General features: G+C 71.7%; 36 protein-coding genes, 1 tRNA gene and 2 pseudogenes. 26 read left to right on the top strand and 13 right to left on the bottom strand.

Features of this window, described 5'->3' with window-relative positions; genetic code table 11:
• A pseudogene (locus tag Q0D57_RS06585) lies at positions 1 to 535 on the top strand (hypothetical protein); the annotation flags it as partial.
• 56 nt (positions 536 to 591) lie between these two features.
• Positions 592 to 4749 carry a metallophosphoesterase gene (locus tag Q0D57_RS06580; protein ID WP_291040101.1) on the top strand — a complete coding sequence of 1386 codons (4158 nt, stop codon included), beginning with the start codon at positions 592 to 594 and terminating at the stop codon, positions 4747 to 4749.
• Between the two features lie 137 nt (positions 4750 to 4886).
• On the opposite strand, the gene Q0D57_RS06575 is transcribed toward Q0D57_RS06580, so the two are convergent.
• Genes Q0D57_RS06575 through Q0D57_RS06545 form a run of 7 tightly spaced genes read right to left on the bottom strand, consistent with a single transcriptional unit; the run spans position 4887 to position 12936 of the window.
• Positions 4887 to 5546, bottom strand: coding sequence for an NAD(P)H-dependent oxidoreductase (locus Q0D57_RS06575; RefSeq protein ID WP_291040100.1), 660 nt, complete (start codon positions 5544 to 5546; stop codon positions 4887 to 4889).
• A 9-nt stretch (positions 5547 to 5555) separates the two neighbouring features.
• The gene (locus Q0D57_RS06570; RefSeq protein ID WP_291040098.1) at positions 5556 to 6722 is read right to left on the bottom strand and encodes an acyl-CoA dehydrogenase family protein; all 1167 of its coding nucleotides are present in this window, start codon (positions 6720 to 6722) and stop codon (positions 5556 to 5558) included.
• Entirely contained in the window at positions 6719 to 8464 is a 1746-nt protein-coding gene (locus Q0D57_RS06565; protein WP_291040095.1) for an AMP-binding protein, read from the bottom strand. Before Q0D57_RS06565 ends, Q0D57_RS06570 begins: the two co-directional genes overlap by 4 nt.
• Positions 8461 to 9840: a 3-phosphoshikimate 1-carboxyvinyltransferase gene (gene aroA, locus Q0D57_RS06560; protein WP_291040093.1), complete on the bottom strand. Its 1380-nt coding sequence runs from the start codon at positions 9838 to 9840 to the stop codon at positions 8461 to 8463. The genes Q0D57_RS06565 and aroA overlap by 4 nt, the downstream gene beginning before the upstream one ends.
• Positions 9841 to 9887: 47 nt before the next feature.
• The gene (locus Q0D57_RS06555) at positions 9888 to 10652 is read right to left on the bottom strand and encodes a zf-HC2 domain-containing protein (protein WP_291040091.1); all 765 of its coding nucleotides are present in this window, start codon (positions 10650 to 10652) and stop codon (positions 9888 to 9890) included.
• Positions 10649 to 11191: a sigma-70 family RNA polymerase sigma factor gene (locus tag Q0D57_RS06550; protein ID WP_291040089.1), complete on the bottom strand. Its 543-nt coding sequence runs from the start codon at positions 11189 to 11191 to the stop codon at positions 10649 to 10651. The genes Q0D57_RS06555 and Q0D57_RS06550 overlap by 4 nt, the downstream gene beginning before the upstream one ends.
• A 47-nt stretch (positions 11192 to 11238) precedes the next feature.
• A complete protein-coding gene (locus Q0D57_RS06545) occupies positions 11239 to 12936 on the bottom strand; it encodes an AMP-binding protein (protein WP_291040087.1) in 1698 nt (565 codons plus the stop codon).
• A gap of 174 nt (positions 12937 to 13110) precedes the next feature.
• On the opposite strand from Q0D57_RS06545, the gene Q0D57_RS06540 reads away from it, so the two are divergent.
• The gene (locus Q0D57_RS06540; RefSeq protein WP_291040084.1) at positions 13111 to 14940 is read left to right on the top strand and encodes an Ig-like domain-containing protein; all 1830 of its coding nucleotides are present in this window, start codon (positions 13111 to 13113) and stop codon (positions 14938 to 14940) included.
• 37 nt (positions 14941 to 14977) lie between these two features.
• Here the strand turns inward: Q0D57_RS06540 and Q0D57_RS06535 are convergent, their stop codons facing one another.
• The gene (locus Q0D57_RS06535) at positions 14978 to 15586 is read right to left on the bottom strand and encodes a small multidrug efflux protein (RefSeq protein WP_291040082.1); all 609 of its coding nucleotides are present in this window, start codon (positions 15584 to 15586) and stop codon (positions 14978 to 14980) included.
• 158 nt (positions 15587 to 15744) lie between these two features.
• Here Q0D57_RS06535 and Q0D57_RS06530 point away from each other — a divergent pair, with 158 nt between their 5' ends.
• The 3 genes from Q0D57_RS06530 (at position 15745) to Q0D57_RS06520 (ending at position 19173) form a co-directional block, all read left to right on the top strand.
• A complete protein-coding gene (locus tag Q0D57_RS06530; protein ID WP_291040078.1) occupies positions 15745 to 16971 on the top strand; it encodes a histidine kinase in 1227 nt (408 codons plus the stop codon).
• The gene (locus tag Q0D57_RS06525) at positions 16968 to 17594 is read left to right on the top strand and encodes a response regulator transcription factor (RefSeq protein WP_291040076.1); all 627 of its coding nucleotides are present in this window, start codon (positions 16968 to 16970) and stop codon (positions 17592 to 17594) included. The genes Q0D57_RS06530 and Q0D57_RS06525 overlap by 4 nt, the downstream gene beginning before the upstream one ends.
• Positions 17595 to 17718: 124 nt before the next feature.
• Positions 17719 to 19173 (top strand): NAD(P)/FAD-dependent oxidoreductase, encoded by a 1455-nt coding sequence (locus Q0D57_RS06520; RefSeq protein ID WP_291040074.1) that lies wholly within the window; start codon positions 17719 to 17721, stop codon positions 19171 to 19173.
• Between the two features lie 47 nt (positions 19174 to 19220).
• On the opposite strand, the gene Q0D57_RS06515 is transcribed toward Q0D57_RS06520, so the two are convergent.
• The gene (locus tag Q0D57_RS06515) at positions 19221 to 19865 is read right to left on the bottom strand and encodes an MBL fold metallo-hydrolase (protein WP_291040071.1); all 645 of its coding nucleotides are present in this window, start codon (positions 19863 to 19865) and stop codon (positions 19221 to 19223) included.
• A gap of 68 nt (positions 19866 to 19933) precedes the next feature.
• On the opposite strand from Q0D57_RS06515, the gene Q0D57_RS06510 reads away from it, so the two are divergent.
• From Q0D57_RS06510 to Q0D57_RS06495, 4 genes are all read left to right on the top strand, one after another.
• Positions 19934 to 20851, top strand: coding sequence for a diacylglycerol kinase family protein (locus Q0D57_RS06510; protein WP_291040069.1), 918 nt, complete (start codon positions 19934 to 19936; stop codon positions 20849 to 20851).
• A 43-nt stretch (positions 20852 to 20894) separates the two neighbouring features.
• Positions 20895 to 20967: transfer RNA gene (locus Q0D57_RS06505), tRNA-Glu, on the top strand.
• Between the two features lie 145 nt (positions 20968 to 21112).
• Positions 21113 to 21709 carry a DUF998 domain-containing protein gene (locus Q0D57_RS06500; RefSeq protein ID WP_291040066.1) on the top strand — a complete coding sequence of 199 codons (597 nt, stop codon included), beginning with the start codon at positions 21113 to 21115 and terminating at the stop codon, positions 21707 to 21709.
• Positions 21710 to 21795: 86 nt separating this feature from the next.
• On the top strand, positions 21796 to 22002 hold the full coding sequence (locus Q0D57_RS06495; RefSeq protein ID WP_291040064.1) for a hypothetical protein: 207 nt from the start codon (positions 21796 to 21798) through the stop codon (positions 22000 to 22002).
• A 118-nt stretch (positions 22003 to 22120) separates the two neighbouring features.
• Here Q0D57_RS06495 and Q0D57_RS06490 read toward each other — a convergent pair whose 3' ends face one another.
• Positions 22121 to 22609, bottom strand: coding sequence for an FBP domain-containing protein (locus Q0D57_RS06490; RefSeq protein WP_291040062.1), 489 nt, complete (start codon positions 22607 to 22609; stop codon positions 22121 to 22123).
• An 11-nt stretch (positions 22610 to 22620) separates the two neighbouring features.
• The gene (locus tag Q0D57_RS06485) at positions 22621 to 24474 is read right to left on the bottom strand and encodes a glycoside hydrolase family 15 protein (protein WP_291040059.1); all 1854 of its coding nucleotides are present in this window, start codon (positions 24472 to 24474) and stop codon (positions 22621 to 22623) included.
• A gap of 174 nt (positions 24475 to 24648) precedes the next feature.
• Between Q0D57_RS06485 and Q0D57_RS06480 the strand changes: the two genes are divergently transcribed.
• From Q0D57_RS06480 to Q0D57_RS06420, 13 genes are all read left to right on the top strand, one after another.
• Positions 24649 to 29157, top strand: coding sequence for a hypothetical protein (locus tag Q0D57_RS06480; protein ID WP_291040057.1), 4509 nt, complete (start codon positions 24649 to 24651; stop codon positions 29155 to 29157).
• 78 nt (positions 29158 to 29235) lie between these two features.
• A complete protein-coding gene (locus tag Q0D57_RS06475; protein ID WP_291040055.1) occupies positions 29236 to 30756 on the top strand; it encodes a SpaH/EbpB family LPXTG-anchored major pilin in 1521 nt (506 codons plus the stop codon).
• A 9-nt stretch (positions 30757 to 30765) separates the two neighbouring features.
• Positions 30766 to 31731, top strand: coding sequence for a class C sortase (locus Q0D57_RS06470; protein WP_366518587.1), 966 nt, complete (start codon positions 30766 to 30768; stop codon positions 31729 to 31731).
• A gap of 25 nt (positions 31732 to 31756) precedes the next feature.
• Positions 31757 to 32476 (top strand): M23 family metallopeptidase, encoded by a 720-nt coding sequence (locus Q0D57_RS06465; protein WP_291040052.1) that lies wholly within the window; start codon positions 31757 to 31759, stop codon positions 32474 to 32476.
• A 153-nt stretch (positions 32477 to 32629) separates the two neighbouring features.
• Entirely contained in the window at positions 32630 to 33535 is a 906-nt protein-coding gene (locus tag Q0D57_RS06460) for a DUF4097 family beta strand repeat-containing protein (protein WP_291040050.1), read from the top strand.
• Positions 33532 to 34215, top strand: a complete 684-nt coding sequence (locus Q0D57_RS06455; protein WP_291040048.1) for a PadR family transcriptional regulator — start codon at positions 33532 to 33534, stop codon at positions 34213 to 34215. The genes Q0D57_RS06460 and Q0D57_RS06455 overlap by 4 nt, the downstream gene beginning before the upstream one ends.
• A 143-nt stretch (positions 34216 to 34358) precedes the next feature.
• On the top strand, positions 34359 to 35327 hold the full coding sequence (locus Q0D57_RS06450; protein ID WP_291040046.1) for a hypothetical protein: 969 nt from the start codon (positions 34359 to 34361) through the stop codon (positions 35325 to 35327).
• A 149-nt stretch (positions 35328 to 35476) separates the two neighbouring features.
• On the top strand, positions 35477 to 37024 hold the full coding sequence (gene leuC / locus Q0D57_RS06445; protein ID WP_291040044.1) for a 3-isopropylmalate dehydratase large subunit: 1548 nt from the start codon (positions 35477 to 35479) through the stop codon (positions 37022 to 37024).
• Entirely contained in the window at positions 37024 to 37620 is a 597-nt protein-coding gene (gene leuD / locus Q0D57_RS06440) for a 3-isopropylmalate dehydratase small subunit (RefSeq protein ID WP_259526518.1), read from the top strand. Before leuC ends, leuD begins: the two co-directional genes overlap by 1 nt.
• Before the next feature lie 63 nt (positions 37621 to 37683).
• Entirely contained in the window at positions 37684 to 39054 is a 1371-nt protein-coding gene (murA, locus tag Q0D57_RS06435) for a UDP-N-acetylglucosamine 1-carboxyvinyltransferase (protein ID WP_291040039.1), read from the top strand.
• Positions 39055 to 39070: 16 nt separating this feature from the next.
• On the top strand, positions 39071 to 39844 hold the full coding sequence (locus Q0D57_RS06430) for a lysophospholipid acyltransferase family protein (protein WP_291040037.1): 774 nt from the start codon (positions 39071 to 39073) through the stop codon (positions 39842 to 39844).
• The gene (locus tag Q0D57_RS06425; RefSeq protein ID WP_291040035.1) at positions 39841 to 40968 is read left to right on the top strand and encodes an NAD(P)H-dependent glycerol-3-phosphate dehydrogenase; all 1128 of its coding nucleotides are present in this window, start codon (positions 39841 to 39843) and stop codon (positions 40966 to 40968) included. The genes Q0D57_RS06430 and Q0D57_RS06425 overlap by 4 nt, the downstream gene beginning before the upstream one ends.
• Positions 40880 to 41971 (top strand): D-alanine--D-alanine ligase family protein, encoded by a 1092-nt coding sequence (locus Q0D57_RS06420; protein WP_291040033.1) that lies wholly within the window; start codon positions 40880 to 40882, stop codon positions 41969 to 41971. The genes Q0D57_RS06425 and Q0D57_RS06420 overlap by 89 nt, the downstream gene beginning before the upstream one ends.
• Positions 41972 to 42300: 329 nt before the next feature.
• Here Q0D57_RS06420 and Q0D57_RS06415 read toward each other — a convergent pair whose 3' ends face one another.
• Entirely contained in the window at positions 42301 to 42882 is a 582-nt protein-coding gene (locus Q0D57_RS06415; RefSeq protein ID WP_291040031.1) for a DUF3515 family protein, read from the bottom strand.
• Positions 42883 to 42906: 24 nt separating this feature from the next.
• Between Q0D57_RS06415 and Q0D57_RS06410 the strand changes: the two genes are divergently transcribed.
• On the top strand, positions 42907 to 44097 hold the full coding sequence (locus Q0D57_RS06410; protein ID WP_291040029.1) for an AIR synthase related protein: 1191 nt from the start codon (positions 42907 to 42909) through the stop codon (positions 44095 to 44097).
• A gap of 133 nt (positions 44098 to 44230) precedes the next feature.
• Here the strand turns inward: Q0D57_RS06410 and rsmD are convergent, their stop codons facing one another.
• Entirely contained in the window at positions 44231 to 44821 is a 591-nt protein-coding gene (gene rsmD, locus Q0D57_RS06405) for a 16S rRNA (guanine(966)-N(2))-methyltransferase RsmD (protein WP_291040026.1), read from the bottom strand.
• 119 nt (positions 44822 to 44940) lie between these two features.
• Between rsmD and Q0D57_RS06400 the strand changes: the two genes are divergently transcribed.
• Positions 44941 to 47448 (top strand): ATP-dependent DNA helicase RecG, encoded by a 2508-nt coding sequence (locus Q0D57_RS06400; protein ID WP_291040022.1) that lies wholly within the window; start codon positions 44941 to 44943, stop codon positions 47446 to 47448.
• 189 nt (positions 47449 to 47637) lie between these two features.
• Positions 47638 to 47960, top strand: a pseudogene (locus Q0D57_RS06395) (hypothetical protein); the annotation flags it as partial.

Below are 47960 nucleotides of genomic sequence, written 5' to 3'. Positions count from 1 at the left end.
CACGACGGAGCCCACGACCCCTCCGACGACGGCACCCACCACCCCGCCCACGACCGAGCCGACCCCGGGCCCCCAGCCCACCGAGAACCCGGTCGACCCGAAGCCGGCGGCCAACCCGACCCCGCTCGAGCTCTCCGCGACCGGTGTGGCCGCGGGCGGCACGATCAGCATGAAGGGTGCCGGCTTCTGGCCGAACGAGGACCTCGAGGTCACTCTGCACTCCGACCCGATCGAACTGGGCTTCCCCAAGGCCGACGCGAACGGTGCGTACTTCTACACCGCGCGCATCCCGGCCGGCGTGACCCCGGGGTCGCACCACATCGAGGTCCGCGGCCTCGAGTCGGGCGCGGTCGTGAAGGCTCCGATCACGATCCTCGCGAACGGCTCGGTGAGCACGGGCGTCAAGGATCTCGCGAACACCGGCGCCGGCTTCACCGGCACGGCCGTCGCGATCGCGGGCGGCCTGCTGCTCGCGGGCATCATCGCCCTCGCCGTGCTCTACATCCGCCGTCGTCCCACGGGAGGCACCGCGTGAACGCGACCCCCGCATCCGGACACACCCCTCCACGCACGAAGAAAGGCCGTCGGTCCATGACCACAACGCCCACCAGAGCCCGCTCCACGCGGCTGCTCGCGGGCCTCGCCACCGCCGCCGTCGCGGCGGCGATGTTCACCCCGGTGCTGGGGGCGAGCACCGCCGCCCAGGCCGCGGTCGCCACGCCGCTCCAGCAGCACGGCCCCTCGGTCATCCCGGACCGCATCGTGCTGACGCCCTCGGGCGACCTCTCGACGAGCCAGGCCGTGACCTGGCGCACCGCCACCACGGTCAACTCGCCGAAGGCGGAGCTCCGTGAGGCCACGGCCACGCCGTACCCCACGGGCATCCAGAAGATCGACGCCACCTCCACCACCACGGTGGCGGCGGGCGGCTGGGACGAGGAGTTCCACACGGTCGAGTTCACGGGCCTCACGCCCGCCACGCAGTACCAGTACCGCGTGGGCGACGGCACGAACTTCAGCGAGTGGCAGCACTTCACCACCGCGGCGGCGACGGCGGAGGACTTCTCGTTCATCTACCTCGGCGACGTGCAGAACGGCATCCTCTCCGACGCCAGCCGCGTCATCCGCAACGCCTTCCGTGACCGCCCCGACGCGAGCCTCGTGCTGCAGGCGGGCGACCTCATCGACGACGCGAACGACGACGCCCAGTGGGGCGAGGTGTTCGACGCCTCCGGCTACCAGTTCGGCACGCAGAACTTCCTCGCGGCCGCCGGCAACCACGAGTACGAGGGCGAGGAGCTCTCGAAGCAGTGGTCGGCGCAGTTCGCCTACCCCGAGAACGGCCCGAGCGGATCGGACGAGATCGAGGCGCTGCTGGATGGCACCGTCTACTACTCCGACTACCAGGGCGTGCGCTTCATCTCGCTCAACAGCAACATCACGGATGCCGCGGCGCTCGCGGTGCAGACCCAGTGGCTGAAGGAGACCCTCGAGTCGAACCCGAACAAGTGGACCGTGGTGTACTTCCACCAACCCGTGTTCTCGCTCGACGAGGGGCGCAACAACCGCGCCATCCGTGAGGCCTGGGTGCCGCTGTTCGAGGCGAACAACGTCGACCTCGTGCTGCAGGGCCACGACCACAACTACGGTCGCGGCAACACGAACGACGCCGAGGAGGGCAACCCCACCACCTGGAACGCCGACCTCAACTACGACGGACCGGTCTACGCCGTGTCGGTCGTCGGCTCGAAGATGTACGACGGAGCGGGCCCCCGCCTCTGGACCGAGAACGACGCGCACCTGAAGAAGCTGCAGGGCGGCGTGGAGCTCTACCAGCTCATCGACGTCGCGGGCGACACCATGCGCTACGAGTCGCGCACGGCCGACGGCCAGTACTTCGACGGTCTCACGATCGTCAAGAACGACGCCGGCAAGGCCGTGACCGACGACACCGCGCCCCAGACGATCGACCCGTCCGACCCCGGTGGACCGTGCCTCGGCTGCACGCCGAACCCGGATCCGACCGATCCCACCGACCCGACGGATCCGACCGATCCGGTCAAGACCGTCGACTACGAGGTCATCTCGTCGCTCGACTCGGTGAACAAGTCGAACGCCACCCTGCCCGCGGGCTCCGCCTTCTCGGAGGCGAAGGACGTGCTGTACCTGGGCGACCAGAACGGCCGGAACATCTTCGAGATGGACCCGGAGACCGATGAGATCCTGCGCACGATCACGCTGCCGGAGAACATCCGCGACCTGGGTATCGACGACGAGAAGGAGCTGCTGTACGTCGGTCAGCAGAACCGCAACTGGCTGGTCGTGTCCATCGCGGATGCGACGTTCGGTCAGGTCGTGCGCGGTCCGTTCTCGTTCCTCGAGTCGAACCGTTCGATCGACGTCGACCCCGTGCGGGGCTACGTCTACGGTGCGATGCCGTCGCGTGGTGTCGAGGTGCTGGATGCGGAGACGGGTGAGTCGATCGGTGTGATCGACGGCACGGAAGATGCGTACTACGTCGCTGCCGACCCGGTCAACGGACTAGTCACAACCACGCTCTTCCAGGAGACGGCGGATGCGGTGCAGCTGAAGACCTACGACGTCGAGGACGGCTTCGCTCTCGAGTGGGAGAAGACCACCCGCGTGAAGGCGCGTCAGCTCGACGTCGACTCCACGAACGGTCTGCTCTACGTGGGCTACACCGGAACGGCCGTGGGAACCGGCGGCTTCTCGGTGCACGACGTGCACACGGGAGCGCTGCTCGGCGACTTCGCCGACCCGAAGTACGGCAAGGACGGCTACGGCATCTCGGTCGACGAGGAGCGCCAGCGCGTGTTCGTCTCGAACCGCGACTTCCGCCTCAACCCGCCCGGCTCCGAGCTCGACGCGGTCTCGGTGACGGTCTCCGAGCGCATCCTTCCGGAGACGCTCGCCTACGACACCGTCGGGTCTCTCGACTCGGTGAACAAGTCGAACGCGGCGCTGCCGGCCGGATCCGCCTACTCGGCCTCGAAGGACGTTCTGTACCTGGGCGACCAGAACCGGCAGAACATCTTCGAGATGGATCCCGAGACCGATGAGATCCTGCGCACGATCACGCTGCCGGAGAACATCCGCGACCTGGGTATCGATGACGAGAAGGAGCTGCTGTACGTCGGTCAGCAGAACCGCAACTGGCTGGTCGTGTCGATCGCGGATGCGACGTTCGGTCAGATCGTGCGCGGTCCGTTCTCGTTCCTCGAGTCGAACCGTTCGATCGACGTCGACCCCGTGCGGGGCTACGTCTATGGTGCGATGCCTTCGCGTGGTGTCGAGGTGCTGGATGCCGAGACGGGCGAGTCGATCGGTGTGATCGACGGCACGGCGGGTGCGTACTACGTGGCCGCCGACCCGGCGAACGGATATGTCGCGACATCCTTCTTCGAGGATGTTCCCGACATCGTGCAGGTCGCCGCGTTCGACGTGGATGCGGGCTTCGAGCAGCTCTGGGAGTCGAAGGGGCGTGTGAATGCACGTCAGCTCGACATCGACTCCACGAACGGCCTGGTCTACGTGGGCTACACCGGAACGGCCGCGGGATCCGGAGGGTTCGCGGTGCACGACGTGCACACGGGAGCGCTGCTCGGCGACTTCGCCGACCCGATGTACGGCAAGGACGGCTACGGCATCTCGGTCGACGAGGAGCGTCAGCGGGTGTTCGTCTCGAACCGTGACTTCCGCCTCAACCCGCCCGGCTCCGAGCTCGACGCGGTCTCGGTGACGATCTCGCAGCGCCGGGGCGTCGAGGGGCCGGTCGACCCGACTGACCCCACGGATCCGACCGACCCCACCGATCCGACCGACCCGACGGATCCCACCGATCCCACCGACCCGACGGATCCGGAGCCGCCGGCCGGCACGGGCTACACGCCCACGCCGCTCGGGGCGATCCCGTCGTCCGAGAGCGCGCCCGACCTCGACCAGAAGCCGGTCGGCTCGGTCGTCGACCCGGCCACCGGTCACCTCTTCGTCGGCAACGAGCAGCGCCCGGCGCGCGTGCTCGAGATCGACCCGGCGACGGACACGGTGGTCGCGACCCACGCGATCCCGGGTGCCGAGACCGAGGGCGTGCGCGACGTCGCGATCGACTCCGCCACGGGCGAGCTGTATGTCGCCTACGGTGCGTCGTGGATCGTGCTCGACCTCGCGACCGACACCGTGAAGCGCGGACCGTTCGCGTTCGGCGCCAACGTGCGGGGCCTCGACGTCGATCTGGCCACCGGACGCGTCTACGGCGCGACCAGGGGCACGGGCTTCACGGTCATGGACGCCGCGACCGGGGCCGCGATCCAGACGGTCGAGACGGCGAGTGCGGGCACCTGGCAGAGCCACGGCATCGCCGTCGACTCCGCCTCGAACCGCCTCTACGTCACGAACGACAACGCCGGGGGCACGGAGGGCATCCGCGTCTACGACGCGACGTCGTTCGAGCTGCTGCAGTCGCTCGCGGTGGCGGCGCCCGACTACCGGTCGGTCGACGTCGACGGTGCGGCGGGCCGCGTGTACGTGGGTCACTCGCGTGACACCTTCGAGAACAGCGGCATCCGGGTGCTGAAGGCCGCGGATCTCACCGAGATCGCGAACTTCCCGGGCACCGCCTACGGCAACAAGGTCTACGGGGTCTCGGTCGACGAGAAGCTCGGCAAGGTCTACGTGTCGGCCCGCGACCGCTTCCCGACGGGCCTCATCGCCCTGCAGCGGGGGGAGTAGCGCCACCGCGCGGTGCCCCTCCGGGCACCGCGCGCGGACAATGGCGAACGTCGCGCCGACCGAGCTCCCTACGGGGCCGGTCGGCGCGACGTTCGTCTTTCTCCGCGTTCAGAACCGCCAGCCGCCGTCGGGCGGCGTCAGGCGGGGCGCGGTGCGCCGAGGCGGGCCGCCTGGGCGGCGGCCTCGGCGTGGGCGGCGGCGAGTTCGGCCTCGGAGCGGGGGAGCTGCGGCGCGAGGGCGGGCACGTCGCCCGCGAGGGTGAGGTTCGTCTCGATCACAGTGATCTCCATGCCGAGGGCGGTGCCGAGCACGAGACGGAGGGCGGGCACCTCGTGGTCCCAGCCCTCGGTGGGGGAGCCCGCGTCGTAGGAGGCGCCGCGGCTCGTCACGATCACGGCGGGTCGGCCGGCGAGCGGCTGCGTGTCGCCGTCGAAGGGCGCGGTGACGCCCGGCACGTGGATGTTGTCGATCCACGCCTTGAGCGACGACGGCAGCGAGTAGTTGTAGAGCGGAGCGCCCACGAGCAGCACGTCGGCGGCGAGCAGCTCGGCGATGAGCGACGCCTGCAGCGCCTCGGCGTCGGCGGGAGGCGCGGCCTCGGCGTGCCGGAGCCGCGGCGGCCAGTGCAGCGAGTCGTCGGCGAGGTGGGGCAGCGGGTCGCGGTGCAGATCGCGATGCGTCACGGTGTTGCCCACCGCCGCCTTCAGCCACGCCTCGCTGAAGGTGCGGCCGATCGCCCGCGAGCGCGAGCGCTCAACGGAGCCGGCGGAGGAGTCGAGATGCAGCAGATTGAGCATCCCCTCACGCTACCCGGCGGCGCGGGCGCGGGCGGTGGCGAGCACCGCGCGAGCCACCACCGTCTTCTGGATCTCGTTGGTGCCCTCCTCGAAGCGCTGCGCCCTGGCGTCGCGGTACACCCGCTCGATCGCGTTGCGCCGCCAGTAGCCCTGCCCGCCGTGGATCTGCAGCGCCCGGTCGGTGACCCGCCCGAGCATGTCGACGGCCACGATCTTCGACGCGCTCGACAGCGCCGCCGCATCCGGTGCCGAGCGCTCGTAGGCGCGCGCCGCCTCGAGCACGAGGGCCCGGGCGGCGGCGATGTCGGCGTAGTTCTCGGCCAGGTAGGCCTGGATGACGGGCCGCTCGGCGAGCGTCTTGCCGAACGTCGTGCGGGTGAGCGCGTAGGACGCCGCGAGCTCCTGGGCCCGCTCGGCGAGCCCCACGCAGCTCATCGCCACCGAGACCCGGCTCGGCAGCAGGAACCCGCCGAGCGCCACGGCGAGCCCCTCGCCCTCGGCGCCGATGCGCGCCGAGACGGGCACGGGGGTGTCGGTGAAGCGCAGGATCGCGTGGTCGGTGCCGCGCACGCCCATCGTGTCCGAGTCGTCGATCACCTCGGCGCCTGGCAGGCCGGAGTTCGGCACGAGCAGCGCCACGGTGCCCTCGGCCCCGGTGCTGCCCTCGAGCCGCGCGAAGAGCAGCCAGCGGTCGGCCTTCACGCCGAAGGTGATGAGGTGCTTCTCGCCGTTCAGTAGGTAGACGTCGCCGTCCCGGCGCACGGTGCTTCGGATATCGGCCCCGGTTCCCGCGGTGGCCTCGGTGAGCGTGAAGGCCACGAGCTCCTCACCGCTCACGGCGCGCTTCAGCACCTCGCGCTGTGCGTCGTCGACGAACGGCGCCATGGCGCGCCAGAGGCCGTTGTTGACGTGCACGAGCATCCGGATCGACCCGTGCGAGCGCGAGATGATCTCGAGCAGCTCCAGATAGCGGGCGAACGGGATGCCGCGCCCGCCGAGCTCCTCGGGGGCGGCGAGGCTCAGCCAGCCCCGGTCGCGGAGCTCGGCGTAGAGCTCCGCGGGCACGTCGCCGAGCTCCTCGATGCGCTCCGACCACTCCTCGCCGGGCCCGCGCACCCAGGCGTCGAGCTCGGCCTTCAGCTGTTCGAACTCCGTGTCGCTCGCACTCACGCTCACGCACTCTCCTTCTGTCGCTCGCGCTCCACGAGCGCGGCGGCGCGCTCCCGCAGCAGGTTCTTCTGGATCTTGCCCACCGCGTTGCGCGGCAGCTCCCCGATGGTCTCGAGTCGCTCCGGCCAGTAGTACTTCGACACGCCCCGCTCGCCGAGATAGCCCTGCAGCTCGGCGAACCCGAGCGGATGCGCCGGATCGGCGGCCACCACGAACGCGCACGCGCGCTCGCCGAGGCGGGGGTCGGGCATGGCCACGATGGCCACGTCTCTCACAGCCGGATGCGCGAACAGCAGGTTCTCGATCTCGACCACCGGCACCTTCTCGCCGCCGCGGTTGATGACATCCTTCACCCGCCCCGTGATGTGCAGGAACCCGTCGGCGTCGAGCACGGCCCGGTCGCCCGTGCGGTACCAGCCGTCGGCGGTGAACACCTCGGCGGTGAGGTCGGGGCGGTCGAGGTAGCCGAGGAACATCGTGGGGCTCGAGAGCTCGTAGTCGCCCTCGTGTCCGGCGGGGAGCTCGGCCCCCTCGTCGTCGACGATGCGCACGCGGATGCCGGCGAGCGGCCGGCCGTCGGTTCCCCAGGCGGAGCCCGGCGGGTCGGTGGGCGCCGAGAGCGTGCCGAGGCAGGTCTCGGTGGTGCCGAACGCCCCGAGCACCGCCGCGCCGAGCACACCGGTGGCGCGGGCTGCGAGCTCGCGCGGCACCGCGGCGCCGGTGGCGACGAAGATGCGCAGGCTCGAGGGCGGGGGAGCCCCCACCTCGACGGCCGCGACGACGTCCATCAGGAACGGCGTGGCCGCCTGCACGAACGTGGCACCTTCCCGGCGGAAGGCCTGGTCGAGGGCGACCCCGGCATCCCACACCGGCTGCACGACCGCCGCGACGCCGAGCCGCCAGCTGAGCAGGAGCCCGTAGAGGAAGCCGGTCTGGTGGGCGAGCGGCGAGGGGATGAAGATGCGGTCGTCGGCGCCGAGACCGAGGTGGGCGATCTCGAGCGCGGTGGCGAGGGCGAGCGTGCCGTGCCGGTGCTGCACGCCCTTGGGCTCGCCCGTGGTGCCCGAGGTGAAGAGCAGCTGCGCGATGTCGTCGGCGCCCGGCCGGCGTCGCTCGATCTCGGCCCGCGACGCCGCATCCGGAGCCGAAGCCGGAGCCGAATCCGGGGCGGCATCCGTGTCGAAGTCGTGCCAGGCGAGCTGCAGCCCGGGGGTGGTCGGCGGCACGAAGGGGCCAGAGCCGGCGCTCGAACTCGAGCCCGCGCGCACCGCGCCCGCGGGATCCACGTCTCCCACCACGACCACGTGCTCGAGCGCGAGCGGTCGCTCCTGCCGGGAGGCCTCCGCCACGACGCCCGCCACCTCGGCCGCGTGCCGGCGCCCGCGGAACGAGCGCGGCGCGATGAGCACCCTGGCCTTCGAGCGCGCGAGCACCATCGCCACCTCGCGTTCGCCGAAGACCGGCATCACGGGGGCCACGACGGCGCCGATCTGCAGCACCCCGAGGGTCACCGCCACGGTCTCCGCCCAGTTCGGCAGCTGGAACGCGACGGCCTCGCCCGACCGCACCCCGAGCCGCAGCAGCAGCGCCGAGACGCCGTCGGCCCGCCTCCGCAGCTCGTCGCGCCTGAGGGTCACGGGCCGGTCGCCGACCTCGATGACGGCCGCCGCCGTCGCATCCGCCTCGACGAGCTCGTCCACAGGCGCCGTGAGCCCGGCGTCGCCAGGGCCCGCCGCGGTCTCCGTCATGATGCGACCACCGAGGGCGCCTCGGCGGTCGCCGTGCGCTCCTGCACCGAGGTGATCGACAGGTCGAGCCCCACCCCGTTCATCGCGTCGAGGAACGTCGGGTACGAGATCCGGTAGGCCCGCGGATACGTCAGCCGCGACTCGCCCTCGGCACGCGTGGCCGCCACGGCGAGCGACATGAGCACCCGGTGGTCGTTGAACGACGACATCGGTGCGCCCCGGAGCCCGTCGACTCCCCGCACGGTGAGGGTGTCGCCCTCGTCGACGAGGTCTCCGCCGAGCTTGTTGAGCTGCAGCATGGCGTTCACCCGGTCGCTCTCCTTCAGCCGGATGTGCCCGATCGTGCGGAGCGTCGACGTGCCCCGCGCGAAGGTCGCGAGCGCCGAGACCACGGGCAGGAGGTCCGGGATGCGACGGCAGTCGAGATCCACGGGCTGCAGGTCGACCCCGTCGTGCCGCACGCGCACGAACCCGGTCGCCGCATCCGTCTCGAGCGGGAGCCCCATGCCCGACACGATGTCGAGGAAGTCGGCCTCGGGGTGATCCGTGTCGGCACCCGTCGTGGCCGAGAGCCCGCGGAACAGCACGTTCGAGGGGTGGAGCGCGGTGGCGGCCAGCCCGAACGCCGCCGAGCCGATGTCGGGCGGGATGACGTAGTGGGTCGGCGCGGCCGTCTGTCCCGCCGGCACGGTGAAGTGCCGCCAGTCATCGGAGTGCTCCACCGCGAGCCCGAACTGCCGCATCATGTGCACCGTGAGCTCCACGTAGGGCTGCTCGTTGAGCTCGCCCACGATCTCGATGGTCGTCTCCCGCCCGGCGAAGGGCGCCACGAGCAGCAGCCCCGAGATCCACTGCGAGAGCGTGCCGGCGATCCGCACGTGCCCTCCGGTGGGCCGCCCGGGCTGCACGGTGATGGGCGGCCTGTCGTTCTCGGCGCGGTAGCGGATGCCGAGCGAGTCGAGCGAGTCGAGCAGCGCCTTGATCGGCCGGCGCTGGAAGTACTTCATGCCCGTGAGCGTGAGCGGCTTGTCGGCCAGCGCGGCGAGCCCGGTCATGAAGTAGAGCGTGGTGCCGGAGGATCCGACGTTCAGCACCCCGCCGGCCGAGCTCGACCCGTGGTCGACGACGTTCCCGCTCGTGTCGTAGGGGCCGCCGTGCACGACGTAGCCCTCGGCGGTCACGTCGATCCGGGTGCCGAGCGCCCGCAGCACGCCGATGGTCCAGACCACCTGGCGGGTGTCCGAGAGCCCGGTGATGACGCTCCGGCCCGGCGCGAGCGAGGCGAGCACGAGGGCCCGGTGGGCGTGGTACTTCGAGACCGGGATGCTCAACTCGCCGGAGACCGCCGACCCGGTCCCGTTCACGAACAGATGCACGACTCCATGATGCCGCACCCCGTATGTCCGGCGCGTTACGTGACGGCTCAGAGCGTGGTGCGCACGAGCGGCCGGTCGGTGTCCGTGAGCCGGATGTCGACCGAGCGGATGTCGGTGGTCGGGATCCGCGTCGAGGCCGACAGGCTGCCGGCCTCCGTGCCCGTCGCGCTCCAGCTCGCGACCGTGGTCTCGACTCCTTCCGCATCCGTCACCACGAGGTCGTAGTCGACCGGCTCGTAGACATCGGTCGGCTCCACGCGGTAGCTGCAGTTCCAGTCGAAGCGCGTGCCCCAGCCCTTCTCCGAGACGGTGAGCTCGGCGTCGAGCCAGCCTGGCTCCACCTGGGCCATGGCGCGCACGACACCGGGCGAGGCCGTGCTCGTGGCCTGGGCCTCGGGTGCGGGTGCCGTCGGCGCGGTGCCGCCGAATCCCAGCCCGATGCCGGCGAGCAGGCCCACCGCCGCCACGAGCACGCCGCCGCCTGCCACGAGGGCTCCGAGCCGCCGCCGCGCCCGCCGTCGGCTGCGGCCCGCACGGCGGGCGAGATCCTGCACCCGACCAGGCTCCTCCGAGGACGAGGACGACGACGAGGACGAGGAAGAAGAGGAGCCCGGCACGGGGTCGCCGGCAAGCAGCGCCTCCGCCTCCGCCGGAGTGAGCCGGCCGAGGAGGCCGGGCAGGCCTGCGATCTCGCTCACGGCCTTCGCGCACGCGGGGCACACGGCCAGGTGGCGCTCGAAGCTGCGCCGCTCGTCGGGGCTCAGCAGCCCCGCCACGTAGGCGGCATCCCAGTCGCTGAATTCGTCGTTCACTCCGTCACCCCCCTCTCCTGCAGTGCGAGCCTCAGTGCCCGCAGTGCGTAGTGCAGCCGCGACCGCACGGTGCCGGCCGGAATGCCCTCGTGCCGCCCGATCTCGACCGCCGACTGGCCGAGGTAGAACGAGCGCACCACCACGGCGCGGTGCTCGAGGCTCAGGGCCTGCAGCGAGTCGGCCAGCAGCCAGCGGTCGAGCACGGCGTCGATCGCCTCGGTGCCGTCGGCTGCGCCCGTGCCTTCGAGGCCGCGCACGCGCGGACCGTCCGGCACCTCGTCGACGCCGAACTCGCGTTGGTGCCGAGCGCTCCGGCGGTCGTCGATCACGAGGTTCCTGGCCACGGTGAACAGCCACGCCCGCGCCTCGTCGTCGCTCTGCTCGAGGATGGCGGGCTTCTTCCAGGCCCGCAGCAGCGCCTCCTGCACCACGTCCTGGGTGAAGCCCTCGTCGCGGGTGAGGCGGAGCACGTAGCGGTGCAGCGCGGGCGCGTGCGCATCGTGCACCGCCCGCAGCAGCTCGGCTTGATCGTCGGTCATCGCGCGCGCACCTCCACCCCTGTCAACGGGGCCGCGCCCGAAAACGTTCACGGGGTGCGGAACAGGCCCGCGGCCGCATCCTCGGGCGCCCGCTGCTTCATCACGAAGTGCTGCTTCTTGCCGGTGGCCGTGTAGGGCAGCTCGGGCACGAACGCGTAGCGGCGCGGGCGCTTGAAGCGGGCGAGCGCCACACTGTCGCGGCAATGCGTCTCGAGGGCGGCTGCGGCGGCCTGCGGATCGCTCGCCGCGAGGGCGGCCAGCTCACCGCGCGGCACGACGTAGGCCACCACGACCTCGCCCCACTCCGCATCCGGCAGCCCCGTCACGATGCTGTCGGCCACGTCGGGGTGCGCGGCGAGCACCTCCTCGACCTGCACCGGATGCACGTTCTCGCCACCCGTGATGATCATGTCGTCCTTCCGGCCGATGATCGTCACCATCTCGGTCTCGTCCCAGGTCGCGAGATCGCCCGGGTACATCCAGCCGCCCCGGAACTTGCGCTCCTGCTCCCCGGGGTTGCCGAGGTAGGCGTAGCCGCTCTTGATGCTCCGCATGATGACCTCGCCCACCTTCCGGCCGTCCTTCGCCACGGTGTCGGTCGGATCGGCGAACCGGTCGTCGTAGACCTTCACCACGGCCACGTCGTCGTCGAGGCACGCGCGGCCCGCCGCACCGGCCGCCTCGGGAAGGTCCTCTGGCCGGAGGTAGGTGTTCCAGAACGCCTCCGTGGTGCCGTAGCCGTTCGCGATCCGCCGGGTGAGGGTCGACTGGTAGCGGAGGGCCGCCGCGCGGTCGAGCGGCGCGCCCATCGTGACGATGCCCGAGAGGGAGGAGAGGTCGCGCGGCGACGCCTCCTGCTCGTCGGCGAGCCGCTCGAGGTTGGTGGGGGCGCCGATCACGTAGGTGAGGCCGTGGCGTTCGATCAGATCGAGCACGAGCCCCGGTTCGAACTGGGGGAGGGTGACCACCTCGCTGCCCACGTAGAAGGCGGTGTTGGGGCCCGCGCAGTAGTTGCCGCCGCGGTGGAACCACGGCGACATGTTGAGGGTGCGGTCGGTGGGCGAGAGCGGGAAGTGCATGATGGCGTCGTGCGCGCTCAGCACCTCGTTGAGGCTCGTGAGCGGCACCGCCTTCGGCATGCCGGTGGTGCCGGAGGTGTAGAGCCGCGACGTCTCGTCCCACACCGTCGCCCCCTCGGGCGCCCCGAACGAGGGCGCGCCCTCGACGAGCAGCTCGGCGAAGTCGATGGCGCCGGCGACTCCCGGGTCTCCATCCGGGGCCCGCCCCACCGACACGAGGGTCTCGGGCGCGAAGCCGGAGAGCTCGAGCGCCTTGCGCACGTCGGCGCTCGCCGAGGCCTCGAACACGAACACGCGGGGGCGGGATCCGGTCAGGATGTGCGCGGTCTCGGCGGGAGCGAGCCGGAAGTTCAGCGGCGACGACACGGCGCGGAGCCCCTGCGCCGCCACGTAGAGGAACGCGAACTCCGGCCGGTTGATGAGCTGGTAGCCCACCAGGTCGCCCACACCCACGCCCCGCTCGGCGAGGCCGGCCACGAGGGATCCGGTGATCTCGCCGAGCTCGCGGTAGGTGTAGGACCGGCCCGTGGTCGAGTCGGTGATGGCCGTGCGGCCGGCATAGCGGTGGGTGTTGCGCTCGACCGCGGCGGCATAGGTGAAGTGCTGCTCGAACACGTCCCGGAAGGCGCTCGTGTCGTAGTCGGTGTTGGGCGTGGAGTGGCTCATCGGTGCGGCTCTCTTCTCGACTGCAGAGTGCGACGGCAGGGGGTCGTCGCGCCGGTCAGCGGGTACCGCGTACCCCCCGTCCGGGCTCTATCAGGTATATCGCCTTTTCGCTAGGCTGACCCCGCTCGCGCTCCCGAAAGCGTGCGGGCCGACAGGATCCAGGGGGACCATTCCATGGCGACGAAGCCGTCCACAACGCACTCGCGTTCCATCCACCGACTGCTCGCCTGCGCGGGCACCGTCGCACTCGTCGCCGGGGGCCTCCTGGCCACCGGTGGCGCTGCGAACGCCGCGCAGCCGGCCGAACCCGTCGTCTTCGACGAGGTCGGATTCCACGTCTGGACCGTTCCGGAAGGCGTCACCGAGGTCGCCGTGTCGCTCGTGGGCGGCTCCGGCGGAAAGGGCGGCGGCACGAACGGCGGTGCCGGCGGCCTCGGCGCGGTGGTCTCGGGCACCCAAGCCGTGACACCCGGCCAGGAGTTCGCGGTGATCGTGGGCCAGGCCGGCGGATCGGGGTCGGCACCCGGCGAAGACGGCGAGAACGGTTCCGCTCCCCTCGCAGCCGCGGGAATCGGTGAGGGCGGCACGGGCTACACCGACGGCGGCGACGGCGGCGACGGATCGTTCCTCGCCCGTGACGGCGGCGGTGGCGGCGGTTCGAGCGCCTTCGGCGACTACGACGCCGGCCCCACGCTCGCCGCGGTGGCTGCGGGCGGTGCCGGCGGTGCCGGCCGCGGCGTCGTGGGCTTCTGCGTCGGTGGCGACGGCGGCAACGCCGGTGAAGACGGCAAGGCTCCGCGCGACGACGAGACCGTGGCCCCCGAGGGTGACCCCGACTTCGGGCTGCGCTGCCTGGCGGAGGGCGACGGCGGCGTCGTGAACGCCTCCGACGACGGCAACGGCGACTCCGGCGAGTCGGTCCTGTTCCTCGGCGGTGGCGGCGGCGGCGGTGGCGCGAGCTTCTACGGAGACGGCGTCTCGGGCGGTGGCGGCGGCGACGCCGGTGCCCTGCTTCTCGCCGACGACGGCGACCCCGAGACCCCCGAGGGCTCCACGGGCCAGGTCGACGCCGTCTTCGGCCTCGGCGGTGGTGGTGGCGGCGGCGCCGGCGGCGGGAGCATCTACGGGTCGCTCACGAACGCGAGCGACGGCTTCGGCGAGGCGGGCGACGGATCGGTGACCATCACCTACTCGGTCGAGTACCAGACCGAGACGACGCTGGCGGTCTCCCCGGCCTCCGCGGTCTTCGGCGACGAGATCGTCGTGACCGCCTCGGTCGAGAACCTCACCACCTCCGCGGTGCCCTCCGGCGACGTGGTGCTCGTGGTCGAGCAGCCCCTCGGCGCCACGGGCGACACGGCGCCGCTCGCGGCGGTCGAGCCCATGACGGCGACGCTCGTCGACGGCGAAGCGGTCTTCACGATCGAGAGCGGCACGATCGACGCCGGGGCCTACCACCTCACCGCGGTCTACCAGCCGACCCCGATCTCGCCCTTCGGCGGATCCGAGGCCGACACCACCCTCCAGGTGGCCAGGATCGCCACGACGACCCAGCTCGCCGTCGACCCCACCACGGTGCAGGCCGAGAAGCAGACCGTCATGACCGCCACGGTCGTCGGCGCCGTCGGCGTCGTGCCGACGGGTGACATCGCGTTCTACTACGACGGGGAGCTCCTCGGCAGCGAGCCGCTCGCCTCCGGGTCGAACTCGGTCGACGTGCCGATCAGCTTCATCCCGGTGGGACCGGCGACGATCACGGCGCGCTACCTCGGCGACGTCAACTTCGAGCCGTCGGACAGCAACCCGGTGGACATCACCGTGACGCCGATCCCGACGCCGACACCGACGCCCACCCCGACGCCGAAGCCCGCCACGAAGCCCGCGGGCCTCGCGAACACGGGTTCCGGCGCCGCCGACATCCTCCCGTGGTCGCTGCTGCTCCTCGCGGGTGGCGCACTGGTGGCCGGCGCCGCCGGAGCGGTCCGGGTGCGCGCCCGCCGCTGACCCGGCATCGCGCACTCCCCGAGCGTCGTGCACGCCGTCAGACGACGGCGTGCACGACGCCGCCCACCACGAGGGCGACGATCGACGTCCAGCCCGCGATCGCGATGGCCTGCCAGAGCAGCACACGGGCCTTCGAGACACCGCCGGCCGCGAGCATCGTCGCGGTGAACTGGGTGGGCAGCAGCAGGGGGCCGAGGAGGCTCACCCCCGGCACGCCGTAGCGGTCGAGGGCCCGCTGGAACTTCGCCCGGCGGGCCGCCTTGCGGGCGGACTCCGGCTCGGGCTTCAGCTCCGGCCCGGTCCCCGACCCGGCGGACACATGATCCGCCGCGTCGAGCGGTCCAGCGGGTGCACCCGCGACCACGCTCTCCCGCGCCTCTTCCCGGGCCGCGAGGCGCACGCGGCGCCGGTTCACGATCGCCGAGCGGGCACCGGATGACGCGAGCACGAGCACGGTCACGCAGAGGAAGTTGCCTGCGGCACCCGCGATCACGGCTACGACGGGGTGCAGCCCGCCCAGGATGCCGATCGTCGCGGCACCCTCGCCCTCGATGAAGGGCACGGCGCCCGCGAGCGCCACGATGAGGGGCTGGAGGAGCTCGGGCACCTGGCCGACCAGCTCCTGGAATCGGGCGATCAGATCCATCACGCATCTCCTGTCGTCGGGGAGGGATCCTGTCGACCCCGCCTCTGGACACCAGCCCATCGCATCCGGAGCCGCCCCGGCAGTGCCCGGGTGTCACCGCTTTCCGGGTCATCCGTCCGCCCCGGCCATGACATCTGTCACGGATCTAGGGTGGGAGGGTGACCAGCCCCTCCGACCCCGCCGCACCGCGCGCGACGTCGCGCGGCGTCACCGCCACCTGGTGGTACACCGTCTCGGCGATCGTCTTCCTCGAGCTCATGCTCGTGCTGCTCTGGCCGGCCACCCTCCTGCAGGCGGGGTTCGACGGGCCGGTGCTTCTCGTGGTGCTCGTGGGCGGGTTGATCTGGTGCGCCTCGACGGCTCCGCTCCTCCGCGCCTACCGCCATCGCACGGGCGAGACCACCACGCTGCCCTGGCGGCACACGCTCGCCCCGCTCCTGATCGCGGCGGCCTTCGGCGTGGTCGCGTTCTCCCTCACGGGCCTGTGGCTGCTGCTGCTCGCGCCGGTGGCGCAGACCCTGCAGCTCCTCGACTGGCCGCGCTCGGTGCGGGCGAGGCTCGTGATCGCGCTCACGGCGGTGCTCGTGGGCCTCTGGGTGGTCGACGCGCAGCGCTTCACGGGGGAGCCGCCCGAGTTCGATGCGGATCCCTTCCTGTTCGGATTCTTCTCCGCAGCCCTGCCCTTCATGTCGGTGCTCTCGCTGTGGTGGTGGGACGTGCTGATCGCCCTCGACCGGGCCCGCATCTCGGAGGCGCGGCTCGCCGCCACCCAGGAGCGGCTGCGGGTGGCGACCGACGTGCACGACCTGCAGGGGCACCACCTGCAGGTCATCGCCCTGCAGCTCGAGCTCGCCGAACGACTCCTCGATCAGGATCCCGCCGCGGCCCTCGAGCAGCTGCGGGCGGCGCGGGGGAGCGTCGACGAGGCGCGGCAGGGCACGCGCGACCTCGCGCTCCGCTTCCGCTCGGTGCCCCTCCGCGACGAGCTCGCCAACGCGCGCGACCTGCTGCGGGCGGCGGGCATCGCGGCCGAGACGTCGGTGGCTCCGGATGCCGATGACGCGCCCGCCGCGGTCTTCGGCCCGGTCATCCGCGAGACCACCACGAACGTGCTGCGCCACGGCGGCGGGCGCTCGGCCCGGCTGTCGCTCGCGCGGGAGGGCGGGGTGTGGCGCTACGAGATCCGCAACGACGTCGCGGACTCGGGCGCTGCGGGTGACACTCCGGATGGGGAGACCCCGGATGGCGGGACCCGGGAGGGCTCCGGCCTCGACGGCATCGCGCGTCGCGCCGGGGAGGCCGGCGGCGCGCTCGAGGTGCACCGCGGCGACGACGGGTTCACCGTGGTCGTGACCGCTCCGGCCGGGGCGGTGACGGCACGATGACGGCCGATCCTGGGCGCCCCGTCATCCGGGTGCTGCTCGCCGACGACGAGGGCATGATCCGCTCCGCCCTCGCGGCCCTGCTCCGGCTCGAGGGCGACATCGACGTGATCGCCGAGTGCGCCGACGGCCTGCAGGCGGTGGCCGAGGCCGAGCGGCTGCAGCCGGACGTGTGCCTGCTCGACCTCGAGATGCCCGGCCTCGACGGTGTGGAGGTGGCGGAGCGGCTGCGGCGCACGATCGCGGCTCGGTGCGTGGTGGTCACGCGGCATGCGCGCCCTGGAGTGCTCCGGCGCGCGCTCTCCGCCGGGGTCGCGGGCTTCCTGCCGAAGTCGCGCGACGCCGGGGAGGTGGCCGCGGTCATCCGCCGGGTGGCCGCGGGGGCCCGCTACGTCGATCCTGAGATCGCCGCCGACGCCCTGAGCGACGAGCGGTGCCCGCTCACCGACCGCGAGCTCGACGTGCTGCGGGCCGGCCGCCGCGGTGAGACGACGGCGCAGATCGCCCGCGCCCTCTCCCTGGCCCCCGGCACCGTGCGCAACCACGTCTCGGCCATCCTCGCCAAGCTCGCGGTCGACACCCGCCAGCAGGCCGTCCTCCTCGCCCAAGACCGAGGCTGGATCTGACCCCCCACCCCCAGTTCTGCCGAGACGTCACTTTCCACGCCAAAACAGCTCGGGATGTGCAGAAAGTGACGGTTCGGCAGAGGGTGGGGGCAGTGGGGAAGGGGAGGGGAGGTAGGGTGGCGGCATGACGAGCGGGCCGGTCGACGCGGTCGTGGTGGGCAGTGGCCCGAACGGCCTCGCGGCCGCCGTCACGCTCGCGCGGGCCGGGCTCTCGGTGCGGGTGTTCGAGGCCGCGGGGTCGCCCGGCGGAGGAGCGCGCACCGCCGAGCTCACGCTGCCGGGGCACCTGCACGACGTGTGCTCCGCCGTGCATCCGATGGCCTTGGCGTCGCCGTTCTTCCGCGACTTCGACCTCGCCTCGAGGGTCCAGTTCGTCTCGCCCGAGATCTCCTACGCCCACGTGCTCGAAGGAGGCCGCGCGGCCCTCGCCCGCCGCGATCTCGGGCAGACCGCCGCCGACCTCGGCGCCGACGGTCCCGCCTGGCGCCGGCTCTTCGCCCCCCTGCTCGAGCGCAGGGATGCGGTGGTCGACTTCGCGATGTCCCCGCTTCTCCGCGTGCCCCGCGATCCGCTCGCCGCCGCCGCGTTCGGCACCCGGGTGCTCTCGACCGCCCGGTCCGCGTCGGCCGGCTTCCGCACCGACGAGGCGAGCGGCCTGCTCGCCGGCCTCTCCGCCCACTCCATCGGTCCCGTCGCCGCGTTCGGCGCCCGCGGTGCAGGACTCCTCCTCGGCATGCTCGCGCACACCCCGGGCGGCTGGCCCATCCCGATCGGCGGATCGCAGGCGATCGTCGACGCCCTCGCCGCCGACCTCCGCGCCCACGGCGGCGAGATCGTCACCGAGACCCGGATCGACTCCCTGCTCGACCTGCCCTCCTCGCACGCCGTGCTCCTCGACGTCACCCCCCGCGCCCTCGAGGCCATCGGCGGCGAGCTGCTGCCGCTCGGCTACCGCAGTGCGCTCCGCCAGTTCCGCTACGGCAACGCGGCCTCGAAGGTCGATTACGTGCTCGACGGCCCCGTGCCGTGGACGAACGCCGAGGTCGCGGGCGCCGGCACCGTGCACCTCGCGGGCTCGGGTGCCGAGGTCGACGAGGGGGAGCGGCAGATCGCGCGCGGCCGCCACCCCGAGCATCCGTTCGTGCTGGTCTCGCAGCCGAGCACGGTCGACCCGGGGCGGGCGCCAGAGGGCCACCAGGTGCTCTGGGCCTACACCCACGTGCCCCGCGGCTCCGGCCGCGACATGACCGAAGCCGTCACCGCCCGCATCGAGGAGTTCGCTCCCGGTTTCCGCGACCGCATCGTGGCCTCCGCCGCCATCCCGGCCTCGGCGCTCGCCCTCTACAACGCCAACTACATCGGCGGCGACATCGCGAGCGGCGCTGCGTCGTTCTCGCAGCTGCTCGCCCGGCCCGTCGTCTCTGGCACGCCCTGGCGCACGCCGCTCGACGGCGTCTACCTCTGCTCCGCGAGCGCCACTCCGGGCCCCGGGGTCCACGGCATGGGGGGCTGGCACGCGGCCCGCACGGCCCTCCGCGACGTCTTCGGCATCACCGAAGCCCCGTCGCTCGCCCCCTGAGCCGGCGCCGGTCACACCCGGCCACCGGCCGGCCGCTCGCCCGCCCCTCAGAGGTCGAGCGAGTCGCCCGGCTGCAGCCCGAAGAACTCGCCGCCGCCCTGCTCGGTGGCCCACTGGATCCGGTCGTTCGCCATCGACTTCCCCGCCAACGACAGCACCATCTCGTGCGTCGGGAACGAGCGCTTGGGCTTCACCTCGAGCACGTAGTCCATGGCCTCGGCGATCTTCATCCACGGCGCGCCCGCCGGCACCGCGAGCAGGTCGACCTCGACGCCCTCGGGCACAGCCCAGGAGTCGCCGGGGTAGTAGAGCACCTCGTCGATGAGCACCCCCACGTTGTCGACCACGGGGATGGACGAGTGGATGACCGCGTGCCGGCCGCCGAAGAACCGCAGCGGGAACGGCCCCGCCTCCACCGAGTCTCCCGGATCGACCCGCGTCACCGCGATGCCCGCCTCACCCGCGGCCGCCACGACGCCCTCCGGTCCGTAGACCACGGCGTCGGGGGAGGCGTCGAGGATGCGGCGCAGCTGCTCCGGGGTCCAGTGGTCGGGGTGCTCGTGGGTGATGACCACGGCCACCGTGCCCACGGCGTCGGTGATGGGGGTGGTGAACATGCCGGGGTCGACGAAGAGCCGGCGTCCGGACTTCTCCAGCAGCAGGCCGGCGTGCTCGAATTTCGTGAGTCTCATATCCTGACTCAACACCGAGCATCCGGGGCCTGCAACCCGGCGGCGGCCGGTGCGCGATAATCGGGGGAATGGCCACTCCAGCGAAGCGGATCGTCGTCGCGATCAACCCGAACGCCTCCTTCGGCAGAACCCGGGCGGTCGGCCCCGCCGTCGTCGCGGCCCTGCGCGCCCGAGGGCACGACGTGGTGCCCCAGAGCGCCCCCGACTACGAGGGGCTCGTGCGCGTGGTGCGGAGCGCCCTCGCGGCCCCGACAGACGCCCTCGTGGTGGTGGGGGGAGACGGCATGGTCAACCTCGGTGTGAACCTCGTGGCGGGCACCGGCGTGCCTCTCGGCATCGTGCCCACCGGCACGGGAAACGACTTCGCCACCGGCCTCGGCATCCCGGCAGGCGATCCGGATGCGGCCATCGCCGTGCTCACCGCGGCCCTCGAGGCCGGCCCCCGGGTGATCGACGCGGCGCGCGTGACGGGCGGCGACGATCCGGAGCGCTGGTTCGCCGGGGTGCTCTCGGCGGGCTTCGACGCCGCCGTCAACGACCGTGCCAACCGCATGCGCCGCCCCCGCGGGGCCTCCCGGTACGTGCTCGCCCTCCTCGCCGAGCTGGCCACGCTGAAGACCAGGCACTACGTGCTCGAGATCGACGGCGAGCGGATCGAGGTCGACTCCGGCCTCCTCTCGGTGGCCAACAACACCACCATCGGCGGCGGCATGCGCATCGCTCCCGACGCGCTGCTCGACGACGGCCTGCTGGATGTGTTCATCGTGGCGCCGGTCTCGCGCACGCGCTTCATCCGGCTGTTCCCCAAGGTCTTCTCGGGCACCCACGCGGGCCTCGACGTCGTGGAGTTCCGCCGCGGGCGCCGCGTCACGGTCTCGTCGCCGGGGGTCGTGGGCTACGCCGACGGAGAGCGTTTCGGCGAGCTGCCGCTCACCGTGGAGGTCGTTCCGGGGGCGCTGTCGGTGCTCGCGGATCGCTCGATTTGAGAACCGCTTCATCTGTGTGGCATACTCGTTGAGTTGCAAAAACGGCCCCATCGTTTAGCGGCCTAGGACGTCGCCCTCTCACGGCGGTAACGCGGGTTCAAATCCCGCTGGGGTCACAGAACACCAGAAAGCCTCCGGTTCAGCCGGAGGCTTTCTGCGTTGCTGGCGCAGGTTTTCTGCGCTGCCGGGGCTCCACCGGCACCGGTCGCATCCCCCGATCGGGCGGTGCCGCGCACCAGGCGGCTTCGCTAGCGTGAAGCCATGACATCCACCTCGTGGGGCGGCCTCCTCACCCTCGTCGCGATCGCGATCACCACGCTCTCCCTCGTCGTGCTGCACGTCGTGCCGAGCGGCCTCAAGCCGCTCCGCGACCCCGTGAGCCAGTACGGCATCACGCGCTTCAAGGGCTGGTACGCCGCCGCAGCCATCACCGCGGGCGTCGCGGGCATCGGAGCCATCGTGGTGTTCGCCGACGTCCCGGGGTCGATCGCCACCGTCATCCTGCTCGCCGTGTTCGCGGGCGCCCGCATCGTCATCCCGTTCGTGCCGATGGACGCCCCCGACACCGGTCCCACCCGCCGGGGCCGGCTGCACAACGTGCTCGCGTTCCTCGCCTTCGGTGCGGTGACCGCGGCGGGGTTCGTGGCGGCGGGCCTCCTGCACGACACCAACCACGCCGGTGCCTCCACGCTCTCGACCGTCTTCGCCGCCGTCATGGCCGTCGGTGCGATCGGCCTGCTCGTCACGCGTCTCAGCCACCGGATGCGCGGCCTCTTCGGTGCCGCCGAGCGCCTGATCTACCTCGGCTTCATCGCCTGGTTCGTGCTCGTGGGCGCGACCGCGCTCGGTGCGGCCTGACCTCCGCCTCCTGGCAGGGCCGCGGGTCGGTTGTCGCGATCGGTGCACCGGAGTTCACTGGGGAGCACGACAACGGAAGGACCGCGATGAGCGACAAGAACGAGAACGTCGACCTGAGCGACGTGGAGTACCCGGACTACGCGGGCTACCCCGACGGCGAGGGCACGGTCGGCAACGGCCCCACCACCGAGACCGAGCCCTCGGGCGTGGACCCCACGGTCGCCGACGAGCCGGAGGACGCCGACACCGACGTCCCCACCGACGAGCAGTCCCTCGAAGAGAACGACGGCTGACCCAGGCGACAGGGCCCTCCCACCCGACCCGAGGTGGCACCGTCGCCGCGAAGCGACGGCGGCGCCACATGTCCCCTGCGCCGCAGAGGCGGCGGCGCAGCAGCTAGCGCAGCAGCAGCTAGCGCAGCACGCTGCGCGTGAAGCTCTCGAGGCGCGAGGTCAGGCCCGCGGCGCGCATCGCGACGAGCGCGTCCGGGTCGGGCTGCATCTCGGAGGCGGGCGGCACGATCCGGATCAGGTTCGAGCAGCCGAAATCGGCGCAGATGTAGGTGCCCACGGTCGATCCGTCGAACCCCGCCTGGCCGGCTCGAGGCGCCGTGAACAGCGTGACCTGCACGCCGGGAAGCGGGGTGCGGCAGAGCGTGCACATCGAGGAGATGCCGGGCCGGGTGCGCGATCCGGCGGCCTTCAGCACCATGCCCACGGGGCGGCCGTCCTGCCAGAACACGATGTAGCCCCGGTGGATGGCGTGCACGTCGCGCCAGCCGAGGAACTCGCGATCCTCCCAGACGATCTCGTGCAGGCCCGGCAGCGTCATGCGCTCCAGTTCGAGCTCGCTGATGTTCGTGAAGGAACCGCGGATCTCCGCCTCGGTGAGTGGCTGCATCGACTACGAGCCTAAACCTTCGGGGCGGTCCCCCGGGCGCCGGCGCCGGATGCCTGGGCGATCGCGTCGGCCGCCCGCACCAGCGCGAGGTGCGAGAACGCCTGAGGTGTGTTGCCCACCTGCCGCGCCCCCTGCACGTCGTACTCCTCGGCCAGCAGCCCCACGTCGTTCGCGAGCCCCACCAGGCGGTCCATGAGTGCCGTCGCATCCGTGAGCCGCCCCGACCGGGCGTACTGCCCCACGAGCCAGAACGAGCAGGCGAGGAACGGATGCTCACCGCCGGGCAGCCCGTCGACCCCGGACTCCGTTCGGTAGCGCAGCAGCAGGCCCTCGTGCAGGAGGTCCTCCTCGATCGCCGTGACCGTGCCGAGCATCCGCGGATCGTCGGCGGCCACGAAGCCGATCTGCGAGAGCAGCAGCAGCGACGCGTCGACCTCGGTGCTGCCGTAGTGCTGCACGAAGGTGTTGCGCGCCGGGTCGTACCCTTGCGTCTCGATCTCGGTGCGCAGGGTGTCCCGGATGCCCGCCCACAGGTCGGCGTCGCCTGCCAGCCCGTACTCGCGCACGGCCTCCACCCCGCAGGAGAACGCCGCCCAGATCATGGCGCGCGAGTGCGTGAACGCCACCTGCGGGCCGCGGATCTCCCAGATCCCGTTGTCGGGCCGCTGCCAGTTCTCGGCGAGGAAGCCGAGGAGCGCCCGCTGCAGGGGCCAGGAGTACTCGTCCTCGTCGACCCCGATGCGGCGGGCCTCGCGGAGCGCGATCATGAGCTCGCCGAAGATGTCGCCCTGGTACTGCTCCGAGGCGCCGTTGCCGACGCGCACGGGGGCGGCCGGAACCGGCGGAACCGGACCGCCGCCCGCATCCGCCCCGCTCGCCGGCTCGGTGTACCCCGGCAGGCTGTCCACGACGTACTCGGTGAGCCGCCGCTCGCCGCCGAGCCCGTACATCGTCTGGATGTCGGCCGGGTCGCCCGCGATGGCGCGCAGGAGCCATCGCCGCCAGTGCCCGGTCTCCTCCTCGTAGCCGTGCAGCATGAGCGCCGAGAGGGTGAGCGAGGCGTCGCGGATCCAGGTGTAGCGGTAGTCCCAGTTGCGCGGCCCGCCGAACTGCTCGGGCAGGCTCGTGGTGGCCGCGGCCACGATGCCGCCGGTCTCCTCGTGGGTGAGCGCGCGCAGCACGAGCAGCGAGCGGCGGACGATGGCGGAGTAGGGATCGGGGAGGTCGCTCGCGTCGGCCCATGACGTCCACCACGACGCCGTCGACTCGAGCGCCGCATCGACGTCGACGGCGCGCGGCGGCGAGAGGTGCGAGCGGAACCAGGAGAGCTGGATGTCGACCACCTCGCCCTCGGCGACCTCGAACGACGACTCGTGCACGTGGTCGCTCGCCCTGAGTGCGGGCCCCCGCACGATCACGGCATCCGGCCCCGCCACCGCCACGATCGCGTTGCCGCCGTGCTCGGGCGCCTGGCGGAGCCACGGCAGGGCGTCGGCGTAGCCGAAGCGGATGGCGAGCTCCTGGTGCATCCGCACCCGCCCGGAGATGCCCCGGATGCGCCGGACCACCGTGCGGTACGGCGACTCCGGCAGCATCGTGTCGACCACCTCGACCTCGCCTTCGGGCGTCTGCCACCGGGTCGAGAGCAGGAACGTATCTCCCAGGTAGCTCCGGGTCGCCGTCGCGTCAGCCGAAGCGGGGGCCACGAGCCAGCGCCCGTGCTCGGGCGTGCCGAGCAGGGCCGCGAACGACGAGGGGGAGTCGAACCGGGGGAGGCAGAGCCAGTCGATGCTCCCGTCGATCCCCACGAGGGCGGCCGTGTGACAGTCGCCGATGAGCGCGTAGTCCTCGATGCGCAGAGCCATGAGCCGATTCTGTCAGCGGTTCTCGCGACATCGGTAATAGCTAGGTAATCGGCGTCTTGTCCGGGCTGATCGCGGCAACTTATCGTCATTCTGTCGGCGCATCACCGCTAGCGACCCCGAATCTCCGTGCTGTAACGGGCTGACACTCCTGACCGTTCCAGCACTGTGAGATCGATGCCCCACCCCTCCTGGTTCCGCGCCCGCGCGGATGCGTCCGCCCGACGCGGACAGCGCGCCCTGGCCGGCGCGGTCACCGGGGTGCTCGTGGGCGGACTGCTCTCGTTCGGGGCCGTGCCCGCGGCGGTCTCGGCCCCGCTCCCGGATCCGGCGGCCGCCTCGGTGACGCCACCCGCGGTCGAACCCGCGCCCACTCCCGCGATCGAGCCGGAACCTTCACCCGAGGAAGCGCCCGAGGAGCCCGCGGTCGACCAGCCAGCCGAGGTCCCCGCACCCGAGTCGACGCCGGATGAGCCTTCTGCCGTCCCGCCCGGAGAGACGCCTACCCCCGAGATTGCGCCCGTGGAGCCTCCGACGGACGACACCGTGCCGCCGGAGGGAGGCCCTCTCCCGACCCCGACCCCACTGGCGACCCCCGAGGCGTCGCCCGAGACCGCGGCCCCCGTGGCGCCCGTCGAGCCCTCGGCCAACGATCCTCCGCTGGACATGTTCCGCACCACCGCCGACGTCTCGGCGCTCGTCGCAGGGGTTCCGGCACCGGCCACCCAGGCGTGGATCGAGACCTTCGAGCAGGGCGTGACGAACACGCCCACCCGCGTCGACCAGTACGCGACGAACCGCTTCACGGGATCCGCCTTCTGGTTGAACGTCAACAACTGCAACGGTGTCGTGGTCAACTACAACGCGACATTCCCGGAGACCCCGTTCTGCACCCTCGGCGCGGCGGCGGCGTCCCGCTTCAAGGTCGCCCGCATGGCCGACGTGCTCGGCCAGGTGCAGACGAACGTCGCCGCCGGAGCCGTCAACCCGGGCGGATCGACCGACACCACGCCGGTGAACGCCTCGACGGCCACCACCCGCCAGAACCACGCCGTCACGGCGATGACCAGCGCCGCCCAGGGCACGCAGGCCGCCAACCAGGTCGTCCTGGAGTCCGTCACCGCGGTGGGCGTGGCCCCCGCGCCGGCGACCGACCGGTACTACTCGATGTCGATCGACGTCTCCGAGGACTCCTGCGCCGCCCGGCCCGGCGGGCAGAACAACAACTCCCGGCTCGACCTGGCGCTCGTCACGGGCGCCACGGTGCGGCCGCTCACCGCCGCCCCCATCGTGGCCTGCAACGTCGTCAACGGCCGGTACACCTCCAACGTCTTCCCCGCCGACAACCAGACCGACCCGTGGGGCACCGGGAGCCCCTCGACCCGCGCCGGCCGCTTCTTCACCGACACCGCCGTGCTCCTCACGCCCGCGCAGGCCGCCTCGGCGAGGGTCCGGCTCTCCAACCAGGAGTCGGACATCGCGGGCAACGACTTCTCGTTCGACAACCTGCGGATCATCGACTCCACCCCGACCCTCGACAAGCAGTTCACCACCGCGGCGGTCCCCGCAGGCGTCTCGTCGACGCTGACCTTCACGGTCACCAACACGGCCGAGCTCGCCGCGAAGCCCGACTGGAGCTTCACCGACGCCCTGCCGAGCGGCCTCGTCGTGGCCGCCGGAACGCCGACCGCCCCGACGGTCGGCGGAACGTGCGTGAACGCCACGGGAGCCGCCTACGTCGTGACCGCGGCCGAGGGCTCGTCCACCATCTCCGTCACAGGAGGCGACCTGGCCACGGGCACCGCGAGCTGCACGGTCACCGTCGCCGTGGTCGCGGCCGCCGGGGGCAGCTACACGAACGGGCCCTCGAACGTCACGACCGTCCTGAACGCGCCGCAGGCCACGACGCTCACGGTGGAGGCCGCCACCACGGTCACGATCCGCAAGAACGTCGTCAGCCGGGCCCTCGCCGCCGACCAGTTCCGGCTCGCGCTCGTCTCCGGTTCGACCGAGGTCGCCAGTGCGACCACCTCGGGCTCGGCGCTCGGCCTCCAGACCCAGCAGGTCGGCCCGGTCTCCGTCGCCCGGGGAGCCACCTACACGGTCGCGGAGACCGTCGTGACCACGGCGCAGCTGCGCACCTACAACACGACCTACGAGTGCGTGCGGGGCACCACCACGATCGCCACGGGCACCTCGGTCTCGGGGGCGCTGACGATCCCGGACGAGGCGGGCGTCGACATCGTCTGCACCTTCACCAACACCGCGCAGGCCGGCGCGAGCCTCTACTGCGACGGCAGCTACTTCTACAGCGTGCGGTCCGACGGAACCCTGACCCAGACGAACGCGCTGAGCTCGTCCGGCACCATCAACGCCACCGTCGTCGCGGCCGGGCCGGCCGGCGCCGTCAACACGAACTCGCTCGCGATCGACGTGGAGGGCCGGACCGCCTACGCGGTGACCAGGAGCACCACGACCAACGCCAACACCGCCACCGGCGTCATCACCTACTCCGTCTCGCCCTCGGGCGCACTGACGGCCACACGCACCGCCTTCGCGGCCCCGCAGACGCTGAGCGCATCCGCCTCGATCGTGATGGGTGCCTTCGACCCGATCGGGCGCGACTTCGTGGTCGGCACCACGAGCCTCGTCAACAACGTCGGCCGCACCAACATCTGGCGCTTCAACGGGGCGACCGCGAATCCGATCTTCACGCTGCTGGGCTACGTCAGCACCGGCACGAACTCCGCCGCCAACGGCGACATGGCGTTCGACGCCAAGGGCAACCTGCACATCCTCCGGAGCGACGGCACGCAGGTGCAGTTCTTCAGTGTCGCGGGCCCCGTGCTCGCCGCGGCCGCCCCCGGCAGCGAGATCCCGGCCACCGCCTCGACCCAGCGCACCGCCGCGGGCATCGGCGCCGGCCCCCTCAACGGACTGGCCTTCTCGCCCCGGGGCACCGCCTACGTGGGCACCGGCACCAACGCCTACCAGTTCGACCCGCTGACCTGGACGGCGATCCCGAACACCCCCACGATCGTGCTCGGAACGGATGCGAACGGGAGCACAGACCTCGCCACCTGCTCGTCTCCGTCCACGTTCTCGCTCGGCAAGTCGGTGCTGAGCCGGGTGACGGGTCAGGCGCACAACTTCCGGGTGGCCGTCGCCGCGGGAGGCTCAGAGGTGGCCTCGGCCACGACCGGCACCACCGGCACGTCGGCGAGCATCGGCCCGATCGTCGCACCCGTGAACACGACGGTGACGATCTCGGAGCTGCTGCAGACGACGACCACGACGACGGCGCCCGTTCCCGCCACCTACACCGTCATCTACGAGTGCTGGGCCAACGGGGTGAGGCTCGTCTCCGCCCGGATGGACGCGACGAGGACGGCGACCGTGACCATCCCGAACCAGGTGAGCGTGGGGGTCGCCTGCACCATCTACAACACGGCGCAGCCGGTCGCCGAGGTGACTGTGCGCAAGTCCACCGTCGACGGGCTCGGGGCGAACCCGCAGCCCGCTGCGGGCTGGACCGTCGGCGCCTCGGTCGCCTCGGTGGGAGCCGGCACGGTCGTGCTGCCCACCGATCCCTCCTCCGCCACCCCGGCGGCCGGTCGGTCGGAGGCTCCGACGGGGGCCAACGGTGCCGCCTCGTTCTTCGTGCTCTACAGCTCGAGCACCGGATCGGCGAACGTCTCGGTGCTCGAGCGCCAGCAGACCGGCTTCCGGCTCGACGGCCTCGCCTGCACCGTCACGCGGGGCACGGCGACCACGTCGTTCACGGATGCGAACTCCGCGACGGATGCGTCCGGGTACGCCGTCCGCCCGGTCACCGGCACGATCGCACCGGGCAACACCGTCGACTGCACGTTCACCAACCGCGCGGTGGCCACGCTCACGCTCGTCAAGACCGTCTCGTCCGGCACCGCCCTGCCCTCGGCGTGGCAGCTCGCCGCGACCCGCAGCGTGCCGGCGGCCCTTCCCGGCCCCTCAGGTGCCGGCGGCAGCGGCACGCTCAACGCCGTGCCTGTCTCGGCCGACACCGCATACCGGCTGTCGGAGACCGGCGGGCCCGCGACCTACGTGCAGGTGGGCGGCTGGTCGTGCGTGACCGCCGGGGGCGCGAGCGTTCCGGTGACCTCGGCGGGCGACGTGACCCTGACCCGCGGCAGCGCGGTCACCTGCACCGTGACGAACGCCACCGCATCCCTCACCCTGCTGAAGAACGTGCAGAACCCCTCGACCGGGTTCGTGCCCTCGACCTGGAACCTCACCGCCACCCCGGCCACCCTCGCCGGCCTCGCAGCCCGCACGGTCGGCGGCGCCGACTTCCAGGCCGGAGGCAACCCGGCGAGCACCTTCGATGTGCGGCCCGGTCACTCCTACACGCTCTCCGAGGCGCTGGCCCAGTCCGGCACCCGGCTGGCCTACCGACAGGTGCGGCTCGAGCTCCGGCAGCCGAACGGCAGCTGGGCCCCGGTGACCTCGGCGACGATCGCGGCGCCCGCGGCCGGGCAGACAGCGGTCTACCGCTTCGTCAACGCCCCCGTCGCCCCCACGAACCTGCCCCTCACGGGCGGCCCGAGCACCGATGCGTACCTGATCTCCGGGTTCGCCGTGCTCGCCCTCGCACTCGCCCTCGCCGTGTGGCACGGGCGCCGTCGGACGCGAAGGAGCACCGTCTGAGACGCGACCTCCTTGTGACCGACACCTGTCCCACCCTCATCTGCACCACCTGACCTCTTCATCGAAACGGAGAAACTCATGTCCTCATCCGCACTCAGGCGGGCCACCGCCGCGATCGGGGCCGCGGTCCTGGCCGCCGGCGTGGCGCTCGTCGCCGTCGCGCCGGCGCAGGCCGTCATCCTGCCCGGCAACATCGACACCGACCAGCCTCGCAGCCTCACCATCCACAAGTTCGCGCTCGGCCCCGGCAACGGCGCGGTCGCAGGCACCGGCCAGGAGCTTCCGTCCTCGACCAACCTGGGCATCCCGCTGTCCGGCGCGGTCTTCACCGCCACCCAGGTGGCCGGTGTCGACCTCACCACTCCTGAGGGCTGGGCCATCGCCACCAACCTGACCCCGCAGACGGCATCGACTCGCCTCAGCAGCTCGACGTTCACGTCGACGCCCTCGTCGTCCAACGGCACCGCCACCTTCCCCGCAGACCCCGACTTCCCGACCGGGATGCCGATCGGTCTCTACTACGTGCAGGAGACGGTGCTGCCGGCCGACGCGACCAACCCGGTTGCGCCGTTCCTCGTGTCACTGCCGCTGCCCACCGGCCCGTCCGGTGCCCCGGCGAACCAGTGGATCTACGACGTGCACGTCTACCCGAAGAACGCCGTCACCGAGCTGACGAAGACCAGGGTGCCCGCTCCCGCGAACTCCGCAGAGGCACGGAACCCCGATCTCATCCGCTGGGCGATCGCCTCGAGCATCCCCACGCTCGCCGCGGGCGACTCGATCGCGAACTTCTCACTCGTCGATGAGATCCCGACCGACCTCGAGTTCCTGGCCACCCCGCCGACCGGCGTCTCACCGACCACCGTGACGGTCACGAGCGCGGCCGGCATCGCGCAGAACTTCGTCGTGAACACGGACTACACGATCGTCACGACGGCGGGGACGTCGACCCTGACGTTCACACCCTCCGGCCTCACCCGCCTGACCGCCCTCCAGGGCGGGGTCGTGTCGTTCAACGTACTCACTCGGGCCGTGACCATCCCCCCGAACGGTCTGATCGTCAACTCTGCCACCGCCAACGTGAACGGTGCGACGGAGACGGTGACGGGCACCACCCCCATCGGACAGCTGACGGTGTTCGCCTACGAGAGCACCAACGGCAGCCAGCGCGTGCCGCTCGCCGGAGCCATCTACCAGGTGTACCTCAACCAGAACGACGCCAACCTGCAGCAGAACCCGATCTCGATCGAGGGTGTCACCAACTGGACGACCGGTCCCGACGGCTACGTCGAGATCCCGATCGTGACGCCCGGCAACTACTACGTGCGTGAGATCACCCCGCCGGCCGGATTCAACCTGCCTCAGGCGAACCCGGTGCAGACCGTGGTCGTCGCGGGACCGACCTCGACGGTCGCGCCCGTGCAGAACTACGTCGAGTTCGCCCACACCCAGGTGTCTGTGGCGAACTTCCTGCTGCCCCTCACCGGTGGTGACGGCGGGCTCTGGTTCGGCCTCGGCGGAGCCGGACTCATCGTGTTCGCACTCGGTGCCGCGTTCGTGGTGCGCCGGCGGGCAGCCGCCGCGCACACGCTTGCGTAGGCTGAAGCGGTGAAAGCGGAGGTGGGGCGTCCAGCGGGTGCCCCACCTTCGTCGTCCCCCGGGGAAGGCTCCGGATCGCCCACGCGCCGGAGCCTCCGCCGGGCACGGCGCTGGCGTCTGCCCGCCATACCCCTGCTGATCGCGATCGTCTGCGTCGCCGGGGTGGCCCTGCTGCTGTTCCCGACGATCGTCTCCTGGTTCAGCCAGTACGAGCAGTCTCAGCAGATCAGCGAGTTGAGCGACGACGTCGCCGATCTGAGCGCCGAGACGCTGCGCCAACGCGTGGCCGAGGCGCGCGCCTACAACGAGGCCCTCACGGGCGGCGGTGCCGACATCGCCGCGAACGAGCGGCTGCCGCTCGCCGACCAGCCCGACCAGAACGGCGACTACGGCAGCATCCTGCGCGCCGACGCGAACGGCCTCATGGCGAGGCTCAAGATCCCCGCCATCGCCGTCGACCTGCCGATCTACCACGGCACGAGCGGCGACGTGCTCGACCACGGCGTGGGGCACCTCGAGGGCACGGCGGTACCGGTCGGCGGGGAGTCGACGCACTCGGTGCTCACCGCCCATCGGGGGCTCGCGACTTCCGAGCTGTTCACCAACCTCGACCGGGTGCAGGTCGAGGACACCTTCACGGTCGAGGTCTTCGGGGAGGTGCTCACCTACCGGGTGATCGAGACCGAGGTGGTCAAGCCCACCGAGACCCAGAGCCTCCTGCCTGTGGACGGGAAAGACCTCATCACCCTCGTCACCTGCACGCCCCTCGGTGTCAACAGCCACCGCATCCTGGTGACGGGGGAGCGCGTCATCCCGACCCCCCAGGGCGATCTCGACGGGGCCGGACAGCGCCCCGAGATCCCCACGTTCCCGTGGTGGGTGCTGATCGCCGCGGGTGTGCTCACGGCGGCGACCGCCTACGTGTGGCGGTCCGGCCGTCCGCCCGCGGGGCCGGGCTCCCGGGTTGTGCTGTGACCGAGGTCGATACAGAATGGGCGCGATGAAGTACCAGCGAACGATACTCGGCGGCGTCGCCATGACGTTCGTGGTCGGGGTCGCCATCGCCACCTCGGTGCCGGCCGCCTCCCTCGCCACCGCGGGCTCGTTCGAGGCTGTGCAGGCCGACGCCGTGGCCGGTTCGGCGCAGTCCTTCGACTCGGCTGCCGAGGCCGCCGGCGCTGCGGTGTCGCGAGACGGCTACGTCATCCACACCCCGACCCCGACGCCCACCCCCACCCCGAAGCCCGTGGCGACCAGCCAGGGTGGTTACGGTGGCGGTCAATGCCAGGCGGGGGCGGATGCCGCGGCAGAATCGACCGCGTTCTCCTGGGTCTATCCGGGCGGGTACCGCCAGTCCGACGGCTTCGGCCCGCGGGCCGAGGGCTTCCACAAGGGCGTCGATATGCTCAACGGCGAGGGGGTGCCCGTGCAGGCGATCGCCGACGGCATCGTCATCGCCGCGTCAGGTGACGGGGGCACCGGCGGTGTCTGCATCTCGCTTGCGCACAAGGTGGGGGGCGTGCCCGTCTGCAGCATGTACATGCACTTCCTGGACGGATCGCTGATGGCGGGGGTGGGCGACACCGTGGCCGCCGGCCAGGTGATCGGCCTCACCGGCCGCACCGGCAACGCCACCACCGAGCACACGCACTTCGAGCTCTACGGCGCCGATGGGGTGCGCTACGACCCGATTCCGTTCTTGGTCGAGCACGCCGGCTGAGCGCATTTGCGCACGTCAGCTGACCGCATCCGCGCACGCCGGCTGACTCTCAACCTGATCCTGAGCATTCGCGATATATCTTGATTTGCGACCCAACGCGATATAACGTGTCTTCCACAGCACGCGATATAACGCGACAGGCAGGAGTGCACCGTGGTACTGGAGAAGTGGGTCGTCGACGGCCCGAAAGTCATCGACATCGAGCTGGTCCGATCGTTGAAGGTCGGCCTCATCGGCGGACAGGTCGACGTGATCGGCCACGACGAGCCCGGAGCCCGCATCGAGGTGCACTCCGTCTCGGGCAAGGACCTCAAGATCTCGATCGACGGCGACCGTCTCGAGATCGACCACCCGCAGCTGCGCTGGGACAATTTCGTCGAGGTGTTCAAGTCGTGGCGCGGCAACGCTCGCGCCGACATCAGCATCATGGTGCCCCGCGACGTGGCCCTGAAGTTCGGCGTCATCTCCGCCTCCGCCCTCATCTCGGGCCTCACCACCGATGCGCGGATCAGCACGGTCACGGGTGACGTGGTGGTCGACGGCGTCGTGGGCGACCTCGACGTGAACAGCGTGAGCGGCGAGGTCTCGATCCGCGACCACCGCGGTCTCGTGAACGCCCACACCGTCTCGGGCGACATCGCCGTCCAGGGCGAGATCCGCCGCTTCTCGGCCGACGGCGTCTCCGCCTCGGTGATCGTCGACTCTGTCGGGGCTCCGGACCAGATCGAGAACAACACCGTGTCGGGGGACCTCACGGTGCGACTCGACGCCGCGGCCTCCGCCCGCTACAACGTCAACTCCGTCTCGGGCGTGCTCCAGCTCGGCGCCAGCACCATCAAGGGCCTCCGCGGCAGCGGCTACAACGGCCACACGGGCGTGCTCGACGTGTCGTGGACCGAGTTCCGCGCGAACTCCGTCTCGGGCGACATCACCGTGATCTTCCGCGAGGAGGAGACGGTCTCGGCTGCCTCGCCCACGTCGGGCGCCGCTGCTGCCGGATCGGACTCCGGCCTCAGCTTCGACAAGCAGGACGAGGCCTTCGGAGAGGGCCACGCATGAGCCCCGTCTTCGGCCATGGCCACCTCCGTCTCTACCTCCTGAGCCTGCTCGAGGAGTCGCCCAAGCACGGCTACGAGCTCATCCAGGCGCTCTCCGAGCGCTTCGGCGGCACCTACAGCCCGAGCGCCGGCACCATCTACCCCCGCCTCGCCAAGCTCGAGGAGGAGGGCCTCGTGACCAAGAGCGCCGACGGCCGCAAGACCGTCTACGCCATCACCGACACCGGTCGCGCCGAGCTCGACTCGCGCCGTGGTGAGCTCGACGACATCGAGGCGGAGCTCTCCGACTCGGTGCGCCGGCTCGCCGAGGAGGTGCGCTCCGGGGTCAAGCAGGCCATGAAGAGCCTCCGCGCCGATCTCGCCGAGGCCGCCCACAGCGCTCGCGAGGGTGCGAAGGCGAGCGCTCGGGCCGCGGCATCCGGAGACGGCTGGTCGGCGTCGGCCACCGGCGCCTCCGGCGACCCGTCCGTCCCCGAGTCCGAGAAGGGCACCGGCTCCTCGCGCGCCGACGTCTCGGCCGCTCTCCGCGAGGCCGACCTCGCGCTCACGGAGTTCCGCCAGGCCGTGCGCACCGACCTCCGCAAGGCCTCCTCGAAGGGCTTCGATCCCGAGACGGTCACCCGCCTCAAGCTCAAGCTCACCCAGCTCCAGCTCGACCTCCGCACCGAACTCAAGAGGTAGCCCCCACCCCCTCCGGTCGATCCGGCAGTTCGTCCCCTTCTGAAGTCTTGTGAAGGGGACGAACTGCCGGGTCGCCCGAGGGCCGTCTGTTCAGACCTGGGGATAACCCGGGGTGGAGGTCGGGGAGCGTGCATCCTGGGTCGATGCGTGACCCAGCCCCACTCCCGGAGGAGCTCCGCGAGCGCGCATTCTCGCTCGAGTCCGGGCGCTCCCTGGGGCTCTCACGCAAGCGGATGCTCGCATCCGGTCTCGACATCCCGTTCCGGGGAGTGCGCGCAGCCAACGACCTGAACGACGTGCGCGCCCGCTGCGAGGCCTACTCGAGCCGCATGCTCCCGCAGCACTGCTTCAGCCACGTCACGGCGGCGCTCCTCTGGGGTGTCCCGCTCCCTCGACCCCTCGAAGCCCGGGCCGCGATCGACGTGTCAGCCCTCCACGGCCGAACACGGCCCCGGATGCGCGGGGTCCTCGGCCACGAACTCTCGGGCCAGCAGGTGCACGTGGTCCGACGGCACGGCCTCCCGGTGACCGACCCGATCACGACCTGGCTCCAGCTCGCGGCCGTCCTCGCTGATGCCTGGCTCGTGGCGGCGGGGGAGCACCTCGTGCTCGACCCCATCGTGCGCGATCCGCGCGATCCGCGGCCGCACGCTCGCCTCGAGGAGTTCGCCGAGCGCATCCGTTCGTTCGACGGCCGGGGCGCGGCGAAGGCACGCCGAGCCCTCTCGAGGATGCGCCTCGGCGTCGAGTCGCCCCGCGAGACCTTCCTGCGACTCGACCTCCTAGCCGCCGGGCTGCCGGAACCGGAGGTGAACGGTGAGATCCGAGATGCGCAGGGGCGCCTCATCGCCATCGGCGACCTCGTCTACCGCCCCCAGATGGTGCTCGTGGAGTACGACGGCGACCACCACCGCACCGACTCCCGGCAGTACCGCCGCGACATCGAACGCCAGGACCTCCTCGTGGAGCTGGGCTGGCGGAGGATCCGCGTGGGCCGGGACTTTCCCCGCACGGGCCCCCGCTCCGCTGTCGAGCGCACCCGAGCCGCGCTCAGCCGCTCGTCGACCCGGCAGTTCGTCCCGCTCCGGGGCCGCCGAAAGGGGACGAAGTGACGGCTCGGCGGCACATCCGTGCTGGTAGGATCGGGGGGTGCTGTTCGGTCGGCTTCTCCTTCGCTGCCGCGACGAGTCCTAGTTCAAGGCCTCCCTCGTCGCGGAGTTCGTCAATGGCTGACCCCTCCACCTCTTTCGAAGGACACGCAATGGACACCGCATCCGCACGCCCCCGCACCCTGGCTGAGAAGGTCTGGGACGACCACCTCGTCGTGAAGGGCGAGAACGGCAACCCGGACCTCATCTACATCGACCTGCACCTCGTGCACGAGGTCACGAGCCCCCAGGCCTTCGACGGCCTGCGCGCCGAGGGCAGGCCGCTGCGCCGTCTCGACCTGACCATCGCCACCGAGGACCACAACACCCCGACCCTCGCCATCGACCAGCCGATCGCCGACCTCACGAGCCGCACCCAGATCCAGACCCTGCGCAACAACGCGAAGGAGTTCGGCGTGCGCCTGCACTCGCTCGGCGACCTCGAGCAGGGCATCGTGCACGTGGTCGGCCCCCAGCTCGGCCTCACGATGCCGGGCATCACGGTGGTCTGCGGCGACAGCCACACGAGCACCCACGGCGCGTTCGGCGCGATGGCGTTCGGCATCGGCACGAGCGAGGTCGAGCACGTCATGGCCACGCAGACCCTGCCGCTGAAGCCCTTCAAGACGATGGCCATCACGGTCGAGGGCACGCTGAAGCCCGGGGTCACCGCGAAGGACATCATCCTCGCCGTGATCGCCAAGATCGGCACCGGCGGCGGCCAGGGCTACGTGCTCGAGTACCGCGGGTCCGCCATCCGGAGCCTCTCCATGGAGGGCCGCATGACGATCTGCAACATGTCGATCGAGGCCGGCGCCCGTGCGGGCATGGTGGCCCCCGACCAGATCACCTTCGACTACCTGGAGGGCCGCCCGCACGCCCCCGCCGGCCAGGACTGGGACGACGCGATCGCCTACTGGAAGACGCTGCCCACCGACGAGGGCGCGGTCTTCGACGCCGAGGTCTTCCTCGACGCCGACGAGCTCGAGCCCTTCGTGACCTGGGGCACCAACCCCGGCCAGGGCGTCTCGCTGAGCGACGTCGTGCCCGACCCCGCCGCCATCCTCGACCCCAACGAGCGCTCCGCCGCCGAGCGCGCGCTCGAGTACATGGACCTGAAGGCCGGCACCCCGCTCAAGGAGATCCCGGTCGACGCCGTGTTCATGGGCTCGTGCACCAACAGCCGGATCGAGGATCTCCGCACCTTCGCCGAGATCATCAAGGGCCAGAAGAAGGCCGAGGGCGTCCGCGTGATGGTGGTGCCTGGCTCGGCCCGCGTGCGCATCGAGGCCGAGGCCGAGGGCATCGACAAGATCGTGGAGGAGTTCGGCGCCGAGTGGCGCTTCGCGGGCTGCTCCATGTGCCTCGGCATGAACCCGGACCAGCTGGCACCGGGGGAGCGCTGCGCGTCGACCTCCAACCGCAACTTCGAGGGCCGCCAGGGCAAGGGCGGCCGCACCCACCTGGTGTCGCCCGTGGTCGCCGCGGCGACCGCCATCCGGGGCACGCTCTCGAGCGTCTCCGACCTCAAGCAGCCCGCACACGCCCGCGAAACCGTATGGCGCGCTGGAGCTGGAAGTGGCGATCCGGTGGATCGTCACCGCGACGCCAGCGCTGACGAAGCTGTGCTTCGTCAGTACGAGCCGAAGGCGAGCATCTGATGGAAGCGATCAACATCCTGCAGGGCGTCGCCGTGCCGCTGAAGCGCTCGAACGTCGACACCGACCAGATCATCCCGGCCGTCTACCTCAAGCGGGTCACGAAGACGGGCTTCGACGACGCCCTCTTCGCCGGCTGGCGGAACGACCCCGAGTTCGTGCTCAACCAGCCCGCGTTCCAGAACCCGCGGATCCTGGTGGCCGGCCCCGACTTCGGCACCGGCTCCAGCCGCGAGCACGCCGTCTGGGCGCTCCGCGACTTCGGCTTCCAGGTGGTGCTCTCGGCCCGCTTCGGCGACATCTTCCGCGGCAACTCGGGCAAGCAGGGCCTGCTCACCGGGCTCGTCGAGGAGGCCGAGATCGAGCGGATCTGGGCCGCCATCGACGCCCAGCCCGGCATCGAGATGACGGTCGACCTGACGGCGAAGACGGCGGTCATCGGGGATCTCACAGTCTCGTTCGAGATCGATGATTACACTCGCTGGAGGCTTCTGGAGGGTCTGGACGACATCGGACTGACTCTTCGAGACGAAGCCGCCATCACGGAATTCGAGAGCCGCCGGGAGAGTTGGAGACCTCGAACGCTTCCCGTGAAGTAGCGTGCGGATACCGCCACGAGCGGGCATCGAGCCACAACAGCGACACAACAGTCAGGTGATCAAGTGAACAGTCTCGTACAGGACGGCCGCAAGGCGGCCGAGCGGGTCGGACTCAAGTCCGACACGATCGTCATCAACGGCGGTCGCCCGCTCCGCGGGACCATCGACGTCCGAGGTGCCAAGAACCTCGTCACGAAGGCGATGGTGGCCTCCCTCCTCGGCGACACCACCTCCACGCTCCGCGATGTCCCCGACATCAGCGACGTGCACGTGGTCGCGAGCCTGCTCGAGATCCACGGCGTCAAGATCACCGGCTCCGCCGCCACCGGCGTGCTGCAGCTCGACCCCGCCAACGTCGCGAGCGCGAAGAGCGCCGAGATCGACGCGCTGTCCGGCTCGTCGCGCATCCCGATCCTGTTCTGCGGCCCGCTGCTGCACCGCCTCGGCCACGCCTTCATCCCGGATCTCGGCGGCTGCCGCATCGGCGACCGCCCGATCGACTTCCACCTGGATGCGCTCCGTGCGTTCGGTGCGGTTGTCGACAAGCTGCCGAGCGGCATCAACATCACGGCGCCCAACGGCCTCCGGGGTGCGAACATCGAGCTGCCCTACCCGAGCGTCGGCGCCACCGAGCAGGTGCTGCTCACCGGCGTCCGCGCCATGGGCACCACCGAGCTGAAGAACGCGGCCATCGAGCCCGAGATCATGGACCTCATCGCGGTGCTGCAGAAGATGGGCGCGATCATCTCGGTCGAGCCCAACCGCACCATCCTGATCGAGGGCGTCGACACCCTCGAGGGCTACAACCACCGCGCGCTGTTCGACCGCAACGAGGCCGCCTCCTGGGCCTCCGCCGCGCTCGCGACCGGCGGATCCATCTTCACCACGGGCGCCAAGCAGTCCGAGATGATGACCTTCCTCAACGTCTTCCGCAAGATCGGCGGCGCGTTCGACATCGAGGAGGAGGGCATCCGCTTCTACCACCCCGGTGGCGACCTCAAGCCCGTGGTCATCGAGACCGACGTGCACCCCGGCTTCATGACCGACTGGCAGCAGCCCCTCATCGTGGCGCTCACCCAGGCCCACGGCACCTCCATCGTGCACGAGACGGTCTACGAGAACCGCTTCGGGTTCGTGGATGCGCTCGTCAAGATGGGCGCGAACGTCGAGGTGCACAAGGACGGCCTGGCCGACCCGAACCGCCGCGTGCCCCGCCGCCCGCTCGAGCAGGCCGCCGTGATCACGGGCCCCACCAAGCTGCACGGCGCCGAGCTCGAGGTGCCCGACCTCCGCGGCGGCTTCAGCCACCTCATCGCCGCGCTCACCGCCGACGGCCGCTCCTCGGTGTCGAACGTGGGCCTCATCGCCCGCGGCTACGGCGACTTCGTGGGCAAGCTGGAGAAGCTCGGAGCAGACTTCTACTTCGCCGAGTAGGGGCGAGGTTCACCCCATGGCTCCACCCCGCAAGAACACCGAGAAGACCCCTGCCTTCCGGGTGGTCGAGGTGCTCGTGGTGCCGCTGCTGACGGCGATCGTGAAGGTCGAGCAGCGCGGCACCGAGCATCTGCCCACGAGCGGTCCCTTCGTGCTCACGCCGAACCACTACTCGAACTTCGACCCGGTCGTGGTGGCGTGGGGGCTGTGGAAGCTCGGGCGAGCGCCGCGGTTCCTGGCGAAGGCCTCGTTGTTCACGGTGCCCCTCGTGGGCTGGGGGCTTCGGGCGATCGGCCAGATCCCGGTGGAGCGCTCGGGCCCCGGCCGGCAGAGCGCGCCCATCTCGGCCGCCACCGAACTGCTCGAGCACGAGAAGGGCATCATCATCTATCCCGAGGGCACCCTCACGCGCGATCCGGACCTCTGGCCCATGCGGGGCAAGACCGGTGCCGTGCGCCTGGCGCTCCAGCACGGGATCCCGGTCATCCCGTCGGCGCACTGGGGGGTGCAGGCCATCCTGCCTCGCTACTCCAAGAAGCTGCGCCTGTTCCCCCGCAAGACCGTCCGCATCGTCTACGGTGCGCCCGTCGACCTCGACGACCTCCGGGAGGGCGACCTCGACCAGCGGAAGCTGTCGGAGGCCACCACCCGGGTGATGGCCGCGATCACCGGCCTCGTCGAGGAGCTCCGGGGCGAGACCGCCCCCGCCGAGCGCTGGAACCCGGCCGCGCACAACCAGAGCGAGTACGGTCACCTCGACGAGCCGAAGCAGAAGAAGAGCGCCGAGTGAGCCGCACACGCAGCATCCCCGTCCGACCCAAGGTCACCGTGCTCGGTGCCGGCAGCTGGGGCACCACGTTCTCGAAGGTCCTCGCCGACGGCGGCTCCGACGTGACCCTGTGGGCCAGGCGGCCGGAGCTCGCGAAGGAGATCCGCGAGGCCAAGCGCAACAGCGACTACCTGCCGGGCGTCAACCTGCCGGTCTCGCTCACCGCCACCTCCGACGTGGCCTCCGCCCTCGCCGAGGCGCAGTTCGTGTTCGTCTCGATCCCGAGTCAGTCGCTGCGGTCGAACCTCGTCGAGATCAAGGAGCTGATCCCCGAGGGCGTGCCCGTGATCAGCCTCATGAAGGGCGTCGAGAAGGGCACCGGGCTCCGGATGAGCGAGGTGCTCGAGCGGGTGCTCGAGTTCGACCGTGATCGCATCGCCGTGGCATCCGGCCCCAACCTCGCGCTCGAGATCGCCAAGGAGCAGCCCACGGCGGCCGTCGTCTCCTCCACGAGCCTCGAGACCGCCGAGGCCGTGGCGAAGATCGCCACCAACCGCTACTTCCGCTCCTTCATCAACCAGGACGTCATCGGCACCGAGTTCGGCGGCGTGCTGAAGAACCTCATCGCCGTGGCGATCGGCATCGTCGACGGCGTGGGCTACGGCGAGAACACGAAGGCGTCGATCATCACGCGCGGACTCGTCGAGATGACCGATTTCGCGGTGGCCTACGGCGGGCATCCGGAGACCCTGTCGGGGCTCGCGGGGCTCGGCGACCTCATCGCCACCTCGGGCTCGTCGCTCTCGCGCAACAACACCGCGGGGCGGCTGCTCGGCCAGGGCTACAGCTTCGCCGACGTGGTGAAGTCGATGCAGCAGACCGCCGAAGGGCTCGCCTCCGTGGCCCCCGTGCTGGCGCTCGCGGCGGCGAAGGGCGTGGAGATGCCCATCTGCCGTCAGGTGGCCGAGGTGCTGGCCGGTACGCTCGATCCGAAAGACATTGCCCCCCACCTGACCACCGACGACGAGTCGGGCCCTCAGGGCGAAAGGACACTCGATGCCAGAAAAGATCACGGTCGTGGTGCTCTTCGGGGGTCGCTCAAGCGAGCATTCGATCAGCTGCGCCACCGCGGGCGGAGTTCTTGAGGCCATAGACCGGTCGCGCTACGACGTGATCCCCGTGGGGATCACCCGGTCGGGCGCGTTCGTGCTCGAGGAGGACTCACCGGCGAAGTTCCGGCTCGACCCCGCCTCGCTTCCCGAGGTCGTCGACAACGGGTCGCGCATCCTGTGGCCGTCGTCGGCGACCTCGCGTGCGCTGTCGGTGCAGGATCCCTCGGGTGCGGTGCGCGCGCTCGGCGACGTCGACGTGGTGTTCCCCATCCTGCACGGGCCGTTCGGGGAGGACGGCACGGTGCAGGGCATGCTCGAGCTCGTGTCGCTGCCCTACGTGGGGTCGGGGGTGCTCGCGTCGGCGCTCGGCATGGACAAGCACTTCACGAAGACGGTGCTCGCGGCATCCGGGATCGACGTGGCGCCCTGGGTGACCGTGACCGCGGCGTCGTGGGCGGCGTCGGCCGCCACCGTGACGGCGTCGGTCTCGTCGCTCGGTCTGCCGTTGTTCGTGAAGCCCGCGCGCGCCGGTTCGTCGGTGGGCGTGAGTCGCGTGACGTCGCTCGACGAGCTGCCGGCCGCCCTCGAGGTGGCCTTCGCCGAGGACTCGCGGGTGCTCGTCGAGTCGGCCGTCGTGGGGCGCGAGGTCGAGTGCGGCGTGCTCGGCGGGCGGGGCGGCGCCGCACCGCGCGTGTCGGTGGCCGGCGAGATCGTGATGACGGATCGCGCGTTCTACGACTTCGAGGCGAAGTACCTGGGCGGGGCGGGCGTCGAGCTCGTGTGCCCCGCTGCCCTGACCTCCGCGGAGCTGGCGGAGATGCAGGCGCTCGCGGCGCGGGCCTTCACGGCGATCGATGGCGAGGGCCTCGCGCGCGTCGACTTCTTCCTCACCCCGTCGGGCTCGTTCGTGGTTAACGAGATCAACACCATGCCGGGCTTCACCCCCATCTCGATGTTCCCGGCCTGCTGGATAGCCTCGGGCGTCTCGTACCCGGAGCTCATCACAGACCTCATCTCCCAGGCCCTGGAGAAGTAGGGGTGTTGGTGCGCGGTGTGTTGGTGCTGCGCCGCCGCCTCTGCGGCGCAGGCGACATGCGGCGCGGCTGTCGCTGCGCGTCGCTGCGCGGCGCTCCGCGGCAACCGTGCCGCCTCGGGTCGAGCAGGTAGGGCCCCTTGCGTTGGGTCTCCAGAGAGGTCTTGCGGATGGAGAAGGCCCCTGGCCGAATGCCGCGCAAGGGGCCCTTTTCCTGTACCCAAGGTGAGACCGTCGCCGGGCCGCGCCGCGAAGCGACGCGGAACGACGGCGGCCTCACATGTCGCCCGCGCCGCAGAGGCGGCGGCGCGGCAGTATCACAGCGCGGAAGCTTACAACCCCGAGTCCAGCACGTCCTCCGCGTCGAGGCAGATCTGCTGCTGGGGGATCGCGGAGACTGCCGTGGTGAGGTCGACGAGGGCGCTCGTGCCGGAGGCGGCGTCGGAGTCGACGATGACCTCGACCGCCGGGGTGCGGCCGTAGGTGGTGAAGACGAAGGTGGGGTCGTCGGCGTCGTCGCGGATCCAGTCGACGCCGTTGACGTTGTAGCAGGGGAGCGTGGTGGGGCCGTAGGGCTCGACCCCGCAGCGCAGCAGCACCGCTGCGGGGTCGCCCCACGCGCCCGTCGCCTGCGCATCCGTCTCTCGCCGCGGGGCGTCGCCGACGGTGTCGGGCAGGCGCACGATGACCTCGGCGCACGCCGGGTCGGTGGCCTCGGCCGCGGGCTCGAGGGCCACCGTGCCCGCGCAGCCGGCGAGGGCCGCGGCACCCGTGAGCACGAGGGCGACCGCTCCGGACACCCGGACCCGCCGTGCGGACGAGCGCCGACGGCCGGCGGCCGCGGGTTCGTGCGCGGCGGCGTGCTCGGAGGTGGTGCGGGGGGCGGGGGCCGTGCGGCGGGGCGGTCTGGACATCGGAGTTCAGGCTACCGTTGACGCGTGGCTCCCGACTCCGGTTTACCTGCGAACGCCGAGACCCTCGCCTCGGTGGGCGAGGGCGAGGTGCTGCGGCGCATCTTCCCGCGGCTGCCGCACGCCGACGCCGAGCTGCTGGGCCCGGGCGACGACGCCGCCGTCGTGGCCGCGCCCGACGGGCGCTACGCGGTGACGACCGACATGATGATCCACGGCCCCGACTTCCGCCTCGCCTGGTCGACGCCGCACGATCTCGGCTGGAAGGCCGCCATGTCGAACCTCGCCGACGTGGCCGCCATGGGCGCGCGGCCCACCGCACTCGTGGTCGCGATCGCGGCCCCGCTCGAGACCCCCGTGGAGGTGCTGCTCGGCATCGCCGACGGCCTCCGCGACGCCTGCGCCCTCGCCGCCCCCGGCTGCGGCGTGGTGGGCGGCGACCTCTCCGTCTCGGCCACGCTCACGCTCGCCGTCACCGCGTTCGGCGATCTCGGCGGCCGCGCGCCCGTGACCCGATCCGGTGCTCGCCCGGGCGACGTGGTGGCGGTGGCGGGCCCCCTCGGCCAGGCCGGCGCCGGCATCTGGCTGCTCTTCCGCGACGGGGTCGCTCCGGCTCCCCGCTCCGCACCCCTGCCGCGCTACGGTGCGCTCCTCGAGGCCGCCGACTCCGAGCTCGGTGCGGAATCCAGCAGGAGCTCGACCGGCGGGCAGGATCCTGTCGCCGCAGGGGCCGCTCGGGAGCCGGATGCCGCCGCGGGGCGGGCCGTCCGCGCGGCGCACCCCGACCTCGTGGAGGCCCAGCTCGCACCCCGCGCGCCGATCGGCTTCGGCACGGCGGCGGCGGAGGCGGGGGCCACGGCGATGCTCGACGTCTCCGACGGGCTCGTGCTCGACGCCAGGCGACTGGCGGTGGCGAGCGGATGCGCGGTGTCGTTCGATCCCGCCGCGATCGCCCGCGAGGCCCGCGCCCTCATCGACACGGATGCGGTGGTGGGCGACCGCGCAGCCGACTTCGTGCTCTCGGGCGGCGAGGACCACGCCCTGCTCGCGACCTTCCCCGCCGACGTGCCCCTGCCGCCCGGTTTCAGGGCGCTCGGCACAGTGGTGGAGGCGGCCTCCGCACCCGGCGGGCGACCCGACGCCCTGATCGGCGACCGCCCGCACTCGGCCCTCGGCGGCTGGGACCCCTACGCCGACTGGGACGGCCACGCCGGCTGAGCCGTCGCCGCATCCGAACACGCGCGACGCGCATCCGCGCACGCACGGCAACGGAGGAATGCGGCGACGGATCGGGGCCAGGTTCCTCCGTTGCCCGCCGGGGGCCTGAGGTTCCTCCGTTGTCGACCGGCGCTCAGGCGGGGGAGGCCCACCAGAGGACGGTCTCGCCGTAGGACCTCGTGCGGTCGAGGGCGAGACCGGCGGGCCAGGTGGGCTCGGGGGTGCGGCTGCTGCGCTCGACCAGCACGACGGCATCCGGATCGAGGAGGGGCGCCAGCGCGGCGAGGTCGGCGGCGAGGTCGGCCTCGGGGAGCTCGTAGGGCGGGTCGATGAAGACGACGTCGAAGCCCGCCCCCGGAACCACCGGCAGCGCGCGGAGGTAGGGCTGCACCGCCTGCGTCACGACGTCGGCGCGCGGTGCGCCCGAGCCCCGCGACGCCTTCGGCAGCGCGCCGAGCACGGTCGCCGCGTTCTTGCGGATGACCCCCGCGGCCGCGGCGTGCTTCTCCACCAGCGTCACCACCGAGGCGCCGCGGCTGAGCGACTCGAGCCCGAGCGCTCCGGAGCCGGCGTAGAGGTCGAGCACGCGGAGCCCGTCGAGGCCGCCGCGCGCGTCGAGCGCCGAGAAGATTGCCTCGCGCACCCGATCGCTCGTGGGGCGGGTGCCCGAGCGGGGCACGGCGAGCGGCAGGGATCCGGCGAAACCGGCGATGATGCGAGTCACGCCCTGCACACTACCGCCACCCGCCGACGGCGCCGGAGCCCGAGACGCTGCCGCTGCCGGAGACGCTGACGGCGCCGGGCACGGAGCCGGTGTCGGCGGCCGCGCCTAGGATGGACGCCATGGGCGGTTCGACAGCGGGCGGGTCGGGCGAGGGCCCGGGCAGGAGGGGGCCCAGCGACCGCAACGGCCCCGGCGACCGCAACGACCCCGACGAACTCGATCTCGAGCCCGACGAGTTCGAGCGGGAGCTCGAGCGCAGTCGCCCCGCCTCCCTGCACGAGAAGCGCCGCGAGGTGCAGGCCGAGCGCGACGCGGCCGCCGACGACCGCCGCGACATCGACGCGGCCGTGGCGAAGAGCGACGCCGAGCTCCGCCGGCTCTCGGGGGCGGGAGCGTTCCTCGACGCGAAGCTGCCCGGCCTCCTCGGCGGCCGCACGGCCAACGCCTTCGAGAAGGCGTTCGGCACGCGCACGGTGGGTGAACTGCTCAACCACTACCCGCGCCGCTACGCCAAGCGCGGCGAGCTCACCGCCATCGACCTGCTGCCGCTGGATGAGAACGTCACGATCGTGGCCGAGGTGCGCGACGTGCGCGAGCGGCAGATGCGGGCGCGCCGCGGCACCATCCTCGAGGTCTCCATCTCGGACGGCCGCGGCCACATCAGCCTCACCTTCTTCAACCAGGCCTGGCGCGCCCGCGAGCTCCGCCCCGGGGTGCGCGGCATCTTCGCCGGCAAGGTCTCGAACTACCGCGGCGCCCTGCAGCTCGCCCACCCCAACTACGAGCTCTTCGACGAGGCGCTCGGCCGCGGCAGCCTGAGCGACGGCGCCGCCCCCGAGCTCGACGACGCCGAGGCGAAGCGCTGGGCCGAGATGCCCATCCCCATCTACCCGGCCACCGCCTCGATCGCGAGCTGGCAGGTCGCGAACGCGATGGAGCTCGTGCTCGACGGGCTGAAGGCTCCCGGCGCGTTCCCGGATCCGGTGCCCAAGGAGGTGCGCTTCGAGCGGGGCCTCCTCACCGCCCAGAAGGCGTACGAGCTCATCCACCGCCCTCAGCGCGACGCCGACTACATGAAGGCGCGCGAGACCCTCCGCTTCCACGAGGCCTTCGTGCTGCAGACCGCCCTCGTGAGTCAGCGCCGCGCCGCGCACGCCGTGAAGACCTCGCCGCGCCGCCCGAAGCCCGGCGGCTACCTCGAGCGCTTCGACGCGGCGCTCCCGTTCCGCCTCACGGCCGACCAGCAGGTGGTGGGCGGCGAGATCACCCGCGACCTCCAGAGCGACGTGCCGATGATGCGCCTCCTGCAGGGCGAGGTCGGCTCGGGCAAGACGCTCGTGGCCGTGCGCGCCATGCTCGCGGTGGCCGACTCCGGCGGCCAGTCGGCCATGCTCGCACCCACCGAGGTGCTCGCCTCGCAGCACCTTCGCTCGATCGTCAAGGTGCTCGGGCCCGACCTCGCCGCCGAGCTCATGCCGACGCTGCACACGGGCCAGCTCTCGACCGCCGAGAAGAAGAAGTCGCTGCTGCGCATGGTCTCGGGCCAGGCCAAGCTCGTCGTGGGCACGCACGCGCTGCTCTCCGAGAACGTGCAGTTCTACGACCTCGGTCTCGTGGTGGTCGACGAGCAGCACCGCTTCGGCGTGGAGCAGCGCGACACCCTGCGGCAGAAGGCCGCGACCCCGCCGCACGTGCTCGTGATGACGGCCACCCCGATCCCGCGCACGGTCGCCATGACCGTCTTCGGCGACCTCGACGTCTCCACCATCATCGAGCTGCCCGCGGGTCGTCAGGGCATCGAGAGCTTCAGCGTGCCGCTCGCCGAGAAGCCCGGCTGGGCGGGCCGCATCTGGCAGCGCGTGGCCGAGGAGCTCGAGAAGGGGCGCCAGGCCTTCGTGGTGTGCCCCGCCATCGACCCGGCCGACGACGCCGGCGACGGGCTCGACGACCCGGGCGAGCCCGGCGAGCCCGGCGGGCCCGGCCAGCCGGAGAGCGCGGACGCCCCGGCGCCGCCCAAGGCCAACGTCGTCGACACCCTCCGCCACCTGCGTGAGCTCCCGGCCCTCGCCGGCCGCCGCATCGAGGCGCTGCACGGCCGGCTGCCGAGCGAGGAGAAGGACGCGATCATGCGCGCCTACGCCGCGAGGGAGATCGACGTGCTCGTGGCCACCACGGTGATCGAGGTCGGCGTCGACGTGCCCAACGCCTCCACCATGGTGGTGCTCGACGCCGAGCGCTTCGGCGTGAGCCAGCTGCACCAGCTGCGCGGCCGCGTCGGCCGTGGCGGCGTGCCGGGGCTGTGCCTGCTCGTCACCAACGCCGAGCCCGAGACGGTGGGCCGCGAGCGGGTCGACGCCGTGGCCGCCACGCTCGACGGCTTCGCCCTCGCCGAGGTCGACCTCGAGCTCCGCCGCGAGGGCGACGTGCTCGGCGCGCTGCAGTCCGGCGGCCGCTCGTCGCTCCGGCTCCTCCGCGTGATCAAAGACGGCGACGTCATCCAGGATGCGCGCGGCGTGGCCCTGCAGATCATCGAGGACGACCCGCGCCTCGACCAGCATCCGGCCCTCCGCGCCGCGCTCGAACGGCGCCTGCTCGAGACCGAGCGGCGGTTCCTCGACAAGACCTGATTCCGGGCCCGCAAGACCATTGATAAATCGTGCTTTCGGGAGCACAGTGGAACACACGCCGAGACGAAGTGGTGGTCGACCATGGGATCCATTCGCAGTTTCACACGAACCTCAGGCACCTGGCGCCTGGACGGTGTTCCGGTGCTCTCCGCCGGCCGGCACCGGAGCCCCCGATCCGGAGCGTGCTTCATGGAGTTCGCCTCCTACCTCGCCGGTGAGCGCTGGAGCGATCATCCGGCCTGCACGCACGCCGGCCTCGCCCAGCTCGCCCGGGCGGTCAACGACCTCACCTCGAACGAGGCGAGGGGCCGGCTCGCCCCGCTGATCCCCTCGGTGATCGGGCTCAACAGCGACGATCCGCGACTCGAGCTCGTGCTCGCCGTGCACGCCGTGGCGGTGGCGCTGCCCGATGCCTCACTCGACCGCCAGCACGCCCTCGCCGTGGGCGGGCTCGTGTGCGTGGCCGCGCTCGAGCGCTCCGGCGGATCCGGTCTGCCCGAGTTCGTGGAGCA

It is taken from the genome of Herbiconiux sp., assembly GCF_023264895.1.
Classification (GTDB): Bacteria; Actinomycetota; Actinomycetes; order Actinomycetales; family Microbacteriaceae; genus Herbiconiux.
Note: the sequence above shows the minus strand (reverse complement) of the source record. Positions and strands in the feature narration are given on the sequence as shown.

Coding starts and splice junctions, on each gene's coding strand:
- Q0D57_RS06510 (WP_291040069.1), top strand. CDS start 19,934: ATGGCCACTCCAGCGAAGCGGATCGTCGTCGCGATCAACCCGAACGCC.
- Q0D57_RS06550 (WP_291040089.1), bottom strand. CDS start 11,191: ATGACCGACGATCAAGCCGAGCTGCTGCGGGCGGTGCACGATGCGCAC.
- Q0D57_RS06485 (WP_291040059.1), bottom strand. CDS start 24,474: ATGGCTCTGCGCATCGAGGACTACGCGCTCATCGGCGACTGTCACACG.
- Q0D57_RS06520 (WP_291040074.1), top strand. CDS start 17,719: ATGACGAGCGGGCCGGTCGACGCGGTCGTGGTGGGCAGTGGCCCGAAC.
- Q0D57_RS06430 (WP_291040037.1), top strand. CDS start 39,071: ATGGCTCCACCCCGCAAGAACACCGAGAAGACCCCTGCCTTCCGGGTG.
- Q0D57_RS06575 (WP_291040100.1), bottom strand. CDS start 5,546: ATGCTCAATCTGCTGCATCTCGACTCCTCCGCCGGCTCCGTTGAGCGC.
- Q0D57_RS06495 (WP_291040064.1), top strand. CDS start 21,796: ATGAGCGACAAGAACGAGAACGTCGACCTGAGCGACGTGGAGTACCCG.
- Q0D57_RS06415 (WP_291040031.1), bottom strand. CDS start 42,882: ATGTCCAGACCGCCCCGCCGCACGGCCCCCGCCCCCCGCACCACCTCC.
- leuC (WP_291040044.1), top strand. CDS start 35,477: ATGGACACCGCATCCGCACGCCCCCGCACCCTGGCTGAGAAGGTCTGG.
- Q0D57_RS06545 (WP_291040087.1), bottom strand. CDS start 12,936: ATGAGCCACTCCACGCCCAACACCGACTACGACACGAGCGCCTTCCGG.
- Q0D57_RS06475 (WP_291040055.1), top strand. CDS start 29,236: ATGTCCTCATCCGCACTCAGGCGGGCCACCGCCGCGATCGGGGCCGCG.
- Q0D57_RS06515 (WP_291040071.1), bottom strand. CDS start 19,865: ATGAGACTCACGAAATTCGAGCACGCCGGCCTGCTGCTGGAGAAGTCC.
- Q0D57_RS06500 (WP_291040066.1), top strand. CDS start 21,113: ATGACATCCACCTCGTGGGGCGGCCTCCTCACCCTCGTCGCGATCGCG.
- leuD (WP_259526518.1), top strand. CDS start 37,024: ATGGAAGCGATCAACATCCTGCAGGGCGTCGCCGTGCCGCTGAAGCGC.
- Q0D57_RS06420 (WP_291040033.1), top strand. CDS start 40,880: ATGCCAGAAAAGATCACGGTCGTGGTGCTCTTCGGGGGTCGCTCAAGC.
- Q0D57_RS06490 (WP_291040062.1), bottom strand. CDS start 22,609: ATGCAGCCACTCACCGAGGCGGAGATCCGCGGTTCCTTCACGAACATC.
- Q0D57_RS06450 (WP_291040046.1), top strand. CDS start 34,359: ATGCGTGACCCAGCCCCACTCCCGGAGGAGCTCCGCGAGCGCGCATTC.
- Q0D57_RS06565 (WP_291040095.1), bottom strand. CDS start 8,464: ATGACGGAGACCGCGGCGGGCCCTGGCGACGCCGGGCTCACGGCGCCT.
- Q0D57_RS06465 (WP_291040052.1), top strand. CDS start 31,757: ATGAAGTACCAGCGAACGATACTCGGCGGCGTCGCCATGACGTTCGTG.
- Q0D57_RS06480 (WP_291040057.1), top strand. CDS start 24,649: ATGCCCCACCCCTCCTGGTTCCGCGCCCGCGCGGATGCGTCCGCCCGA.
- Q0D57_RS06400 (WP_291040022.1), top strand. CDS start 44,941: ATGGGCGGTTCGACAGCGGGCGGGTCGGGCGAGGGCCCGGGCAGGAGG.
- Q0D57_RS06580 (WP_291040101.1), top strand. CDS start 592: ATGACCACAACGCCCACCAGAGCCCGCTCCACGCGGCTGCTCGCGGGC.
- Q0D57_RS06525 (WP_291040076.1), top strand. CDS start 16,968: ATGACGGCCGATCCTGGGCGCCCCGTCATCCGGGTGCTGCTCGCCGAC.
- Q0D57_RS06535 (WP_291040082.1), bottom strand. CDS start 15,586: ATGGATCTGATCGCCCGATTCCAGGAGCTGGTCGGCCAGGTGCCCGAG.
- Q0D57_RS06540 (WP_291040084.1), top strand. CDS start 13,111: ATGGCGACGAAGCCGTCCACAACGCACTCGCGTTCCATCCACCGACTG.
- Q0D57_RS06455 (WP_291040048.1), top strand. CDS start 33,532: ATGAGCCCCGTCTTCGGCCATGGCCACCTCCGTCTCTACCTCCTGAGC.